52 protein-coding genes and 2 tRNA genes (2 of these 54 only partly in view) are annotated in these 56144 nt (G+C 68.4%); 31 read left to right on the top strand and 23 right to left on the bottom strand.

Translation table 11 applies throughout. The features are described from left to right. A protein-coding gene (locus MMB17_RS24425; RefSeq protein WP_241100568.1) for an FAD-binding oxidoreductase crosses the window boundary here: on the bottom strand, nt 1–72 show its 5' portion. The gene continues 1383 nt to the left of window position 1, outside the view; only the first 72 of its 1455 coding nucleotides appear in the window; its start codon is at nt 70–72; the stop codon falls past the left edge of the window. Nucleotides 73–156: 84 nt separating this feature from the next. On the opposite strand from MMB17_RS24425, the gene MMB17_RS24420 reads away from it, so the two are divergent. The 4 genes from MMB17_RS24420 to MMB17_RS24405 all read left to right on the top strand — a co-directional run bounded on the left by MMB17_RS24420 (nt 157) and on the right by MMB17_RS24405 (nt 1734). Beyond that, on the top strand, nt 157–855 hold the full coding sequence (locus MMB17_RS24420) for a fumarylacetoacetate hydrolase family protein (protein ID WP_241100567.1): 699 nt from the start codon (nt 157–159) through the stop codon (nt 853–855). 38 nt (nt 856–893) lie between these two features. Then, nucleotides 894–1370, top strand: a complete 477-nt coding sequence (locus MMB17_RS24415) for an NUDIX domain-containing protein (protein ID WP_241100566.1) — start codon at nt 894–896, stop codon at nt 1368–1370. A 110-nt stretch (nt 1371–1480) separates the two neighbouring features. Then, nucleotides 1481–1555: transfer RNA gene (locus tag MMB17_RS24410), tRNA-Gly, on the top strand. Between the two features lie 104 nt (nt 1556–1659). Further along, a tRNA-Gly gene (locus MMB17_RS24405) sits at nt 1660–1734 on the top strand. A gap of 84 nt (nt 1735–1818) precedes the next feature. Here the strand turns inward: MMB17_RS24405 and MMB17_RS24400 are convergent. Then, on the bottom strand, nt 1819–2166 hold the full coding sequence (locus MMB17_RS24400; protein WP_238310008.1) for a hypothetical protein: 348 nt from the start codon (nt 2164–2166) through the stop codon (nt 1819–1821). Between the two features lie 305 nt (nt 2167–2471). On the opposite strand from MMB17_RS24400, the gene MMB17_RS24395 reads away from it, so the two are divergent. Continuing rightward, nucleotides 2472–3167 carry a GntR family transcriptional regulator gene (locus MMB17_RS24395; RefSeq protein WP_241100565.1) on the top strand — a complete coding sequence of 232 codons (696 nt, stop codon included), beginning with the start codon at nt 2472–2474 and terminating at the stop codon, nt 3165–3167. A gap of 6 nt (nt 3168–3173) precedes the next feature. Here the strand turns inward: MMB17_RS24395 and bamA are convergent, their stop codons facing one another. Together bamA and MMB17_RS24385 are read right to left on the bottom strand one after the other, a co-directional pair. Beyond that, nucleotides 3174–5624: an outer membrane protein assembly factor BamA gene (gene bamA, locus MMB17_RS24390; RefSeq protein ID WP_241102287.1), complete on the bottom strand. Its 2451-nt coding sequence runs from the start codon at nt 5622–5624 to the stop codon at nt 3174–3176. A gap of 221 nt (nt 5625–5845) precedes the next feature. Continuing rightward, the gene (locus tag MMB17_RS24385; RefSeq protein WP_241102286.1) at nt 5846–6643 is read right to left on the bottom strand and encodes an enoyl-CoA hydratase; all 798 of its coding nucleotides are present in this window, start codon (nt 6641–6643) and stop codon (nt 5846–5848) included. Nucleotides 6644–6799: 156 nt separating this feature from the next. Between MMB17_RS24385 and MMB17_RS24380 the strand changes: the two genes are divergently transcribed. Continuing rightward, nucleotides 6800–7237 (top strand): hypothetical protein, encoded by a 438-nt coding sequence (locus MMB17_RS24380; protein ID WP_241100564.1) that lies wholly within the window; start codon nt 6800–6802, stop codon nt 7235–7237. Between the two features lie 130 nt (nt 7238–7367). Continuing rightward, complete coding sequence (locus MMB17_RS24375) at nt 7368–7787, top strand: FKBP-type peptidyl-prolyl cis-trans isomerase (protein WP_238310011.1); 420 nt, start codon at nt 7368–7370, stop codon at nt 7785–7787. Nucleotides 7788–7874: 87 nt separating this feature from the next. On the opposite strand, the gene MMB17_RS24370 is transcribed toward MMB17_RS24375, so the two are convergent. Both MMB17_RS24370 and MMB17_RS24365 read right to left on the bottom strand, forming a co-directional pair. After that, entirely contained in the window at nt 7875–8807 is a 933-nt protein-coding gene (locus tag MMB17_RS24370; RefSeq protein ID WP_241100563.1) for a glycoside hydrolase family 26 protein, read from the bottom strand. Between the two features lie 57 nt (nt 8808–8864). Next, entirely contained in the window at nt 8865–11516 is a 2652-nt protein-coding gene (locus tag MMB17_RS24365; RefSeq protein WP_241100562.1) for an MGH1-like glycoside hydrolase domain-containing protein, read from the bottom strand. A gap of 334 nt (nt 11517–11850) precedes the next feature. Between MMB17_RS24365 and MMB17_RS24360 the strand changes: the two genes are divergently transcribed. Further along, the gene (locus MMB17_RS24360; protein ID WP_338041753.1) at nt 11851–12423 is read left to right on the top strand and encodes a YgjV family protein; all 573 of its coding nucleotides are present in this window, start codon (nt 11851–11853) and stop codon (nt 12421–12423) included. 280 nt (nt 12424–12703) lie between these two features. Continuing rightward, nucleotides 12704–12955 (top strand): hypothetical protein, encoded by a 252-nt coding sequence (locus tag MMB17_RS24355; protein ID WP_241100560.1) that lies wholly within the window; start codon nt 12704–12706, stop codon nt 12953–12955. Nucleotides 12956–13141: 186 nt separating this feature from the next. Here the strand turns inward: MMB17_RS24355 and MMB17_RS24350 are convergent, their stop codons facing one another. Both MMB17_RS24350 and MMB17_RS24345 read right to left on the bottom strand, forming a co-directional pair. Then, a complete protein-coding gene (locus tag MMB17_RS24350) occupies nt 13142–15469 on the bottom strand; it encodes an amylo-alpha-1,6-glucosidase (RefSeq protein WP_241100559.1) in 2328 nt (775 codons plus the stop codon). 220 nt (nt 15470–15689) lie between these two features. After that, nucleotides 15690–16820, bottom strand: coding sequence for a glycosyltransferase family 4 protein (locus tag MMB17_RS24345; RefSeq protein ID WP_241100558.1), 1131 nt, complete (start codon nt 16818–16820; stop codon nt 15690–15692). Between the two features lie 355 nt (nt 16821–17175). Here MMB17_RS24345 and rpmI point away from each other — a divergent pair, with 355 nt between their 5' ends. From rpmI to MMB17_RS24320, 5 genes are all read left to right on the top strand, one after another. Beyond that, on the top strand, nt 17176–17379 hold the full coding sequence (gene rpmI, locus MMB17_RS24340; protein WP_056244427.1) for a 50S ribosomal protein L35: 204 nt from the start codon (nt 17176–17178) through the stop codon (nt 17377–17379). Nucleotides 17380–17429: 50 nt separating this feature from the next. After that, complete coding sequence (rplT, locus tag MMB17_RS24335; protein WP_238310018.1) at nt 17430–17795, top strand: 50S ribosomal protein L20; 366 nt, start codon at nt 17430–17432, stop codon at nt 17793–17795. Between the two features lie 181 nt (nt 17796–17976). Next, complete coding sequence (gene pheS / locus MMB17_RS24330) at nt 17977–19056, top strand: phenylalanine--tRNA ligase subunit alpha (protein WP_238310019.1); 1080 nt, start codon at nt 17977–17979, stop codon at nt 19054–19056. Nucleotides 19057–19126: 70 nt separating this feature from the next. Then, a complete protein-coding gene (pheT, locus tag MMB17_RS24325) occupies nt 19127–21547 on the top strand; it encodes a phenylalanine--tRNA ligase subunit beta (RefSeq protein WP_241100557.1) in 2421 nt (806 codons plus the stop codon). A 68-nt stretch (nt 21548–21615) separates the two neighbouring features. Then, nucleotides 21616–22494, top strand: coding sequence for a DUF1186 domain-containing protein (locus MMB17_RS24320; protein WP_241100556.1), 879 nt, complete (start codon nt 21616–21618; stop codon nt 22492–22494). Here the strand turns inward: MMB17_RS24320 and MMB17_RS24315 are convergent. Then, on the bottom strand, nt 22463–23251 hold the full coding sequence (locus tag MMB17_RS24315; protein ID WP_241100555.1) for a HesA/MoeB/ThiF family protein: 789 nt from the start codon (nt 23249–23251) through the stop codon (nt 22463–22465). The two genes, MMB17_RS24320 and MMB17_RS24315, sit on opposite strands and share 32 nt — an antisense overlap. Nucleotides 23252–23342: 91 nt before the next feature. Here MMB17_RS24315 and dapE point away from each other — a divergent pair, with 91 nt between their 5' ends. Further along, nucleotides 23343–24509 (top strand): succinyl-diaminopimelate desuccinylase, encoded by a 1167-nt coding sequence (gene dapE / locus MMB17_RS24310; RefSeq protein WP_241100554.1) that lies wholly within the window; start codon nt 23343–23345, stop codon nt 24507–24509. Here dapE and truA read toward each other — a convergent pair. From truA to recR, 4 genes are all read right to left on the bottom strand, one after another. After that, nucleotides 24494–25252, bottom strand: a complete 759-nt coding sequence (gene truA, locus MMB17_RS24305) for a tRNA pseudouridine(38-40) synthase TruA (RefSeq protein ID WP_241100553.1) — start codon at nt 25250–25252, stop codon at nt 24494–24496. The genes dapE and truA overlap by 16 nt on opposite strands. A gap of 9 nt (nt 25253–25261) precedes the next feature. Beyond that, nucleotides 25262–26191, bottom strand: a complete 930-nt coding sequence (fmt, locus tag MMB17_RS24300) for a methionyl-tRNA formyltransferase (protein WP_238310025.1) — start codon at nt 26189–26191, stop codon at nt 25262–25264. A gap of 7 nt (nt 26192–26198) precedes the next feature. Continuing rightward, nucleotides 26199–26717 (bottom strand): peptide deformylase, encoded by a 519-nt coding sequence (locus MMB17_RS24295; protein WP_238310026.1) that lies wholly within the window; start codon nt 26715–26717, stop codon nt 26199–26201. 75 nt (nt 26718–26792) lie between these two features. Then, on the bottom strand, nt 26793–27398 hold the full coding sequence (recR, locus tag MMB17_RS24290; protein WP_241100552.1) for a recombination mediator RecR: 606 nt from the start codon (nt 27396–27398) through the stop codon (nt 26793–26795). A 168-nt stretch (nt 27399–27566) separates the two neighbouring features. On the opposite strand from recR, the gene MMB17_RS24285 reads away from it, so the two are divergent. Together MMB17_RS24285 and MMB17_RS24280 are read left to right on the top strand one after the other, a co-directional pair. Then, a complete protein-coding gene (locus MMB17_RS24285; RefSeq protein ID WP_238310028.1) occupies nt 27567–28001 on the top strand; it encodes an EVE domain-containing protein in 435 nt (144 codons plus the stop codon). 115 nt (nt 28002–28116) lie between these two features. Then, nucleotides 28117–28734 (top strand): ParB-like protein, encoded by a 618-nt coding sequence (locus MMB17_RS24280; RefSeq protein ID WP_241100551.1) that lies wholly within the window; start codon nt 28117–28119, stop codon nt 28732–28734. Here the strand turns inward: MMB17_RS24280 and MMB17_RS24275 are convergent. Continuing rightward, nucleotides 28731–29213 carry a disulfide bond formation protein B gene (locus tag MMB17_RS24275; RefSeq protein ID WP_241100550.1) on the bottom strand — a complete coding sequence of 161 codons (483 nt, stop codon included), beginning with the start codon at nt 29211–29213 and terminating at the stop codon, nt 28731–28733. The two genes, MMB17_RS24280 and MMB17_RS24275, sit on opposite strands and share 4 nt — an antisense overlap. Continuing rightward, nucleotides 29213–29794, bottom strand: a complete 582-nt coding sequence (locus MMB17_RS24270; RefSeq protein ID WP_238310031.1) for a YqaA family protein — start codon at nt 29792–29794, stop codon at nt 29213–29215. The genes MMB17_RS24275 and MMB17_RS24270 overlap by 1 nt, the downstream gene beginning before the upstream one ends. Nucleotides 29795–30156: 362 nt before the next feature. Between MMB17_RS24270 and MMB17_RS24265 the strand changes: the two genes are divergently transcribed. From MMB17_RS24265 to MMB17_RS24240, 6 genes are all read left to right on the top strand, one after another. After that, a complete protein-coding gene (locus MMB17_RS24265) occupies nt 30157–30753 on the top strand; it encodes an acyltransferase (RefSeq protein ID WP_241100549.1) in 597 nt (198 codons plus the stop codon). 327 nt (nt 30754–31080) lie between these two features. Continuing rightward, nucleotides 31081–32421 carry a phosphoglucosamine mutase gene (glmM, locus tag MMB17_RS24260; protein WP_241100548.1) on the top strand — a complete coding sequence of 447 codons (1341 nt, stop codon included), beginning with the start codon at nt 31081–31083 and terminating at the stop codon, nt 32419–32421. Between the two features lie 183 nt (nt 32422–32604). Continuing rightward, a complete protein-coding gene (locus tag MMB17_RS24255; RefSeq protein ID WP_241100547.1) occupies nt 32605–33471 on the top strand; it encodes an outer membrane protein in 867 nt (288 codons plus the stop codon). A 172-nt stretch (nt 33472–33643) separates the two neighbouring features. Next, complete coding sequence (locus MMB17_RS24250) at nt 33644–34483, top strand: outer membrane protein (protein WP_241102285.1); 840 nt, start codon at nt 33644–33646, stop codon at nt 34481–34483. Nucleotides 34484–34686: 203 nt separating this feature from the next. Beyond that, nucleotides 34687–35598, top strand: a complete 912-nt coding sequence (locus MMB17_RS24245) for an outer membrane protein (RefSeq protein ID WP_241100546.1) — start codon at nt 34687–34689, stop codon at nt 35596–35598. A gap of 84 nt (nt 35599–35682) precedes the next feature. Next, nucleotides 35683–35961 (top strand): hypothetical protein, encoded by a 279-nt coding sequence (locus MMB17_RS24240; protein ID WP_241100545.1) that lies wholly within the window; start codon nt 35683–35685, stop codon nt 35959–35961. A gap of 26 nt (nt 35962–35987) precedes the next feature. Here MMB17_RS24240 and MMB17_RS24235 read toward each other — a convergent pair whose 3' ends face one another. Further along, the gene (locus MMB17_RS24235) at nt 35988–36536 is read right to left on the bottom strand and encodes an HNH endonuclease (RefSeq protein ID WP_241100544.1); all 549 of its coding nucleotides are present in this window, start codon (nt 36534–36536) and stop codon (nt 35988–35990) included. A gap of 502 nt (nt 36537–37038) precedes the next feature. Here MMB17_RS24235 and MMB17_RS24230 point away from each other — a divergent pair. Together MMB17_RS24230 and MMB17_RS24225 are read left to right on the top strand one after the other, a co-directional pair. Further along, complete coding sequence (locus MMB17_RS24230; RefSeq protein WP_241100543.1) at nt 37039–39783, top strand: DUF3772 domain-containing protein; 2745 nt, start codon at nt 37039–37041, stop codon at nt 39781–39783. 109 nt (nt 39784–39892) lie between these two features. After that, nucleotides 39893–40342 carry a CAP domain-containing protein gene (locus tag MMB17_RS24225; protein WP_238310196.1) on the top strand — a complete coding sequence of 150 codons (450 nt, stop codon included), beginning with the start codon at nt 39893–39895 and terminating at the stop codon, nt 40340–40342. A gap of 66 nt (nt 40343–40408) precedes the next feature. Here the strand turns inward: MMB17_RS24225 and MMB17_RS24220 are convergent, their stop codons facing one another. From MMB17_RS24220 to MMB17_RS24210, 3 genes are all read right to left on the bottom strand, one after another. Beyond that, nucleotides 40409–41071 (bottom strand): Phasin, encoded by a 663-nt coding sequence (locus MMB17_RS24220; RefSeq protein ID WP_241100542.1) that lies wholly within the window; start codon nt 41069–41071, stop codon nt 40409–40411. A 275-nt stretch (nt 41072–41346) separates the two neighbouring features. After that, the gene (locus MMB17_RS24215) at nt 41347–41700 is read right to left on the bottom strand and encodes a phasin (RefSeq protein WP_238310040.1); all 354 of its coding nucleotides are present in this window, start codon (nt 41698–41700) and stop codon (nt 41347–41349) included. A gap of 236 nt (nt 41701–41936) precedes the next feature. After that, nucleotides 41937–43226: a glycosyltransferase family 4 protein gene (locus MMB17_RS24210; RefSeq protein ID WP_241100541.1), complete on the bottom strand. Its 1290-nt coding sequence runs from the start codon at nt 43224–43226 to the stop codon at nt 41937–41939. A 198-nt stretch (nt 43227–43424) separates the two neighbouring features. Between MMB17_RS24210 and MMB17_RS24205 the strand changes: the two genes are divergently transcribed. Both MMB17_RS24205 and MMB17_RS24200 read left to right on the top strand, forming a co-directional pair. Beyond that, nucleotides 43425–44699, top strand: coding sequence for a glycosyltransferase family 4 protein (locus tag MMB17_RS24205; protein ID WP_241100540.1), 1275 nt, complete (start codon nt 43425–43427; stop codon nt 44697–44699). Nucleotides 44700–44786: 87 nt separating this feature from the next. Next, the gene (locus tag MMB17_RS24200; RefSeq protein WP_238310043.1) at nt 44787–44966 is read left to right on the top strand and encodes a hypothetical protein; all 180 of its coding nucleotides are present in this window, start codon (nt 44787–44789) and stop codon (nt 44964–44966) included. A gap of 33 nt (nt 44967–44999) precedes the next feature. Here MMB17_RS24200 and MMB17_RS24195 read toward each other — a convergent pair whose 3' ends face one another. From MMB17_RS24195 to MMB17_RS24185, 3 genes are all read right to left on the bottom strand, one after another. Further along, complete coding sequence (locus tag MMB17_RS24195) at nt 45000–47348, bottom strand: putative bifunctional diguanylate cyclase/phosphodiesterase (RefSeq protein ID WP_241100539.1); 2349 nt, start codon at nt 47346–47348, stop codon at nt 45000–45002. Between the two features lie 423 nt (nt 47349–47771). After that, nucleotides 47772–49451: an acyl-CoA dehydrogenase family protein gene (locus MMB17_RS24190; RefSeq protein WP_241100538.1), complete on the bottom strand. Its 1680-nt coding sequence runs from the start codon at nt 49449–49451 to the stop codon at nt 47772–47774. Between the two features lie 116 nt (nt 49452–49567). Further along, nucleotides 49568–50443, bottom strand: a complete 876-nt coding sequence (locus tag MMB17_RS24185) for a DMT family transporter (RefSeq protein ID WP_241100537.1) — start codon at nt 50441–50443, stop codon at nt 49568–49570. A gap of 232 nt (nt 50444–50675) precedes the next feature. On the opposite strand from MMB17_RS24185, the gene MMB17_RS24180 reads away from it, so the two are divergent. Then, nucleotides 50676–51560: a YihY/virulence factor BrkB family protein gene (locus MMB17_RS24180; RefSeq protein WP_238310047.1), complete on the top strand. Its 885-nt coding sequence runs from the start codon at nt 50676–50678 to the stop codon at nt 51558–51560. Between the two features lie 313 nt (nt 51561–51873). Here MMB17_RS24180 and MMB17_RS24175 read toward each other — a convergent pair whose 3' ends face one another. Then, entirely contained in the window at nt 51874–53649 is a 1776-nt protein-coding gene (locus tag MMB17_RS24175; RefSeq protein WP_241100536.1) for a glucan ABC transporter ATP-binding protein/ permease, read from the bottom strand. Nucleotides 53650–53895: 246 nt separating this feature from the next. Here MMB17_RS24175 and MMB17_RS24170 point away from each other — a divergent pair, with 246 nt between their 5' ends. The 3 genes from MMB17_RS24170 to MMB17_RS24160 form a co-directional block, all read left to right on the top strand. Beyond that, a complete protein-coding gene (locus MMB17_RS24170; protein ID WP_238310049.1) occupies nt 53896–54669 on the top strand; it encodes a motility protein A in 774 nt (257 codons plus the stop codon). A 34-nt stretch (nt 54670–54703) separates the two neighbouring features. After that, nucleotides 54704–55537 (top strand): OmpA/MotB family protein, encoded by an 834-nt coding sequence (locus MMB17_RS24165; RefSeq protein WP_238310050.1) that lies wholly within the window; start codon nt 54704–54706, stop codon nt 55535–55537. Between the two features lie 152 nt (nt 55538–55689). Continuing rightward, nucleotides 55690–56144: the 5' end (the start) of a DegQ family serine endoprotease gene (locus MMB17_RS24160; RefSeq protein WP_241100535.1), read on the top strand. 988 nt of this gene lie beyond the right edge of the window; 455 of the gene's 1443 nt are visible here — the first part of the coding sequence; its start codon is at nt 55690–55692; the stop codon falls past the right edge of the window.

The following is a 56144-nucleotide window of genomic DNA, read 5'->3' as shown; positions in this document are numbered from 1 at the left end:
CACATGCGCCGGGCCCAGCCGTTCGGCGAGGGCGGCGAGCAGGGGATGGGGAGTCTCGGAGCCTTGCGTCATCGTGGATGGCGGCCTGCGTCGGGCCGACTAGATAGCCGTGCAGCGCCGGCTTTGCACCCGGGGCCCCATCCTGGAAATCCGGCCATGTTGTCCGTCATCCCCAATCCCGTCCGCGTCGCGCTCCCCGTCATCGGCACCGAGGATTTCTTTCCGGTGCGCCGGGTCTATTGCGTCGGGCGCAATTACGGCGCCCATGCCCGCGAGATGGGGTCCGATCCCGACCGGGAGCCGCCCTTCTTCTTCATGAAGCCGGCCGATGCCCTCCAGGTGGTGCCGACCGGCGAGACCGTCGCGCATCCCTATCCCCCGGGCACCAGCAACTACCATTTCGAGGTGGAGATGGTGGCCGCCCTCGGCACGGGCGGCCGCGACATCCCCGTCGACCGGGCGCTGGCCCATGTCTACGGCTACGCGGTGGGCCTCGACATGACCCGGCGCGACCTGCAGGACGAGGCCAAGCGCCTGTCGCGGCCCTGGGACCTCGGCAAGGCCGCCGACGCCTCGGGTCCGATCGGCCCGCTTCGCCCGGCCGCGGCGATCGGGCATCCGGATCGGGGCGCCATCACCCTCCATGTCGACGGGAGGCTGCGCCAGAGCGGCGATCTCTCGGAGATGATCTGGTCGGTCTCGGAGCAGGTCGCCCTGCTCTCGACCTTCTTCACGCTCCAGCCCGGCGACCTGATCTTCACCGGCACGCCCTCGGGCGTCGGGCCGGTGGCCCGCGGCGAGACCATGAGGGCCGCCATCGACGGGTTGGGCGACATCGCCCTGCGGGTCGCCTGAGGCGCGCTCGGCCGGGAATCGGGTAAGCTCGGCCCATCATGGCCATCAACCTGAACCGCCCGATCCTGCGCGACCTCGCCCACGGCGCCGCCCTGCTGACGCGCGGCATGACGCTCGGCGTGCGCGGCGTCGCCATCGACGCCGCCGGCCGCGTCTGCCTCGTGCGCCACACCTACACCCGGGGCTGGTATCTGCCCGGCGGCGGCATCGAGCCGGGGGAGACGGCGGTGGCGGCGATGGTGCGGGAATTCCGCGAGGAGACCGGCCTCGGGGTCGAGCCCGAGGCCCTGAGCCTGCACGGCTTCTTCCTGAACAAGGCCCATCGCGGTCGCGACCACATCGCCGTCTACGTCGCCGCGGCCTTCACGCCACCGGCCGCGCCCAAGGCGCCGGACCGGGAGATCGCGGAATGCGGCTTCTTCCCCCTCGACGCCCTGCCGGCGGACCTGACCCGGGGATCCCGCGCGCGCCTGCGGGAGATCGCCGACGCCGTGCCGGCCGCCGCGCTTTGGTGAGGCGGCGCAAAAACAGCGTGACCGAACGCTTGCAACGGCCGGCGGAATGGTGTTTAGAGACGCCACCGGCGGCGCCGGGGCCGCGAGGCCTTGACGAAGCGACGGTGTGAGCGGGTGTAGCTCAGGGGTAGAGCACAACCTTGCCAAGGTTGGGGTCGAGGGTTCGAATCCCTTCGCCCGCTCCAGTTTCCAAAAGATTTGAAGGTTCAGCGGCAGGCCGCATTAGCGGTGTGTCGTGCAATGGTTTCGGCGTGAGCCAGGTCGCGAGACCCGACGAAGGCCGGTGTGAGCGGGTGTAGCTCAGGGGTAGAGCACAACCTTGCCAAGGTTGGGGTCGAGGGTTCGAATCCCTTCGCCCGCTCCAATTCTCCAACCGATCCGAATGACCGCCGAGAAGCCGCCTCCGGGCTGCTTTCGTCGTTCCGGGCTCCGGGCCGAAATGCCGGCCTCAGTTCGCGCAGGCGGGGGCCGCGGCCTGCCGGGGCCGGAAGGCGAAGGGCTGCGGCGCCGGCTGGCGGCCCGGCACCTTCTCCCAGCCCGTCCGGTTCTCCTTCAGGCCGTATTCCAGGAAATGGATGAACGGGTTGATCCGGTCGTCCCGCGCCACGTCGGAATTGGCCTCGAGATACCCGACCGTGCTGAAATAGGGGCCGGGATCCCGCCCCTCGCGCCAGCCGATCAGCAGGTAATGCTCCAGGGGCGACAAACGTTGATGGAGCACGTCCGGGTACGACGAGACGTAATAGCCTTCGTCGAAGAAACGCAGCTGCGGCGCGATGGGATTCACGGTCGTCACGGACGGGCAATCCTCTTTACACAACTTCGAGAGGAACGCGGGTTCGAGGGAAGCGGAGCGGAGATGTAGCGCGCGCGTCGTGATGCGGGAACGTGGGCGAAGTACACATTCTCTTGATACGCCCCAGCAATCCCCCGCCACGGCGCGGGCTCCAGACGCGTTCTGGCCGGTTCTCCCGGGAGATGGGCCGATCGTTTCCGGACTGGACCTTCGTCCAACCCGTCACGGAAGCACCTCGACACCTCGCCGACTTGCGCCTAGAATTTGAATGCATTCGTTTTCATTCAAAAAAACTTGATGGCCCGATGAATAAAATCGATCCCGGCATCGGCATCAACCGCCGCTACCTGCACGACGAGGTGGCCGATCGCATGCGCGAGCTCATCCATGCCGGTGAGCTGGAGCCCCGCGCCCGCGTCAACGAGAGCGAGCTGACCGAGAAGTTCGGCATCTCGCGCACGCCCCTGCGGGAGGCGATCAAGATCCTCGCCACCGAGGGCCTGCTGGAACTGCTGCCGAACCGCGGCGCGCGGGTGGCCAGCATCTCGCAGGAGGAGATCGAGGAGATGATCGAGGTGATCGCCGGGCTGGAGGCGACGGCCTGCGAGCTCGCCTGCCGCGTCATCGGCGACGACGAGATCGCGGCCATCGAAGAGAAGCACGCGGCCATGATCGTCGCCTGGCAGGCCCGGGACGAGGGGAGCTATTTCCGCCTCAACCGCGAGATCCACGAGGGGATCATGCTGGCGAGCGGCAACGCCACCCTGCGCGGAATCTATACCAGCCTGTCCGGCCGCACCCAGCGCTCGCGCTACACCGTGCACCAGAGCGAGGCGGAATGGGCGCGCGCCGTCGACGAGCACGAGCGCATGATGCCGCTCCTGCGCGCCCGCGACGGCGATGCGCTCGGCCGGCTGATGCGCTCCCATATCCGCGCCAAGAAGGCCGTCATCGCCGAGGCCTATGGCGAGGATACGGAGCGCACGCTGGTGCCGGCCTGAGCCCTCTCAGAACTTCGTGCCGCCCGAGAACCGGAAGGCCTGCGTCTGGTCCTTGCCGACCCGGCCGTAATAGGTGCCGTCGCTGCCGTAGACGCGGGTGCCCTCGTCCTTGGTGAGGGCGTAGGCGTAGTCGAAGCGGATCGGGCCGAGGGGCGAGTTCCACAGGATCGAGGCGCCGATCGAGGAGCGGATCGTGGCCTTGTCGCGCACGTTCACGCATTCCGGCTCCACGCCGATCGTGTAGGCGCTGTAGGAGCAGCCGCTGGTCGGGCTGTAGCCGTTGATGATGCCGTCGCCGTTCACGTCGAAGGTCTTCTTGCCCTTGTAGCCGAACAGGGTGCCGGCATCGGAGAAGAGCGCGCCCTTCAGGCCGAGGTCCTTCGGCACGCCGGGAAGCGGGAACTGCACCTCCAGGGTGCCGCCGAAATAGGTGGTGCCGCCGAGGGCGTTGGAGCGGGAATCGGTCGTGCCGACGTCGCGCGGGCCGATGCCGTTGATCGCGAAGCCGCGCACCAGCGACGGGCCCATGAAGAACTGGTCGGTGACGCGGAGCGGGTTGCCGTCGGTCGAGCCGATATGGCCGCCCTGGAACTTGATGAAGCCGACCACGTCCTCCCACAATTCCTTGTAGTAGCGGGCCTCGCCGGTCACCCGGTAGAAGTTCGAATCGCCGCCGAGCCCGGCGATGTCGGGCTTCAGCTCCGCGTAGAACCCGTTCTTCGGCGCCTGGAGATTGTCGAGGGTGGAATAAGCGAGCGTCACGCCGACGAGGGAGGTCAGGGTCGAGCCCTGGGCCGACTTGATGGCGATGGAGGCCTCGCCGTCCGCCGCGCAGGTCGGGTAGGTGGCCTGCCCGGCGCTGTTCACGGTGGTGTAGCCGCTGATCGGGTTCGAGCAGTCGTCGTAGGGTTCCTTGAGGGTGTTCGGGACCTTCAACTCGGTGTTGTAGATCGAGTAGCGGAAGGTGACGCCGAAAGTGTCGGTCACGGGCAGGCCGAGACGCAATTGCGTGCCAACCACCGTGGTCTCGTAGCGGGAATAGCGGGCGAGATCGCTGTACTTGTAGAAGGCGTCGATACCCGCCGCCATGCGATAGCCGAGGAAGTACGGCTCGGTGAAGGACAGGTCGACGCCCTTGGCATATTGGCCCGCCTGCACCGCCAGCCGGACATATTGCCCGCGTCCGAGGAAGTTGGATTCGGAGACGGAGACTTCGCCGATGATGCCGTCCTGGGTAGAGTAGCCGCCGGCCACCGAGAACGAGCCCGTGGGCTGATCCTCGACGTCGATGTTGACCACCACCCGGTCCGGCGCCGAGCCCGGCTCGTTGGAGAAGCGCACCTTCTTGAAGAAGCCCAGCCCGTTCAGGCGGCGCTCGGCCCGGTCGACCAGAACGCGGTTGTAGGCATCGCCCTCGCCCAGATCGAGCTCGCGCCGGATCACGTAGTCCCGGGTCCGGGTGTTGCCGCGGATGTTGATGCGCTCGATGTAGACCCGCGGGCCGTCCTCGACCACGAAGCCCAGCGACACCTTGTGGGTGGCCCGGTCGCGCTGGCCCGTCGGCCGCACCTGGGCGAAGGGGTAGCCCTGGCGGTTGACCTCGTTGGTCACCCCCACCAGCGTCTTCTCCACGTCCTCGGCGTTGTAGACGTCGCCGACCTGGGCGCGCACCTCGCCGTCCAGCGCGCCGGTATCGACCCCCGGAACCCGGGCATCCACTGCGACCGCGCCGACCGTGTACTGCTCGCCCTCGTCCACCGTGACGGTGATGACCCAGCCGGCATCCTCCGGCGTCTCGACGTAGCGCGCATCGGCGTTGACGATGCGGAAGTCGGCATAGCCGTTCTTGAGGTAGTAGCGCCGGATGATGTCCAGGTCGTTGGCGATGCGGTCGGGATCGTAGACGTCCGAGGTCTTGATGAACGACAGGAAGTTCATCTCGGAGGAGGTCATCATCCCGCGCAGGGTCGACTCCGAGTAAGCGTTGTTGCCCACGAAGTGGATCTCGCGGATGCCGGTCTTGTCGCCTTCCTCGATCTGGTAGACCACGTCGGTCCGCCCGTTCGGAAGATCCACCAGACGGTAGCTCACCCGCGCCGTCCCACGACCCGAACGCTTGTAAACGTCCCGGATCCGCTCAACGTCGGCGGAGACCTGGGCCGGATCGAGGGGGCCGTGGTCGCGGGTGACGGTGGCGGCCTCGAGCGTGGCCTTCTCGATCTTCTTGTTGCCCTCGAAGACGACGCGGCTGACCGCGCCCTTCTCCTGCACCCGCACCACGATCTTCCCGCCCGCGCTCGCGATCGACACATCCGAGAAATAGCCGCTCGCCAGGAGTTCGCGTCGGGCATCGGCGGGGGCGTTGCTGACGATGGAGCGGATCACCTCGGTGTCGACGCGCCGGTTGCCCTCGACCACGATCTCGGCCGCCGCCGGCAGGCTCGTCAGCGCGGACAGCGCACAGCCGAGGAGAAGGGCATGCCGGAGGGAGGAGGACAGCACCACGATACGCTCGCAAACGACTTCGCTGGGATCCACTGATGCGTGGGCAAATTTCCCACGTCAATCGAGCAGAGCCGTTCGGCGTGTGCTGGCGCACACGGACATCGTCCGGAAACGGTCGGGAAACCGTCCGGACGCGGAACGGGGAAAACGGGACCGGGAAACCGGAAGGGGGCTCAGCGGCCCTTCCAGTCGGGGGGCCGCTTGGCGAGGAAGGCCTCCATGCCCTCCCGGAAATCGGCGCTGGTGTAGCACATCAGGATCAGATCCTCGCCGGCCTCCTCCGCGGCGGGGCCGCCCTCGGCGAGGCGGCGCAGGCCCTCCTTGGTGGCGCGCAGGGTCAGCGGCGCATGGGTCGCGAGCTGCGTGGCGAGCGCCTCGGCGCGGGCCGCCAGCGCCTCGGCATCCTCCACCACCTCGGTGACGAGGCCGATGGCGAGGGCCTCCTCCGCCGGCACGAGGCGGGCGGTGAACAGCATGTCCTTCACCCGCGCCGGACCGACCAGGGCGGAGAGGCGCTTCAGGGTGGCGAGCGACAGGCAATTGCCCAGGGTCCGGGCGATGGGGAAGCCGAGCCGCGCATCCCTCGTCGCGAGACGCAGGTCGCAGGCGGCGGCGATGGCCGCCCCGCCCCCGGTACAGGCCCCGGCAATCGCGGCGACGACGGGCACGCGCACCCGCTCCAGCGTGCCGAGCACGCGGTCCATGAAGCGCTCGTATTCCAGCGCATCCTCGGGCGTGGTCACCTTGCGGAACTCGGCGATGTCGGTGCCGGCCGCGAAGGCCTTGCCGCCGGCGCCCGTCACGATGACCGCCTTGATCGCCGGATCCGCCTCGATCCGCGCGCAGAGCGCCACCAGCCCCTCGTACATGGCGAAGGTCATGGCGTTGCGCGCCTGCGGCCGGTTCAGGATGATCCGGGCGACGCCGGTCGCGCCGACCTCGAACAGGAGCGCGCCATCCGCCTCCTCGATACGCCGCTCGCTGCCCGACACCCGCGTCCTCCCGGATTCGTCCCGTCCGGCGCCTTCTCGCGCAATCCGGGCCGCCAGGGAACCGGCATCGGGGAACGGCGCGGCAGCGGTCACGGTTGTGACGGCGGGGCCGAGTTCGAGAGCGGGATGATTCAGATGCGCGCAAGCCAGGGGCGGGGACGGGGTGCGGGCGGGATCGCGGGCCTCCTGGCCGCCGGGCTTCTGCTGGCCGCGGCGACGCAGGCCGAGGCCGGTTGCCTGCGCCGGATCGTCAACACGTCGAACGCCGTCGCCCTGGTGAGCCGGGACGGCGGCCCCGCCGTGCTGATCCCGCCGCACCGCGCCCAGACGATCCGGTACCTGCATCCGGGCCGGATCACGGTGGCCCTGCATTGCGGCCCGATCGACACGCCGCCGGTCTTCAAGGCCAGCTACGCCACCATGGCCCTAATCGACCGCTGCTACATCGATATCGACGGCGGCGGCACGCAGCCGCTCACCCTCAACAACCCGCGCCAGGGCGACCTGATCGTCGGCCCCTTCGTCGAGGGCTGCCCGGCCGGGTCCCGCGCGGTGGTGAGCGCGCGCTATTGAGGCGCTTCGGGCGGGTTTCGCCCTGCCCGCCGGTCCGTGTTAAGCCGCGCCCGCGAATGCCGGCAGGGGGCGGCGCGGACAGCGTGGTCCCGGGCCCGGCCTTTCTCGAACCAGACGGACAGCCGATTCCATGCGCTCGTTCCTCAGCCTCACCGGAGCCCTCGTCCTCGCCATGACCGCATCCGCTTCCGCCGCCGAACCCGTCAAGCTGCCCTCCGGCCTGTCCTACACCGACGAGGTGGTCGGCACCGGCCCCGCGCCGCAGGCGGGCCAGAAGGTGACCGTCCACTACACCGGCTGGCTCGATCAGGGCGGCCAGAAGGGCAAGAAGTTCGACTCCTCCCGCGACCGCGGCCAGCCCTTCACCTTCACCATCGGCGCCGGCCAGGTGATCCAGGGCTGGGACGAGGGCGTCGCCAGCATGAAGACCGGCGGCCGCCGCATCCTCGTGATCCCGCCGGAGCTCGGCTACGGCCCCCGCGGCGCCGGCGGCGTCATCCCCCCGAACGCCACGCTGATCTTCGACGTGGAGCTGATCGGCGCCAAGTGATGGAGCGCGACGTGACGAGCGCCGATTAGGCGGCACCGCTCACCGGGTTATGCATCGGCCGCCGCGGGTGTTCCGCGGCGGCCTTTCTCATGTCGTCTGCCCGGCGAAGGCGCGGGCGAAGGCGGCACGGGATTGCGGGAAGCGTTCCGCGTCGAGGCGCGTCGGCCAGGCGCCGTCGACGTCGAAATAGAGCGCGTAGGCGATCTGCCCGGCATTCTCCCGGAACCACTCGGCCATCCGGGACACGAAGAGCGGGTTGTCGCCGGCCTGACCGACGCCCCATTCGGGATAGCTCATCGCCTTGCCGTGCCGGCGGGCGAAGGACCGGTGCCAGTCGAGGCCGAAGGGCACGTCGCGGGTCGCCTTCACCCAGCGCGTCTCTGGCGGATCCCCCGTGCCGAAATCGTAGATGTCGAGGCCGATCACGTCGACGACGTCGTCGCCCGGATAGGCCGCGTCGGCCGGGCAGGCCTGCGGCCCCCAGCCGGGACACCAGTCGAAGCGGAAGCGGGGCGAGGCCTGCCGGAACAGGCCGACCACCCGGCGATAGGCGCGGATGTAGTCGGGGGCGCGGCCCTTCGCGAGCCAGAGGCTGCCCGCGACGTTCATCTCCCAGCCGATGCGCAGGGTCGCCTCCGGCTGCGCCCGGGCGATGACCTCCGCCGCGTGGCGGAAGAACGGATCGAACGGGCCCCGGCCGATCTCGGCGAGGTCGGTCCCGGCCATGGTGAGCGGCACCGACCAGACGAGGGCGCGCTTCGGGTTCGCCCGCGCCCGGAAAGCGGGCAGCCAGTCGAGCCGGCGGAAATCCTCCCAGGTCTTGTCGCCGTAGAAGTCGAGGGCCGGCACGGAGGCGGGGGGCTGGGAGAGCCATGCCTCCCAGGCCGAGAGCGTCGTCTCCCGCCCCTCCGCTCCCCAATCGGTGAAGGCGCCGGCGAGGCACGGCGGCATGCCCGCGGGGGCGGCGGCCAGGGCAAAGCCGGCCGCGAGGCCGGTCAGGCAGTGGCGGCGGCTGAGCATCGGGCGTCTCCGGAGCGGACCGGCAACCGCCTTAGCAGCGAAAGGTCGAGGAAATCGTCACCCCCGCCGCGCCCGGTTGCAGAGCAGGTTGAGGATCAGCGCCGTCCAGCCGGTCTGGTGCGAGGCGCCGAGACCCCGGCCGGTATCCCCGTCGAAGAACTCGTGGAACAGGAGCGGCTCCGTCCCGTCCGGGGCCGAGACCGGCGCCGGCGCGCTGCCGCGATAGGCGCGCCGGCCCTCGGCATCGCGGGTGAACAGGCCGATCAGCCGGTCCTCCAGGGCGTCGGCGATGGCGTTCAGGTTCAGGTGCTCCCCCGAGTCCGTCGGATACTCGACCAGGAAGTCGTCGCCGTAATAGGCGTGGAAGCGGCGCAGGGCCTCGATGATCAGGTAGTTCATCGGCATCCAGACCGGCCCGCGCCAGTTGGAATTGCCGCCGAACATGTTCGAGGTGGAATCGGCCGGGTCGTAGCGCACGGTGAAGGAGGCGCCGAGGGCGTTCAGGGAATAGGGCTCCGCCTGATGCGCCTTGGAGAGCGAGCGCACGCCGTGGGGGGAGAGGAACTCCGCCTCGTCGAGCATGCGCTTCAGGAGCGCCTTCATGCGGTGCCCGCGCAGGAGCGAGAGCAGCTTGCGGTCGCCGACGCCGCCCTCCGTCCAGCGGGAGACGAGGCGGGCGAGGTGAGGGCGGTTCTCCAGCACCCAGTTCAGCCGCCGGGCGAAATCCGGCAGCCGCTGCAGCATCGCCGGCTCGATCACCTCGACGGCGAAGAGCGGCACCAGCCCGACCATGGAGCGCACCCGCAGGGGCAGCATGCGTCCGTCGGGCATGTCGACCTCGTCGTAGTAGAACGCGTCCTCCTCGTCCCACAGGCCGAAGCCCTCGCCGCCCATGTCGGTCATGGCCTCGGCGATGAGCAGGAAGTGCTCGAAGAACTTCGAGGCGGTGCTCTCGTAGACGTCGTTGTGCTGGGCGAGCTCCAGGGCGATCCGCATCATGGTGAGGGCGTACATCGCCATCCAGGCGGTGCCGTCCGCCTGGTGCACCATGCCGAAGCCGGGGGGCGGCCGGGAGCGGTCGAACACCCCGACATTGTCGAGCCCGAGGAAGCCGCCCTGGAAGACGTTGCGCCCGCCCGCATCCTTCCGGTTCACCCACCAGGTGAAGTTGATGAGCAGCTTGTGGAACACGCCCTCCAGGAAGGCGAGGTCGCCCCGGCCCCCGCGCCGGTCCCGGTCGATCTCGAAGACGCGGAAGGTCGCCCAGGCATGGACCGGCGGGTTGGTATCGCCGAACTCCCACTCGTAGGCGGGCAATTGGCCGTTCGGGTGCATGTACCATTCGCGGGTGAGCAGCAGCAGCTGGTTCTTGGCGAAGGTCGGGTCGAGCAGCGCGAGCGGGATGCAGTGGAAGGCGAGGTCCCAGGCCGCGAACCAGGGATATTCCCACTTGTCCGGCATGGAGAGCACGTCGTTGGCCGCGAAATGCGCCCAGGTGCGGTTGCGGCCCTCCCGCCGCTCCGAGGGCGGGCGCGGCATCAGCGGGTCGCCCTGCAGCCAGAGGCGGACATCGTAGCGGTAGAGCTGCTTGGTCCAGATCAGGCCGGCGGCGGCCTGCCGGAAGATGGCGCGGGCATCCGCGTCCTCGATGCCGTCCTGAAGGGAATCGTAGAAGGCGTCGGTCTCGGCGACCCGCTGGCGCAGCAGGCAATCCTCGCGGTCAACGGGGCGCGGGCTCGCCCCGGCCCGCAACCGCAGGCGGATCGAGGCCTCCTCGCCGGGGCGGAGGCGCAGCACGTAGTGCAGACCGACCTTGGTGCCGGATTCCGCGCGGATCGCGTCCGCGTCGCCATCGACGATCGCCGCATGGAAGCCGTCCTTGAAGGGGCCGGGCGCGTCGGGCTCGCCGGCATAGCGGCGCAGGTTCGTCTCGTTCTCGCAGAACATCACCCGCGGCGCGCCCTCGAAGGTGAGGTCGTAGGGGCCGAGCCGGGGATGCTCGCAGACGACGCTGCCGTCCGGGCGCAGCCGCATGATGGGATGCGGCTGCGTCCCGTTCGTCTGCCAGGACCAGGTGTTGCGGAACCAGGCCTGCGGGATCAGGTGGAGATCCGCCGTCTCGGGCCCGCGATTGACCGCCGTGACGCGCATGTGGATGTCCTCGACATCCCCCTTCGCGTACTCGACCGTCACGTCGAAGAAGCGGTTCTGCGCGAAGACGCCGGTATCCTCGATCTCGTATTCCGGCTGCTCGCGGCTGCGCTCCCGGCCCGCGCGCAGCAGGGCGTCGTAGGGATAGGCGGCCTGGGGGTAGCGGTAGAGGAACTTGAGGTAGGCGTGGCTCGGGACCGCGTCGAGGTAATGGTAGACCTCCTTCACGTCCTCGCCGTGGTTGCCCTCCTCGTTGGTCAGGCCGAACAGGCGCTCCTTGAGGATGTGGTCGCGCCCGTTCCAGAGGGCCAGCGACAGGCAGAGGAAGCCCCGCTCGTCGCACAGGCCCGCGAGCCCGTCCTCCCCCCAGCGATAGGCGCGGGAGCGCGCATCGTCATGGGTGAGGAAGCGCCAGGCATTGCCGTCGCGGCTGTAATCCTCGCGCACCGTGCCCCACTGGCGCTCGCTCAGGTAGGGACCCCAGAGGGACCAGGGGCGCTCGCCACGGGTCTGCTCGGCGATGCGGCGGCGCTCCGCCCAGGTCTCGATCATCTCCATGCCGATGGCCCTCAGGCGCGCCGGAGGCCGCGGGCCGGCGCGGCGTCGCGGTGCGCGCAGGAACGGGCACGAACATGTCTCGATAAGGGCTGGGACAACGAACGAAGGTGCATCGAACTCGGCAGGCGATCGGCTTGGGTCGCCTAACATGCATCATCAGCGCCAGCTTCGGGCTGCGCTGGGCGTCGGGCTGATTTCAACCGCATGCAGGCGGCCGATGCGGCAGCGCGGCAACGCTCACCCCGCCGTGTTCGGGCCGTTAAGAAAGCGGTTACCATGCGAGCCTAGCGCGTGATGCAGAACAGGCGCCATTCCGGCGCCGCAAGTACGCGCCATGATTGTTTTCGAGACGGCCCTCCCTACGCTGACATCGGTCACGGCGCAGATCGATATCTTCGGAAGTCTCGGACTGTGTTGCGGCTTCGGCGCGGGCCTGATGCCCCGGCGCAGCTGGATTCTTCGGATGTCGGCGCTGTGCAGTGCCTGTTTCGCGCTGCATTTCCTGCGTCTCGGCGCGCTGACCGGCACTGCCATGTGCAGCATCTCGGTGATGCAGAGCCTGCTCTCGGCACAGTTCGTGCGCGACGGGCGCCGTCCGGGCTGGCTGGGGCCGCTCTTCGCCCTGAGCTTTCTCGTGGTGATGGCGCTGACCGCCGCGACCTGGGCCGGCTGGCCCTCGGCCTGCGCGGGGATCGGGGCGCTGCTCGCCACCACCGGCCGGCTCCAGACCCGGACCGCCGCGATGCGCCGCTTCTTCCTGGCGAGCTCGACCTGCTGGGCCGGGCACAACCTGCTCGTCGGCTCGCCCTTCGGGCTGACCTGCGATCTCCTGACCCTCTCCGGCCTCGCCCTCGCCCTGCACCGCGAGCGGGCCGTCCCGCTGGCGCCACAGTTGAAGGCGGCCTGAGCGCACGCGCGGCCGGAGCGGACCACGCGCCCGGGAGCGCCACGTCGCGCCCAAGCCCATGGGCGGTGATGCGTGTCGTATCGGATCGAGGCTCATGCCGGCCCGATCCTGTCTGCTGAAGGGTCCGGCCGGGTGACGGGGGGCGCCCCCGGTGTCCCTGTGGATCGCCGCGGCGGCGAAACGTGGCCACGTGCTCCCGAACACAGCCAAGCCGGGGCGATCCGGTGTCAATCACGACAGACGCCAACAAGACGTCGCATCGACATCAGGAGATCTTCCCATGACCCACAGTAACATGACCGCGATGACCACCGATCAGACCATCGGCGCCCAGCCCGTTCTTCTTTCCGACGACGCTCTCGATCAGGTCCATGGCGGCGCCCGCTCGGCGTTCGGAGACCTCGACCGCATGTTCAACGACATCAAGCGCGGCATCGGCAACGGCGCGACCCATGTGGACTACCACCACGAGAGCAAGACGGTCGGCGGCAACACGACGACGGTCACGCAGAGCCGCTTCCGCCGCCGGTAAGCCAAAGCCGTCCCAAGCCCTGCCATGTCGGCCCGCCCGGTTCGCCGCGGCGGGCTCGTTCGTTTCTGGCCGGATCGCTGTCCCGGTCCGGCGATACGATCCGCTCGACCAGGCGGGCCTTCGTCACCGCCTCCGATGATCGCCTCGCCCCGGTGAGGCGCCGGGCTGCAGGGCAGCCCGGCCCCCTCATTTCAGCAGCGAGATCTGCACGTCGCCGACGCGGCGGGTCACCGCGACGGTGACGTCATCGTCGTGCCGGTGCAGGCGCAGATCGGCGCGCGACTCGCCGAGCTTCAGGTTGAACAGGTGCACCGCCTCGAGGAAGGGCGGCAGGATCGGGTCGCGGAAGCGGATCCGGTTGCGCTCGTGGTCGAGTTCGAGGCCGAGGCAGGCGGCCAGGAAGGCGAAGGGTGCCGCCGCCGCCCAGGCCTGGGGCGAGCAGGCCACGGGGTAGTTCACCGGCCCGCGCTGGCGCCGGCGCATGAAGCCGCAGAACAGTTCCGGGAGCCGCTTCTGGTCGTAGTAGAGGCTGGTGTCGAACATGCCCTGGAACACCCGGGCCGCCTCTGCCTTCAGGCCGTAGCGGGCGAGGCCGAGGGCGCAGATCGCGTTGTCGTGCGGCCAGATCGAGCCGTTGTGGTAGGACATCGGATTGTAGCGCGCCTCGCCCTTGGCGATGGTGCGGATGCCCCAGCCGTTGAAGCCGTCGTTGCAGAGGAGCTGCGCGGCCACCTTCGGTGCCCGCTCCGGCAGGGCGATGTCCGTGAACAGGGCATGGCCGGCATTGGAGGAGCGCACGGCGCATTGCCGCTTCTCGCCGTCGAGGGCGAGGGCGTAGGTGCCGATCTCCTCGCACCAGAAGGCGGCGTCGAACTTCTCGCGCAGGGTGTTGGCGGCGGCGGAGAGCCGGTTCGAGAGCTCGTCCTTGCCGAGCAGGCTCGCCAGTCGGGCCGCGCCGCGCTTGGCCGCGTAGACGTAGCCCTGCACCTCGCACAGGGCGATCGGCCCCTTGGCCATGGCGCCGTCGGCGTGGAAGATCGAATCGTGGCTGTCCTTCCAGCCCTGGTTGGCGAGCCCCTTCTCGGTCTCGCGGGCATATTCCACGAAGCCGTCGCCGTCCCGGTCGCCGTAGGTGTCGATCCAGTCCAGCGCCAGCTCGATCGCCGGCCAGATCGCCTCGATCGTGCCCCGGTCGCCGGTGATCGCGTAATACTGCGCGGCCAGCATCACGAAGAGCGGCGTGGCGTCGATGGTGCCGTAATAGTGGCGGAAGGGCACCTCGCCGAGCATCGCCATCTCGCCGCGCCGGGTCTCGTGCAGGACCTTGCCGGGCTGGGCGTCGGCCTCTGGATCGACGGTCTTGGCCTGGGTCGCGGCGAGGAAGCGCAGGACGCCCTTGCCGAAATTCGGATCGATCCAGAGGGCCATCATCGCGGTGATGATGCCGTCGCGGCCGAACACCGTGGAGTACCAGGGGATACCGGCGAAGGGGTAGACGCCCTCCTGGGTGCGGGTCGCCAGCATGTAGAGATCGGCGGTGGCCCGGCAGAGGCCCTCGTTGAACTGGTCGTTCGAGGAGATGATCGTGGTGATGCCCGCGGTCAGGGCCCGTTGGTCGCGGCGGTTGTCGCGATAGGCGCGGGCGAAGATGCGGCCCTCGGTGAGGTGCCGGGCCGGCCGGTCGGCCAAGCTGCCCGCGGCCCGGGACAGGGCGGCGGCGGCCTCCTCGCCGGCCTTCACCGGGCCGGGGGCCGAGGTGTAGGCGCGGTGCGCGTCGAAGGCCACGCGCAGGAAGAGCGAGCTGTGGGTGCCGGGCGCCAGCGTCACCTCGAACTCCGCCACACCGGGCTCGAGCTTCACGGGCTTGGGGCCGAAATGCACTGAGGTGGTGCGCACGATCTCGTCGAGGCCCGCATAGCGGAACTGCACCTCGGTCTCGCTCGCCACCAGCACGGAGCGCTTGCCGCGATGGCTTCGGTCGGTGCCGCGCACCTCGAACAGGTCGCGGAAATCGGCGTCGAAGGTCACGCCGATGCGCAGGCGGCGGGTGCGGGTGTCGTAGTTGCGCAGGCCGATGCGGTCGTAGCAGGCGCCGCGATACAGGAACTTGGTGCGCTCGATCGCGATCAGCTCGCGGGGGATCGAGGTCTCGTCATGGGCGTCGAGGCGGATGTCCGGCGTGGTCAGGTCGACGCTGAGCGCGCCGTTGTCGTCCTGCATCGCGGAGGACAGCATCATTGGGCGCTGATCCTCGATGGTCAGCGCCAGGCGCGAGAGGTAGCGCGTGTCCTGGAAGTACAGGCCCTCGGCGCCGGGCACCCAGCCGATATCGCCGTAGGCGTCGAGGACGGCGAAGGCCTCGCCGTATTTCAGCGAGCGCAGGGGCCGGTCGGTCAGCGAGGTCGTGGCCTCGATGTGGTATTGCGGCAGCGCCTCGTCGGCATCGACGAACCCCGCCGACCCTGCCGCCTCGCGCGCGTGCTTGGGACCCTGTGCCGCCGTGCCTGCCGCCATGTGCCGCCTCTCCTGCGAATTCGGGGTCATGCCTCGCCAAGGCCGCTCGCGCGGGCGCCGCGCCTCCCGGAAGGCGGCCGCGCGCAGCCTCGCAAAGACAAGGCCGCCGGTCGCTGACTGCGAGCCGGCGGCCCTGTTTCGAACCGACAGTTAGGCGATGTTGCGGCGAGGGCGAGGGGCTCCCGCCGCCTTTCTCGAAGGTTCTTCGCGGGGCGCGGCCTCAGGCCGGCATCGCGGCGACGTTGATCGTGGGGCGGGAGCCGTTGGCCTCGCCGTAATGGGGGGTGAAGGCGGCCGCGGTCGGCAGCTTGATCACGTTGCTCGCCCCCGCGAGCAGCTGCTCGTAGGCCGCGAGATACTTCGAAGCCATCACCTCCGCCGTGAAGCGGCCCTCGAAGTGGCCGCGTACGCCGGCACGGGGCAAGTCCTTGATCTTGCGGCAGGCCTCCACGGCCTCATCCAGCGTGTCGACAATAAACCCGCTAACCCCATCCTTGATCACTTCCGGCACCGAGCCGTTGCGGAAGGCGATGACAGGAGTTCCGGCGGACATGGCTTCGATCATTACCAGACCGAAGGGCTCCGGCCAGTCGATCGGGAAGGCGAGAGCCAGGGCGTTACCAAGGAAGTCTTTCTTCTGCTCCTCGTTGATCTCGCCGATATACTCGATCAGCGGGTGGTGGATCATCGGCTCGATGACCTCGTCCCAGTAATCCTGGTCGGCCTTGTCGACCTTGGCGGCGATCTTCAGCGGGATGCCCGAGCGCTTGGCCATCTCGATGGCGCGGTCGGGGCGCTTCTCCGGGGAGATGCGGCCGAGGAAGGCGAGATAGCCGCCCTTGGATTCCGGATAGTAGGGGCAGTTCTCCTTGGGCAGGCCGTGATGGATCGTGGCCAGCCAGTTGGAGTTCTCCGGCATCGGCTCGCGCTGGTTGTCGGAGATCGAGACGAGCGGCATGCCCGTGAAGGTCCGGTAGACCGGCATGAAGTCCGGCACGTCCAGGCGACCATGCATGGTCGTGAGGCACTTGTGGTACAGGTCCTCGAACATCGGGTACTGCAGGAGATCGATGTGGAAGTGGATCACGTCGAACTCATGCGCCCGGCGATGCACATGGTGCAGCATGGCGAGGTGGCCGGCGGTGTGGTCCCGGTAGCCGAGAAGGCGCAGGCCTTCCGGATGGCAGGCCGCGAGCTTGGCCGAAGTCTGGGAATCGCCGCTGGCGAACAGGGTCACGTCATGACCCTGACGGACGAGTTCTTCGGTGAGCCAGGACACGACACGCTCGGTGCCGCCATAGAACTTGGGGGGAACAGCTTCCGCTAGCGGAGCGACCTGAGCGATGCGCACGAAAACGTCTCCTGTGACGAACGAAGTGTTGCGCAGGGTTTTACCGACACGGCCTGAGCGGGACATGAACGAAACCCGCAGCCGAGGTTTATGGTTCCGCTTCCCCCCTTGCCGCCAGGGCGGCCACGCCTAGACACCCGCAATCCTCAGGCCAGGAGGGCGCGTCCGAGCAGGCCGCGCTTGCGACGCGCGTGCACCGCAAGCATTGAAACCTGGGAAAGCATCTGCCATAAGCCGCTCCGCGTCGAACCGCCCGGCCGATAGGGCTGCCGTGGCGGTTCTCGTTGCTCCAGCAGCATTCACGCGCAAGGCCCCGGCTCTCCGGCCGGGACGCCGTTGCGTTCAGGAGAGCCAAATGCCCAAGCTGAAGACCAAGTCGGGCGCCAAGAAGCGCTTCAAGATCACCGGCACCGGCAAGGTGATGTATGCCCAGGCCGGCAAGCGCCATGGCATGATCAAGCGGACCACGAAGCAGATCCGCAACCTGCGCGGCACCACGACCCTGTTCGAGGGCGATGCCGCCAACGTGAAGAAGTACTTCCTGCCGAACCAGCGGTAAGCCTTCACGCAAACGCCGAATCTGTTTTCTAGAATTCCAGGAGATCTCCCATGGCCCGCGTCAAGCGTGGCGTGACCAGTCACGCGAAGCACAAGAAGGTTCTGAAGGCCGCCAAGGGCTATTACGGCCGCCGCAAGAATACGATCCGCATCGCCAAGCAGGCGGTGGAGAAGGGTCTCCAGTACGCCTACCGCGACCGGAAGAACAAGAAGCGCACCTTCCGCGCCCTCTGGATCCAGCGCCTCAACGCCGCCGTGCGCGAGCATGGCCTGACCTATTCCCGCTTCATCGACGCCCTGTCGAAGTCGGGCATCCAGGTGGACCGCAAGGCGCTCTCCGAGCTCGCCATCCACGAGCCGGCCGCGTTCGCCGCCGTCGTCGAGAAGGCCAAGGCCGCGCTCCCGAAGGCTGCCTGATCCGGATTCTGCCCGGACGGGCGGAGCCGACGTTTTTCCATAAAGGCGCGGCGCGGACAGCGCCGCGCCTTTCTCTTTTCCGGCCACACCGCGCGGCCGGACCCTCCCGTCGCGACACCGCCCTTGCAGGATGGCGCGCGACGCGCAAAAGCACCCGCGACGATCTCGAAGGACAGCGGTGATGGATCTCGACGCTCTCGAACGCGACCTCGTCGGGCAGGTCGGGCAGGCCGGTGACGAGGCGGCCCTGGAAGCCGTGCGCGTCGCCGCGCTGGGCAAGAAGGGCAGCGTCTCGGAGCTGCTCAAGACTCTGGGCGCCATGAGCCCGGAGGAGCGGCGTGAGCGCGGCCCCCTGATCAACGGCCTGCGCGACCGGGTCAGCGGCGCGATCGCAGCCAAGCGCGAGGCCCTGGCGGAAGCCGCCCTCGAGGCGCGCCTGAAGGCGGAGCGGGTCGACGTCACCCTGCCCCTGCGCGAGGCGCCGCAGGTGCGCGGTCGCATCCATCCGATCTCCCAGGTCATCGACGAGATCACCGCGATCTTCGCCGATATGGGCTTCTCCGTCGCCGAGGGGCCGGACGTCGAAACGGACGAGCTGAACTTCACCGCGCTCAACTTCCCCGAGGGGCACCCGGCGCGGGAGATGCACGACACCTTCTTCCTGGCGCCCGACCATCTCGGCAAGCGCAAGGTGCTGCGCACCCATACCTCGCCGGTGCAGATCCGGACCATGCGCGCCCAGGAGCCGCCCCTGCGGGTGATCATCCCCGGCCGCACCTACCGGCACGATTCCGACCAGACCCACACCCCGATGTTCCATCAGGTCGAAGGACTGGTGATCGACCGCTCCGCCAATATCGCGAACCTCAAATGGGTGCTGGAGGAGTTCTGCAAGGCCTTCTTCGAGGTCGAGGGCGTGACCATGCGCTTCCGGCCCTCCTTCTTCCCCTTCACCGAACCCTCGGCGGAGGTCGACATCCAGTGCTCGCGCAAAGGCGGTGAGATCCGCTTCGGCGAGGGCACGGACTGGCTGGAGATCCTCGGCTGCGGCATGGTGCACCCGAACGTGCTGCGCAATTGCGGTCTCGACCCGGATCAGGTCCAGGGCTTCGCCTTCGGCATGGGCATCGACCGGATCGCCATGCTGAAATACGGCATGCCGGACCTGCGCCCCTTCTTCGAGGCGGATGTGCGCTGGATCGAGCATTACGGCTTCCGCCCCCTCGACGTGCCGAGCCTTGTGGGCGGGCTGACCGCCTGACGCCGACGCCTTTCTCTTCCTCGCCGGCCGGGCGCGTCGCGACACGCCCGCGTGCCGAAGGACAGGACCGATGAAGTTCACCCTCTCCTGGCTCAAGGACCACCTCGACACCGAGGCCTCGCTCGCGACCATCGCCGAGACGCTGACGCGGATCGGGCTGGAGGTGGAGGGCATCGCCGACAAGGCGGCCGACCTGCGGCCCTACGTCATCGCCAAGGTGCTCACTGCCGAGCAGCATCCCAATGCCGACCGGCTGCGGGTCTGCACCGTCGATTCCGGCGACGGCCAGCCGCTGCAGGTCGTCTGCGGCGCGCCGAACGCCCGCGCCGGCATGCTCTCGGTCTTCGCGCCTCCCGGCACCTACGTGCCGGGCAAGAACATCACCCTCTCCGTCGGCACCATTCGCGGTGTCGAGAGCCGCGGCATGCTCTGCTCCGGGGCCGAGCTCGGCCTGAGCGAGGATCATGACGGCATCCTCGACCTGCCCGCCGATGCGCCGATCGGCACGCCCTACGCCCTCTGGGCCGGGCTCGACGATCCGGTCATCGAGATCAACCTGACCCCGAACCGCTCCGACTGCGCCTCGATCCACGGCATCGCCCGGGATCTCGCTGCCACCGGTATCGGCACCCTGAAATCCGCCCCCCTGCCGCCGGTACGGGGGGAGGGCGCCTGCCCGGTGACCGTGCGCCGCGAGTTCGGTCCCGGCGACGAGGGCGCTTGCCCGCTCTTCGCCCTGCGGCTCGTGCGCGGCGTGAAGAACGGCCCCTCGCCGGAATGGATGCAGAAGCGCCTGCGCGCCATCGGCCTGCGCCCGATCAACACGTTGGTCGACATCACCAACTACGTCACCTTCGACCGGGGACGGCCCCTCCACGTCTTCGACGCCAACAAGGTCGCAGGCGGCCTCGTGGTCCGCCGTGCCCATCCCGGCGAGACGCTCGAAGCCCTCGACGGCAAGACCTACCGCCTCGACGACGCGGTGGTGATCGCCGACGAGCGCGGCGTCGAGTCGATCGCCGGCATCATGGGCGGCCAGGCCTCGGGCTGCGACGAGGGCACCACCGACGTGCTCATCGAATCCGCCCTCTGGGACCCACGCGACATCGCCCGGACCGGACGGCGGCTCGGCATCGTCACCGATGCCCGCTACCGGTTCGAGCGCGGCGTCGATCCGGCCTTCGCCCTGCCGGGCCTCGACCTCGCCACCCGCCTCGTCCTCGACCTCTGCGGCGGCACCCCGAGCGAGGCGACCGTCACCGGCGAAGTCCCGGAGAACGAGCACATCATCGATTTTCCCTGGACGGAAGTGCGTCGCCTCGCCGGTATCGAATTGTCCCGGGCCGAGATGAAGGTGAGCCTCGAGTCTCTCGGCTTCCATCTCGCCGGCTCCGGCGACCGGGTGAAGGTGCTCACTCCCTCCTGGCGGCCGGACGTTGAAGGCAAGGCCGATCTCGTCGAGGAGATCGTGCGCATCGCCGGGCTCGATCGCATCGAGTCCAAGCCGCTGCCCCGCAAGGAGGCCACGGTCGTCAAGCCGACGCTCACCGTGTTGCAGAAGCGCACGCGCCTCGCCAAGCGGGCGCTGGCGACCCGCGGCATGCTGGAGGCGGTGACCTGGTCCTTCATCCCGCATGACGATGCCGTGCTCTTCGGCGGCGGCGGCGCGGATCTCGCGCTCGCCAACCCGATCGCGGCCGATCTCTCCGACATGCGCCCGAGTCTGGTGCCGAGCCTGCTGCGCGCCGCCCAGAGCAACGCCGATCGCGGCTTCGGCGACGTGGCCCTGTTCGAGGTCGGGCAGTGCTTCGCCAACGACCAGCCGGAGGGCCAGAGCATCCGCGCCGCCGGCATCCGCCGCGGCAATGCCCGCCACGAGGGTGGCGGGCGCCATTGGAGCGGCACGGCCGAGGCCGTGGACGCCTTCGAGGCCAAAGCCGACGCCCTCGCCCTCGTCGCGGCCCTGGGCGTACCGACCGGAGGCCTGCAGGTCGTGGCCAGCGGCCCGGCCTGGCTGCATCCCGGCCGCTCCGGCACGCTCCAGTTCGGACCGAAGGGCGTGGTCGGCCATTTCGGCGAGGTGCATCCCCGGGTGATGAAGGCGCTCGACCTGAAGGGGACGCTGGTCGCCTTCGAGATCGTGCTCGATGCGCTGCCCCTGCCGAAATACAAGCCGACCAAGGTGAAGCCGCCGCTCGCCCTCTCGGATCTCCAGGCGGTGTCCCGCGACTTCGCCTTCGTCGTCTCCCGCGACGTTGCCGCCGCCGACCTGCTCAAGGCGGCGCAGGCCGCCGAGCGTAAGCTGATCGTGGGCGTCGACGTGTTCGATCTCTACGAGGGACCGGGCGTGCCGGAGGGATCGAAGTCGGTTGCGGTGGCGGTCCGGCTCCAGCCGATCGACAAGACCCTGACCGATGCCGAGATCGAGGCGGTGAGCGCCAAGATCGTCGCCGAGGTCGCCAAGAAGACCGGCGCAACCCTGCGGACCTGACCGGGAGCGCGGTGCGGAGGGGCGTGACCCGCCCCTCGCACCGCCCGCGAACACGACAAGGAGCGGCCATGGACGCGGATCTCGTCGCGGTTCTCTCGGAGGAGCGCTACCGTCCGGTGGAGGCCCTGAAACGGGCGGTCGCGCAGCCGGAGGCCATCGCCGAGCCGGTGCTCGCCCTGCTCGACAAGGCGGCCGGCGATTCGGATTGCCTCGACGACGGCGAGGCGAACCTGCTGTTCTGGGGACTGCACGCCCTCGCCGCCGCACGCGACACCCGGGTCCTCGCACCGCTGCTGCGCTTCCTGCGCAGCGACGGCGAGGCCATCGACGCCCTCCTCGGCGACGCCACCACCGAAACGCTGCCCGCGATCCTCGCCTCCTGCTTCGACGATGACGCCGCCGGGCTCGGCCGGCTGATCCTCGACAGCACGGTCGACGGCTTCGTGCGCAATTCCGCCTTCGCCGCGCTCGGCTTCCTGACCCGGCAGGGTCGCATCTCACGCGAGGCCGCGACGGCCCTGCTCGTGCGCTTCGACGAGGGGCGGGCGGCGGTGGAGGAGGATCCGGCCTGGATCGGCTGGGAGGAGACGATCGCCTATCTCGGCATCGCCGGGCTGGCGCCCCGCGCGGAAGCCGCACGGCGGGACGGGCGCCTCACGGACGCGTACAGCGATGCGGCCTGGTTCCGGAAGGCGCTGCGGCAGGCGAGCGCCGCGCCGCCGGATCTGAGCAGCTTCGAGCCGGGCCATTACGCCTATCTCGACGATCCGGTAACGGCCCTGGCCTGGACCGACGAGGCGGCGGGTCAGCCGGTGACGAATCCCTACAAGGGGGTCGGCCGCAACGATCCCTGCCCCTGCGGCAGCGGCAAGAAGTACAAGAAGTGCTGCCTCGAGGCAGGCGTGATCGCCGCTTCTAAGCCGCCGCTCCTGCCCGGTCTCCATTGAGCGGGTTTTCCGGGTCCCAGGCATAGGCCAGGGTCTCGAAGCGCATGGAGCGGGCGTCCACCATCAGCAGGCGCCCGACCAGCGGCTCTCCGAAGCCGGTCACGGCGCAGATCACCTCCATCGCCATCAGCGAGCCCATCACTCCGGCGAGCGCCCCGAGCACACCAGCCTCAGCACAGGCCGGCACCGCGCCGGGGGGAGGGGGGTTCGGGAACAGGCAGCGATAGGTCGGGTTCGGGCTGCCATCGGGGCCGCGTTCATGGGCGCGGATCGTGGTGAGCGAGCCGTCGAAGCGCCCGAGCGCTGCGGTCACCAGCGGGCGCTGCGCCCGGAAACAAGCATCCGAGACCGCGTAGCGGGTCGCGAAATTGTCCGAGCCATCGGCGACGAGGTCGTAGCGTGCGATCAGCCCGGCCGCGTTCTCCGCCGTCAGCCGAAAGGGGTGCGCCTCGACCGTGACATGAGGGTTGAGGCGGGCGACGGCCTCGGCCGCGCTCTCCACCTTCGGCCGTCCGAGATCGGGCGTGCCATGGATGACTTGCCGCTGCAAGTTCGAGAGCGAGACCGTGTCGTCGTCGGCGATGCCGATGGTGCCGATGCCGGCCGCGGCGAGATACTGGATCAGCGGCGCGCCGAGGCCGCCGGCTCCCACCACCAGCACCCGGGCCGCCTTCAGCTTCGCCTGGCCGGGGCCACCCACCTCCTGCAGCACGAGGTGGCGGGCATAGCGTTCGATTTCGTCGGACGAGAGGGCCATGAGACGGATGTAAGCCGCGAAGGGCCGACAAGGAAGCGCCGTTGCGCCGGCTCGCCGTGCGGCCTAGGCCAGCATCAGGCTCGAGACCGACATGATGACCGACACCTCCCCCCTCGCCCTCGCCCAGGCGCTGATCCGCTGCCCCTCCGTCACCCCGGAGGAGGGGGGCGCCCTGTCGCTCCTGGCCGGCCTGCTGTCGGAGGCAGGCTTCGCGGTCGAGCGGCCGGTCTTCTCGGCGGAAGGGACGCCGGACATCGAGAACCTCTATGCCCGCTTCGGCACAGGCGCCCCCTACCTGCTCTTCGCCGGCCATACCGACGTGGTGCCCACGGGAGCGGAAGCGCAGTGGACGCACGGCCCCTTCGCCGGCAACATCGCGGACGGCCAGCTCTATGGCCGCGGTGCCGTGGACATGAAGGGCGGCATCGCCTGCATGCTCTCCGCCGCGCTCACCTTCCTGAAGGCGCGAGGCGATGATTTCTCTGGCTCGATCGGCTTCCTCATCACCGGGGACGAGGAGGGGCCGGCGATCAACGGCACCGTGAAGCTCCTCGACTGGGCCAGGGCCCGGGGCGAGCGCTTCGACCATTGCCTGCTCGGCGAGCCGACCAACCCGACCACCCTCGGCGAGATGATCAAGATCGGCCGGCGCGGCTCGCTCACCGGCACGCTGACCGTGCACGGGCGCCAGGGCCACGTCGCCTATCCGCATCGGGCCGAGAACCCGATTCCCGGCCTCCTGCGCCTCGCCTCGGCCCTGATCGCCGATCCGCTCGACGGCGGCACCGCGCATTTCGACGCCTCGAACCTCGAATTCACGACCATCGATGTCGGCAACCCGGCGACCAACGTGATCCCGGCCTCGGCCAAGGCGGTGTTCAACATCCGCTTCAACGATACCTGGACCGCCGACAGCCTCGGTGCCGAGATCCGCGGGCGGCTGGAAGCGGCCGCGGGCAACGCCGTGCGCTTCAGCCTCGACCTGCAGCCCTCGAACGCCCCCGCCTTCCTCACCGAGCCCGACCGCTTCGTCGATCTGGTGACGGACGCCATCAAGGCGGAGACCGGCCTGCGGCCCCAGCTCTCCACCACGGGCGGCACCTCGGATGCCCGCTTCATCAAGGATGCCTGCCCGGTGATCGAGTTCGGCCTCGTGGGCGAGACCATGCACCAAGTCGACGAGCGGGTGGCCGTGGCGGATCTGGAGCGGCTGACGGCGATCTACGGGCGGGTGCTGGAAGCTTACTTCCCCTCGTAATCCACGCCCACAAACGTCAGTCCGCAGGCCGGGGCCAGCGGGCCGCAGCGGTGCTTGGCCTTGGTGGCCAGGATCTCGGCCACGTCGTCGGCGCTGAGGCGGGCGCAGCCAGCGAGCATCAGGGTGCCGACCATGGCGCGGACCTGATGGTGCAGGAAGGAGCGGGCGGAAGTCGCGACCACGATCTCCTCGTGCAGCCCCATGCCCTGCCGGGTCACGTCGAGCTGTTCGAGGGTGCGCACGGGGGAATTGGCCTGGCACTCCGCGGCGCGGAAGGCGGAGAAGTCGTGCCGGCCGAGGAGCCTGTTCCCCGCCGACTGCATGAGCCCGACATCGAGGGGCCAGGGCACGTGCCAGACATGAGCCCGAGTCAGGGCAGCGGGGCTGCGCCTGTTCAGGATGCGGTAGCGGTAGTGCCGGCGGATTGCCGAGTGGCGGGCGTCGAAGCTCTCCGGCACCACCTCCGCCGAGACCACCGCGACCGGATGAGGGCGCAGATGGGCGTTCAGCGCATCGCGCACCGTGTCGGTGCGCCAGTCCCGGGCGAGGTCGAGATGGGCGACCTGATGGGTCGCGTGCACGCCGGCATCGGTGCGGCCGGCACAGGTCAGCCGCACCTCCTCGCCGGAGAAGCGGGTCACGGCAGCCTCGATCGCGCCCTGCACGGTCGGGTCTTCCGCCTGCCGCTGCCAGCCGCAGAAGGGCGCGCCGTCATATTCGATGACGAGCTTGTAGCGGGGCATGTCAGGCCCTCACCCGACCTGCGCCCCCGGCGCCAGCCGCGCCCCGCGCAGGAAGTCCTCGCCACTGGCGATGCCCCCCTTGCCGGCCCTGCGCAGTTCGACGAGGCGCACGGCGCCGCTGCCACAGGCGAGGGTGGCGGCGGAATCGAGCAGCGTGCCCGGCGCGCCGGAGCCCTCCGCGGGCAGCGCCCGCAGCACCTTCACCCGTTCCGAGCCCTTGCCGAGATCAGCTTCGAAGAAGGCGCCGGGGAAGGGCGACAACCCGTTGATGTGGCGCGCCACCTCATGGGCCGGGCGCGACCAGTCGATCCGCGCCTCCTCGTTGGTGATCTTGTGGGCGTAGGCCACGCCCTCCTCCGACTGCGGCACGAAGGTGAGACCTTCGCGCCCGAGCCGGTCGAGGGCTTGGCCCATCAGGTCGGCGCCGAGCGGCATCAAGGCGTCGTGGAGCTCGCCCGCGGTCATGCCCTCTTCGATCGGGAGACGAGCCTCCAGAGCGACGGGGCCGGTATCGAGCCCGGCCTCCATGCGCATCACGCCGACGCCGCTCTCGGCGTCGCCCGCCATCACCGCCCGCTGGATCGGGGCGGCGCCGCGCCAGCGCGGCAGCAGCGAGCCGTGCAGATTCAGGCAGCCGTGCCGGGGCAGATCGAGGATCGCCTGCGGCAGCAGCATCCCATAGGCGACGACGACGGCGACGTCGGCGGCATGCGCGGCGAAGGTCTCTGCGGCCTCCGGCGTCTTCAGGGTCGAGGGCGTCAGCACCGGCAGCCCCAAGGCCTCGGCCTTCGCATGGACCGGCGAGGGCTTCAGCGCCATGCCGCGCCCGGCCTTGGCCGGCGCGCGGGTATAGACCGCGACGACGGCGTGCCCATCCGCATGCAAGCGCGCGAGGGTCGGCACCGCGAAGTCCGGGGTGCCCATGAACACGACGCGCATGGGAGCCTCAGGCCGCGGCGTCGCGTTTGGCCGCCTTGGCGAATTTCTTCATCACCCGGTCGCGCTTCAGCTTCGACAGGTGGTCGATGAAGAGCACGCCGTTGAGATGGTCGATCTCGTGCTGCAGGCAGGTGGCGAGCAGGCCGTCCGCCTCCTGCTCCACGATCTGGCCGTCGAGGTTCATGTAGCGCACGCGCACCCGGTCCGGCCGCTCCACCTCGCCGTAGAATTCGGGGATCGACAGGCAGCCCTCGTCGTAGACCCGCTTCTCCTCCGAAGCCCAGACGATCTCGGGGTTGAGGTAGACGGTGGGGTTGCGCGCGTCCTCGTCCTTCGAGGTGTCGATAGTGACGACCCGCTTCGGCACCCCGATCTGGATCGCGGCGAGGCCGACGCCGGGGGCGTCGTACATGGTCTCGATCATGTCCTGCGCGAGTTCGCGGATCTCCGCGGTCACCGTCTGCACCGGCTCGGAGGTCAGGCGGAGCTGCGCGTCGGGAAGGATGACGAGAGGGCGGATGGTCATGGCTCGGGCCGGGCTGTCGGGAGGCGATTTCCGGCAATACGGTCCGTGCCGGAACGGGTCAAATGGACGGAATGGTTAGAACGCCGTGCGGCTGCGGATCGCCGCCGAAAGGGTGCCCTCGTCGAGATAGTCGAGCTCGCCGCCCACGGGCACGCCATGGGCGAGCCGGGTCACGGTGAGGTTCAGGGAACGCAAGGCCTCGGTCACGTAATGGGCCGTGGTCTGGCCGTCGACGGTGGCGTTGAGGGCGAGGATCACCTCCCGCACCCGGGGGTCGGAGGCCCGCTCCACCAGCCGGTCGATGTTGAGATGCTCCGGGCGCACCCCGTCCAGGGCCGAGAGCACGCCGCCGAGCACGTGGTAGCGGGCGCTCACCGCGCCGGAGCGCTCCAGCGCCCAGAGATCGGACACGTCCTCCACCACGACGAGGGTGGTCGGATCCCGGTTCTCGTCCCGGCAGACGGTGCAGGGATCGCTGGTATCGACATTGCCGCAGGAGGTGCAGGTGACGATCCGCTCGGAGGCGACGCGCATCGCCTCCGCCAACGGCCCGAGCAGGGTCTCCCGCTTCTTGATGAGCTGGAGCGCGGCACGACGGGCCGAGCGGGGGCCGAGCCCCGGCATGCGCGCCAGCAGCTGGATCAGGCGCTCGATCTCCGGGCCGGCGACGGCTTGCGGCATGGTCTCTCTGCTTCGCGGGGATGCTTCACGGATGCGGCGGCGCGGACGGGCCGCATCCGCCTGTAGATAGGCATTTCCGGAGCCGACTGCATCCGCTTCGCGCCTGTTGGCACAGGCCTCGCCCCCCGGCTAGAGCGAAGGCCTGTTGCCGCCTCCGGAGACGCGCCCGTGGCCCATTGGCTGTTCAAGTCCGAGCCCTCGACCTGGTCCTGGGACCAGCAGGTGGAGGCCGGGGAGGCGGGCACCTTCTGGAACGGCGTGCGCAACCACCTTGCCAAAAACCAGATGCAGGCGATGCGGGTCGGCGAGCGCGGCTTCTTCTACCATTCCAACGAGGGCAAGGCGGTGGTCGGCATCGTCGAGGTGATCCGGCCCTATTACCCCGACCACACCGACGAGAGCGGCCGCTTCGGCATGGTCGATGTCCGCGCCGTCACCGCGATGCCGAAGCCCGTGACGCTCGAGGCGATCAAGGCCGAGCCGGCCCTGAAGGGCATGGCCCTGGTCACGAATTCCCGCCTCTCGGTCCAGCCCGTCACCGATGCGGAATGGAAGACCGTCTGCGCCATGGGGGGACTGACCGGCGGCCTCTCCGAGGACTGATCCCGGCCGGGATCCGAAATCCCGAAAATGTCTCCCGGGAACGTGAAGCGCGACCGCTTGCCGTGGGCGGCATTGCGCCCTTCCTCTTGCCGACCTTTCAGGAGGAGTGAGTCCGATGGCGCCCCGTGAACCCCTGCTCAAGCCTGTGCCGATCGCTGAGTTGCGCCCGACGCAGATGACCGTCGGCTACCGCGAGGTCGAGGAAAAGCGCAGGCGTTGGCGCGAGCACGATCCCGAGAAGAAGGCCGCCTTCCTCGGCTCGCACATGATCCCGACCCTGCTCGGACCGAAAAAGCGCCATTACGTCATCGATCACCACCACCTGTCCCGGGCACTGCTCGAGGAGGGCGTCGAGAATGTGCTGGTGACCGTCGTGGCCGACCTGCACAAGCTCGACAAGGACGCCTTCTGGACGGTGGCCGATCACAAATCCTGGGTGCACCCTTACGACTCGGATGGCGTGCGGGTCGGCTTCTCCGACATCCCGAAGGCGATCAGCGACCTGTCCGACGATCCCTTCCGCAGCCTCGCCGGCGAGCTGCGCCGGGCCGGCGGCTTCGCCAAGGACACGACCCCGTTCAGCGAGTTCCTCTGGGCGGACTTCCTGCGGCGCAACCTGAAGCGCAAGCAGGTCGAGCACGACTTCACCCAGGCCGTGGAGGAGGCATTGGCGCTGGCGAAATCCCAGGATGCCGGCTACCTGCCGGGCTGGTGCGGGCCGATCGAGAGCTAATTCCGTGCGCGAAGCGCCGCGCTGCCCGACAGCGCGGCGAGGGCCAGGGAGATCAGCGCGCTCCAGCCGGCGAGCGAAATCCCGAGGACGCGCAGGGCAGCCGTGCTGCAATCCACCACCCGGACCGAGTTGAGGTTCTTCAGGAAGTCGCCGACATCGGCGGGGGCAGCCCCGGCGCCCCCCCCGCAATCGCTCGGACCCAGCCAGAACCCCCATTCCGCCCCGGCATGGTAGGCGCCCAGAGCCGCGCCGTAGAGCAGAGCCAGCGCGCAGAAGCCGAGGGCCAGCCGTGCCGCCCGCGCCGGCAGGATCGCAGCGAGCAACGCCACCGGGACGACGGCGTAGTACGGGATGCGCTCTTGCAAGCAGAGCTTGCACGGCACGTAGCCGAAGCCATGCTCCAGGACGAGGGCGCCACCCACCGTGAGCGCTGCGGCGAGGGCGACGGCGAGCGCCGCGAGGCGGAGCGTCGGCCGCATTACAGCATCGCCTTGAAGGCGACGAAACCGAGGATCACCACCGCAGCGAACAAGGCCACGGCCACGTTCAGGTGCCGGTCGAGCACCGAGCGAATGCTCACTCCGTAGCGGCCGAGCAGCCCCGCCAGCACGAAGAAGCGGGCGCCGCGGGTGATCAGCGACAGCAGCACGAACCAGAACAGGTCATAATGGGCGAAGCCCGAGGTGATGGTGACGAGCTTGTAGGGGATCGGGGTGAGGCCTTTGAGCAGGATCACCCAGTGGCCGTATTTGGCATAGGAGGCCTGGAAGGTCTCGGCCTTGTCGGCGAGCCCGTAGAGGTTGAACAGCCACTGCCCGACCGAGTCGAACAGGAGGGCGCCGATGGCGTAGCCGAGCAGCCCGCCGAGCACCGAGGCGACCGTCGCGATGCCAGCGTAGAACCAGACCCGGTCCGGCCGGCTCACCCCCATCGGCACCAGCATCGCGTCCGGCGGCACCGGGAAGAACGAACTCTCGGCGAAAGAGACCGCCGCGAGCGCCCAGGGGGCGGAGGGCTTGGCGGCGAGCGCGAGGATCCACGCATAGAGGCGGCGAAGCATGGTCTCTCGTCCGGAGGGAAAGGCCGCGCCCTTTCAGCACAAGCGCGGGCGGAAGGCGAGGGCGATCCCGCAGACGGAGTTTTTCGCGAGCGGGGCAGCGCGGCCCTCACGAGCGCCGGACCGGTCTCTGAATAGAGCAGACAAGGCAATGCCGTGGGACTTTTGGTTTATCAGAGCGATCCTTGGCACGACACGCGTATTTCGAATTCCAGGGCCGCCAATTCACAAAGCATCTATATGATATCAGAAAATCAGAAAATCAATTTTCGGATAATATTATGCCGATTTTGAAATGAAAACCCACTTCACCGGATTGAACAGGAAAGATATGATGGCAGAGTAACGTGAGGGAGGGGGCTAACTTGCCGATAACAATCAACGAGCAATATCCAGGATCAAACAAGATCTATTTATCAGAGTCATTGCGAGAAAGTGGAAATAGCACTTTGGAGATATTTGGAAAAAATAACACGATAGAAATCCTAAACCCGATCGCTTGCGCGCATTTATATATTAAAATTACAGGCGACAACTCCATTAAAATAGATCATAACTGCGTGCTCAATGGGGTGAACATCCACCTCCTTCAACCCGGATCCCTGGATATCGGGGAGGGAACGGGCTTCAACGGCCATTCCAACATCCATATGCACGAGAGCGCAAAAATCACGATCGGACGGCATTGCTTGATTGCTGCCGGAACGAATTTCGCATCATCGCATATTCACAAGATCGTTGACGCCGCTACAGGCGAAAGATTGAATCCACCCGGCGACATCACCTTGGAAGATCACGTCTGGAGCGCGGGATCGGTCCATTTCTGGGGCGGCTCGTATATCGGTCGAGACAGCGTTGTTGGTCAGGGAACAATGGTGTCCAGGAAGAAATTTCCGCCAAACAGCCTTATTGTTGGAACTCCAGCGCGAATTGCGCGCGAAGGAATCAACTGGGAGTTCTAATCGGCTGGGATTTCGACAGAATCTCTACGGAAGAAGCTTCGCGATTAAATTTTGAGCCACATCCTGAAGTCTGGTGCCGCCCCTTCGATTGAGGCCACAGCGGAGGTAGGAATCGCGACGCAGCAAAGGGCGGTCACCTCTTGCGCGTCGCAACGACGCGCGCCCCCGGCATGCGCCCCACAGACGCCCGCCGAGATCGCCGCCCATACCTGACAGGTTAAGGCAGCCCCGATGCGGTCACCATCGATTTGCCACGCTTCGATACCAGCCCTCCAGAACTTTGCGGTAAAAGGGCACCGAGGGGCCCACGCGAGCGGGATCGAGAACGTGCGGAAATATTTCGGAACCGATGGCGTGCGCGGACGGGCGAATGGCGTGATCACGCCGGAGCTCGCCCTCAAAGTGGGCCAAGCGGCGGGCGTCATCTTCCAGCGCGGCGATCACCGCCACCGGGTCGTCATCGGCAAGGACACGCGCCTCTCCGGCTACATGATCGAGACCGCCCTCGTCGCCGGCTTCACTTCGGTCGGCATGGACGTGCTCCTGCTCGGACCGATGCCGACCCCCGCCGTCGCCATGCTCACCCGTTCCATGCGGGCCGATCTCGGCGTGATGATCTCCGCTTCGCACAATCCCTTCGAGGACAACGGCATCAAGCTGTTCGGTCCGGACGGTTTCAAGCTCTCCGACGAGGTCGAGCTGGAGATCGAGGCGCTGATCGACGGCGACATGCGCAAGAGCCTCGCCGGCGCGCAGGATCTCGGCCGGGCCAAGCGGATCGAGAGCGTGCATGCCCGCTACATCGAGTTCGCCAAGCGCACGCTGCCCCGCCACGTCACCCTGGAGGGCCTGCGCGTTGTGGTCGATTGCGCCAACGGCGCCGCTTATCGCGTCGCCCCGGAGACCCTGTGGGAGCTCGGCGCGGAGGTGATCTCCATCGGCGTCGAGCCCGACGGCTTCAACATCAACCGTGACGTCGGCTCGACCGCACCGAACGCCCTCATCAGTAAGGTGCGCGAGCTGCGCGCCGATGTCGGCATCGCGCTGGACGGCGATGCCGACCGGGTGCTCATCGTCGACGAGAAGGGCCAGAAGGTCGATGGCGACCAACTCATGGCCGTCGTCGCCCGCTCCTGGAAAGAGGACGAGCGGCTGACCCAGCCAGGGCTCGTGGCGACGATCATGTCGAATCTCGGCCTGGAGCGCTATCTCGGCGGACTCGGCCTGACCCTGGCTCGCACCGCGGTCGGCGACCGTTACGTGCTCGAGCACATGCGCGAGCATGGCTACAATCTCGGCGGCGAGCAATCCGGCCACATCATCATGTCCGACTACGCCACCACCGGCGACGGACTGGTGGCCGCCCTGCAGCTCCTCAGCGTGGTCAAGCGCCTGGAGCGGCCGGTGAGCGAGGTCTGCCACTGTTTCGACCCGCTGCCGCAGATCCTCAAGAATGTCCGCTTCCGCTCCGGCGAGCCCCTGCGGGCCGACTCGGTCGTCACCGCCATCGCCCAGGCCAAGCAGCGCCTCGGCAATGGTGGCCGGCTCGTCATTCGCCCCTCCGGCACCGAGCCGGTGATCCGCGTGATGGCCGAGGGCGACGATCACGACCTGGTGGCGGAGGTCGTCGACGAGGTCGTCGATGCGGTGGCCCGCGCGGCCGCCTGAGATCATGGGGCGGCGGGCGGCCGCGCCGCCCGCTTGTCGCAGAAGCATTTGGACGAGCGAGCGCTTCGTCAAGCTTAGTTTTTAACGTTAAGCTGGACTTAACCGAAGCGGAGCAAAGTCACACGCGTCTTCTGATGGCCGGCTCTCGGATTCCGGCGCTGCACGACGAGTGAAGGACAGTCCATGAGCCGCCCCACGCTCTCCGCACTGGCGGGGTGCCTCACGCTCCTCGCGAGCGTCGCCGCCCCCGGCCTCACCTACGCCGCCGATCTGCTTCCTCCGCCGCCGCCCCCGCCCGCGCCCATCCCCGTCGAGGTCGGCGGCGGCTGGTACCTGCGCGGCGATGTCGGCGTCGGCGCGACGGAGTTCGACAGAATCGCGCTTCGCACCAGCGGCGGTATCCCCGGCGGCTACCACACGGAAGGGGAGTCTTTCGGCAGCACCTACTTCGCCGGCGCCGGCATCGGCTACCAGTTCAACAGCTTCCTGCGCGGCGACGTGACCGGCGAGTATCGTGGCGGCGGCCGCGTGAGCTTCACGGACGTCTATAACAGCGCCTACGGCGACGGCACGCCGGGCACGGGCCTCGACTACAACAGTGGCAACGTCTCTTCCGTCGTCGTGATGGCCAACGCCTATTTCGACCTCGGCACCTGGTACGGCCTCACGCCCTATATCGGCGGCGGTGCCGGCTCGGCCTTCCACCACCTGAGCGGCTTCACCGATATCGGCGCCGGCACCGCCATGGGCGGCTACGGCATCGCCCGGCCGAAGAACACCACCAGCTTCGCCTGGAACCTGCAGGCAGGCATCACCTACGACATCACCGCCAATTTCAAGGTGGATGTCGGCTATCGTTACATGAACCTCGGCAATTTCAGCACCGGTACGGTGAACTGCTTCAACAACGGCTGTTCGGATTCCTATGGCTACAAGATCAAGGATCTGACCTCACACGATGTGAAGATCGGTCTGCGCTACCTGATCGGCGCAGCCGCCCCGGTCTACGTGCCGGACTACGCGCCGGGCCCGCTGGTACGGAAGTACTGATCTCTCATTTTCGATGTCATCGAGGCGGCACAGACAACCTGTGCCGCCTTTTTATTTTTAGAACTATGCTTTTAAGCAAATTATAACCCTTGGAAAGCAAAAATATGGAAGCTTGAAGATGGTTTTTCGCGCCGTCTTCCATCTCCTCGAACTCGATCGGAAGCCCTTGGCCATGGCGGTATCGCGTCCATGCTGGAACCGGCTTGCTCTGGCCCTGCTCGCTACCGGCACAGCCAATGGCGCGCGCGCCGCGGACCTTCCGCCGCCTCCCACGCCCATCGCCCAACCCGTCGCCGTCGGGAGCGGCTGGTACCTGCGCGGGGATTTCACCGAGAGCGTGTTCGACCATCCTCACGATGCCACCCGGCCGGATCCGAACGACCCGGGCATGCCGCCCCTGGTCGGCCTCCGCCTCAGCCGGGAGCCCGGCTATGGCGGCGGCGTCGGCTACCGCATCAACGAGTGGCTGCGGGTCGACGCAACCATCGACCAGCGCACCCCGGCGGCCTTCTCGGCCTATTCCTCGCGTTCCAACTTCGTGACCGGCCGCAACCTCGAAGCGGGCGACCTGAGCGCGCTGACGGGCTTGATGAACGTCTATGCCGATCTTGGCACTTGGTGGGGCTTCACGCCCTATATCGGGGCTGGGGTCGGCGTGGCGCAGAAGGACGTCCACCACGCCTATACGCAGACGACCTGCTTCGTAGATGGCTGCGACGGTGCCCCGGGCAGCGGGGCGCGCACCGCCGTGGCGCGCCCGGACAAATCCGTCGCTTCCCTGGCCTGGGCGCTCACGGCCGGTCTGTCCTACGCGGTTGGCGCCGGCTTCAGCATCGACGCGGCCTACCGCTACGTCGATCTCGGACGCGCCAAGAGCGGAACCGATCCCTATGGTGGCAGCACCCGCCTGAAGGACCTCACCGCAAACGAGTTCCGCATCGGCCTGCGCTACCAGTTCGCCGGCGGACTCCTGCCGGGCGCCTTCGGGCCGGCCTCGCCCTACGGCAACTGAGACTCTCGGATCCGACACCACGGGAGGCGACCGGCGCCCTAAGCCGCCGGTCGCCTCCGCACGTTTGTTCAAAATCGGGACAAGTAGGACTTGCTCAGATTGCTTCAGCGGAAAGATCAATACCGAAAATTAAGGTTACCAAAGTAAGACGTCATCATCGCTCGGCAACGGACGCTCGCGTTGCTGCCCTGAGGACGTTGAAGATGCGTAGACCAGCCCTCGGTTTCCTGGCCGTCCTGACCCTGCCGGGCGCCGCTGCCGCGGCCGATCTGGATTACGGCGTGCTGCGTGGGCCGGAATATGAGGAGAGCTACGCCTCCAGCACAATCGACTGGAGCGGCGTCTATGTCGGCGGCCACGGCGGATACTCGTCGGGTGCCTTCGGCTTCCGGAACACCTTCCAGCCTATCGTCGCCAACATGCTACGCTCAACCGTAGTCGAAAACGACATAAGCGCGTCGACTCTGCTCCAGGCGCACACCGATCGCCAGGGCGGAAGCACATTCGGCGGATTTGCTGGCTATAATGTGCAATTCGACGATATCGTTCTTGGTGTGGAGGTCGACTACACGCGGGCGGGACTCATCGGCGCGACCACAGACTCCATCCGCCGGTACATGACGACGCCGAGCGACGGCTATCTCACCCATGTAAATCTGTCGGGTCTGGCGAGCACCAAGATCGAGGATTACGGCACGATCCGCGCCCGCGCAGGCTATGCTCTCGGCAACTTCCTGCCTTTCGTAACGGGCGGTCTCGCGATCGGCCGCGCCCGAATCGCCGACAACGTTGCCGTGCAGACCTACGGCTACGATCAGGCCGCCTACAAAGCCAATATCGGCCTCGACGCAAGCAAGCAAACCTACGTCAACCACTACGGCTATTATAGCTTCGATCAGGCGAATCCGGCTGCTGGCGTTCCTTTCAATCCAGAGTTTTTTGGTCGCACGAAAACCAAGGTCGTTGGCGGCGTCGCACTCGGCACAGGTCTCGAATACGCGATCACGCCGAATATTCTTCTGCGTGGCGAGTACCAGTACGTCTATTTTAACGATTTCGACGGCCACAAGCTGAACCTGAACACCGTGCGCGGAGGCGCGGCCGTCAAGTTCTGATCTCGGCTTAATCCTTTTGGAAAACCCGCCGCGCTAGCCTTGCCGAAGGTGCCGGCTCACGACTCCCATCACCACGAGCGGAATATGCGGCGCACGCTTCTCATCTCCGGCAGCCTGATCCTGGGGCTCGCCGGCTTCGCGCCGGGGATGGCACAGGCTCAGGGTTACGGGGAGGGAGGCTACGCGGCCCCTCGGCACCGCCCCCATCCGCTCCGCCGCCTGCCGCCCCCGGACGTGCGCTACCGTGATCCGCGGGGCGAGTTGCAGCTCCGGGCGGCGCACGTCTCCACGATCCAGGCCTATCTCCCACGGCCGACCGACGTCCCGATCTACAACGCGCCGCCGCCGCGCTTCCCGCAATAGATTGCTCGCCCCCCTCGCCGGCGGCCTTAGCTGTCGAGCTCGCTGTCCCAGTACAGATAGTCGAGCCAGGTGTGGTGGTATTGCCGGTGGTCGAATTCCGGCTGGCGGCGATGCAGCTCGTAGCGCGTCGGCCGACGGGGCTCGTTGAGCAGCGGCATCTCCGCCTGTTCCGGCGTGCGGTTGGCCTTGCGCAGATTGCAGGGGCTGCAGGCGGCAACCACGTTTTCCCAGCTCGACAGGCCACCCTTGGAGCGCGGCACCACGTGGTCGAAGGTAAGGCCGCCGGAAGGTAGGCGCAGGCCGCAATACTGGCAGGAAAAGCCGTCGCGCAGATAGATGTTGTAGCGGGTGAAAGCCGGGCTGCGCGCGAGCGTCACGTAGTTCTTCAGCGCCACCACGCTCGGCACCTTGAGCGAGCGGCTCGGCGAGCGCGCCTCGGTGTGGTAGCTCGCGACCAGGGTAACACGGTCGAGGAACAGGGCGGTGAAGGCGTCCTTCCAGGACCAGAGCGAGAGCGGATTGTAGGAGAGTGGCCGATAATCCGCGTTGAGGACGAGTGTCTGGAGATCCATCATCGGCACGGTTCTCGACTTGCGGGGAAACGGGGGCAACGCGTCGGATCGAACGATCGCGCTGCCCCGAGCGGGCGATAGAGGGGCGCCCTCCGGCCCGCCTGCCGGCGGACTGACGGGGTGGGCGCGCGGCGCGACCGAGTTCGAAAATCGAGGGGACCAAAAGGCCGGATCGCGGCATCGTCCGCGCTCCAGGGGAGAGCGGAGAACCTGAAGTTCGCGCGCCAGCCAGCGTATCCGGCGGCCAGCGCCGCTTCCTCGCGGAATGAGGAAAGGGCCAAGTCCATCGCCGCTTAGTCTAATATCAGGGTGACAGGCTTGTGAAGGTTGTTCGACGGCGGCACGACACCGCGCCCACAGGCCGCATGGGTTCAAACCCTCGCTCGGTTTCGGCCATATTGCGGCGCAAGACTCGGCAGGGCCGCGTGAGGCCCTAGCTGACGGGTCGGCCCGCGGCCACGCGGCATGACATGGCCGCGCGTTAGGTCCCTGACCAAGGATGATGATGGTTCGACGGTTCTTCCTTTCCCCGCGGACGGCCACCTTCGCCGCCCTTCTTGCGAGCGTGGTGGCCCTCTCCCCCGCTGCCGTCACGGCGCAGGGAACGGCGCCCGCTCCGGCGCAGACGGTGCCACCGGCGCAGGGCACCGCACCGCCCGCACAACCGCAACCAGGGCACGAGCAGGGAAAGACGGCTCCGGCACAGCCACCACAGGGTCAGGCGCCCACCGCCGCGGCACCGCCCCCCAAGCCGGTGGTGAAAGCGCCGACGGCGGAAGCGCTCCAGAAGATCCGGGAGCGCCTCGACGAGATCAAGAACGATCTCGATGCCCGCGAGAAGACGGTCACCGGGCCAAATGTCGCCGCGGGGGATTTGACTCGTGCGCGCGACGGACTGGACGCCGTCTCCGACCGGATCCGCGGAATCATCGACTTACTCACCCCCGGCCTCGAAGCGGCTCGGGAGCGTCTTACCCAGCTCGGCCCGAAGCCGAAGGAAGGTGAGGAAGACGCGGATCTCGCCAAGGAGCGGGCCGAGCGCGAGCAGGCCGTGACCGACATCGACGGCACCCAGCGCCTCGCCAAGTCGCTCCTCGTCCAGAGCGAGCAGATCGTCGATCAGGTGACGAACCGCCGCCGGGCGGCCTTCACCCGCGGCCTGTTCGAGCGCACCTCCGGCCTGGTCAGCCCGGATCTCTGGATGCGCGTCGCCAACGACGTGCCCCGCGATCTGCGCGGCCTCCAGAGCGCCTTCGAGGACATCGTCTACCTGTTCTCGCGCAACGGCACGATCTGGAATCTGCTGCTCCTCGGCCTCGCCTTCGGCGTGTCGATCGCCCTCTATATCGGCCGGCGCAACATCGCCCCGGCGTTGGGGCGGCGCGATGCCAGCGTGACCAATCCGTCCCGGCACAGGAAGCTCCTCGCCGCGTGGCGGGTGCTGCTGCTCGGCACCGGCCCGGCGATCGCGGGCAGCTACGCCATCTACTACGCCCTGGACGTGACCGACCTGCTGCCGCAGCGGCTCCTGCCGGTGGCGAGCGCGATCCTGATCGGCCTCGCTTTCATCGCCTTCGTCCAGGCGCTCTGCGATGCCCTGCTCGCCGTCGGCAAGCCCGCCTGGCGCCCGGCGCCGGTCTCGGACGCCGCCGCCTGGCGCATCTCCACCCTCGCGGTCAGCATCGCCGTGGTCATCACCGTCTCGAAATCGGTCGAGGCCCTGAATGCCGGGATCTCGGCGGCCTTGCCGATCTCGATCGCCACCCGCGGCATCGGCGCGGTGGCCGCGGCCCTGCTGCTGGCGATCGGCCTTCACCGCTTCGCCGATACGGCGGAAAAGGAGGAGGCCTGCTTCGGCCCCTACGTCGCCACCGAGACCTCCACGGGGATCGGCGGCCCGCTGCGCATCCTCGGCTGGGTCGCGGTGGCCGTGGTCGGGCTCGCGCCCCTCGTCGGCTACGTCGCCCTCTCGGCCTTCCTCGTCGACCAGCTCATCTGGACGGCGAGCCTGATCGTGCTGCTCTGGCTGTTCATCGCCAGCGTGGACACCTTCATCGGCAGCACGCTGACCGAGGACACCAAGCTCGCCACCGCGCTCCAGGCCAATACGGGCCTGCGCAAGCGTTCCCTCAACCAGATCGCGGTGCTTGGCACGGGCGCCGCCCGCGTCGTGCTCATCGCCGTCGTCGCGCTTCTGGCGCTCGCACCCTGGGGGCTCGATTCCACCGACGTGTTCTCGTCGGTGCGCAGCGCCTTCTTCGGCTTCAAGGTCGGCGACGTCACGATCTCGCTTTCCTCGATCGTGTTCGGCGTCGGCATCCTGGTGCTCGGCGTGGTCATCACCCGCGCCGTCCAGCGCTGGCTGGAGAACACCTACCTGCCGGCCACGGATCTCGATGCGGGCCTGCGCAACTCCATCGCGACGGTCGTCGGCTATTTCGGCTTCCTCCTGGCCCTGGCCCTGGCCTTCTCCTATCTCGGCCTGAGCCTCGAGAAGCTCACCATCGTCGCCGGTGCCCTCTCGGTCGGTATCGGTTTCGGCCTCCAGTCGATCGTCAACAACTTCGTCTCCGGCCTCCTCCTGCTCTGGGAGCGGCCGATCCGGGTCGGCGATCAAGTCGTCATCGGCGACAGCGAGGGCATCGTGCGGCGCATCTCGGTGCGCTCCACGGAGATCCAGACCTTCGACCGCTCGGCGGTGATCGTGCCGAACTCGAACCTGATCTCCGGCGTGGTGAAGAACCGCGTCCGCGGCGACCGCACCGGCCGGGTCATCATCTCGGTCAGCGTCCTGCGCAATCAGGATCCGGTGCGGGCCGCCGAGATGATGGTGTCCTGCGCCGCCGCCCATCCCGACGTGCTGAAGGAGCCGCCGCCCCGGGTGGTGTTCAAGAAGATCGGCGACCCGTTCCTCGACTTCGACCTGATCGCCATGGTGACCGACGTCAATCTCGGCCAGAAGGTGCAGAGCGACCTCAACTTCTCGGTCTTCGCGACCCTGTCCGAGGCGGGCTTCATCCCCGCCATGGGCCCGGCCTCGAGCTTCGTCACCGTGCAGGGCCTCGAACCCGTGCGGGACGCTCTCAGCCAGATCGCCGGCGCGGTCGTGGTTCAGAGGCCCCCGGACGGCGCGCAGGATACGACGGAGGGCGATGCCCGCGAGCTCCCGCCGGGACGCGACGAGGTACGGCGCGCTACGCCACGCGAAGGCAGCCGCGACACCGGCGGGCGCACGCTCGGCACGAACTGACCTTGAGCGGACGGGCAGGACATCCCATTTGGGAAAGCCCTGCCTGCCCGAGACCCGTTTCGTGACCGGACGCCTGCCGCTTCTCGCCGCGCTCTGCGCCGCCGCCTTCATGCTCGGCGGTTGCGCCGGAGAGGTCTCGCCGAATGCGGCGGTCCCGAGCATGTACCTGCCGCTCACCACGCAGAGCGCCGCCGTCGACACGGCGGCGGCCCGGGACATGATCTCGGCCTACCGCCGCAACAACGGCGCGGGGACACTGACGATCGACCCCGAATTGCAGAAGCTCGCCGAGACAGAGGCCGCCGCCATGGCGGTGGCGGACAAGCCCAGCAACAGCCAGACCGTACGCAACGCGATCGGTCGGCTCGGCTATGCCGGAGCGGAGGCGAATCTCTCCGCCGGTTATCACACCCTGGCGGAAGCCTTTTCCGGCTGGCGGGAGAGCAAGCCCCACAACGCGGTCATGCTGGATCCCAACGCCACGCGGATGGGGATCGCCACGGCCTACGCGCCGGGCTCCAAGTACAAGGTCTACTGGGCCCTGCTCGTCGCCCGATGAGAAACGGGCGGCCCCTCGCGGAAGCCGCCCGTCGAGACATCTCAGGGCTGGTGCAGCGCCCGGGGCTCAGTGCCGCGTCGCCGATTCCGTGAAGCGGTTCGCCGAACGGACGATGTCGCTGATGCAGGTCAGCGAAGCGTCGGCGACACGCTGAAGCTCGTCCACTTGGAGGCGGATCACCTCGGCGGGAGAGGTCGCCTTCGACAGCGCCTGGATATGGGCCAGGGCCGCAGCCCCCTCGCTGCGGGCATAGGCAACGAGGGTCGCATTGATCTCGTTGAGGGGCGCGAGGGACGGCACGAAGCCGAACGTGGCGCTGGCCCGGAAGAAGGGGGTCGGCTTCGCGACGGGAGCCTCGGGGGAGGCCGCCGCGACAGGCGCGCTCTCCGCAACGGGCACTGGGGGCTGTTCCGGAACGGCCTCGGCAACGGCCTCCGTGGCGATCTCCGTGACAGCCTCGGCCGTATCGGAGCTCACCTCGACAGCGTCCTGAGTGGCCTGCACTACGATCTCCACGGCCTGCTCGGCCTGCGCGATCGTCTCCTCGACGACGGCCTCGCTCGCTTCGACCGTCGTCTCGATCGGATCCGGATCCGCGATGCCCGCCTCGGGGATCTCAGGCACCTCGGGGGCACCGGCGTCCAAGGTCTCGGCCTCGGTCGTATCCTCGGCCTCCGTCACCGGGGTCTCGACCGGCGATTCGGTCTCGGGAGCGGCCTGGGTTTCCAAAGACCGCCCGTTCGGCGGGACCTGGCCCCGCCTCGTTCTGCGCCGTATCGTCGACATGAACCGCTCTCCTCCGCTTGCTGCACCATCGGCACGCCGGGCGTCCGGACGCCGAAAGCCCGAGCGGATGCACTCAGCAGACTCCGACGCGGCGGAAGCGCCGCGAGGCGTCATGCAGTCTCGCACCACCGGGGCTGCAGGACTGCGGCTGGACCCGCCATGCGGCGGGTCTCAGCGTTCGGCGGGGGCGCGACTCCCCCGCCACGCACGCCCTCCGCTTAGCGGGCGACGCTCTGCGCGAGAGCGCCGAATTCCTTCGCCTGAGCCTGGAAGGCGGCGAACTGCGTCTTCACGTACTCGGACTGAAGCTCGAAGGCCTCACGCGCGTCGCGGGTGCGGACGAGCTTCTGGGCGTAATCGAAGGCGGTGTTGGCGTTCGCCTGCGCGTTGTCCAGGCCCTTCAGAACCGCGGCGTGGAGCGCCGACTGGATCGAGGTGGCGGACGAGCCGAGCTGCTCCGAGGTCTTCACGGCGCCGTTGATGAAGGTGCCGAAAGCATTGCGAGCCTGATCGACGCTCTTCTCGGCGAAATCGCGAAACTCGGTCGGGATCTCGAAAGTCTGGGTGCTCAAGGCTGTCTCCTTCACATGTCGCAGAGCAACGCACCCGGAACGGCATGCGTCCGCGAAGACATATGTTGCAGCGCAACATGAAAGTCAAGAAGGAAGTTTCCGAGAGAACACCCCTGGGGGCTCGCAGCTGCAAAATTGCGCCGAATCTCTCGTTCGAAAACCCAGACTAACGGCCCGGGATCCGGGCAGTCAACGCATTCGGCGACACGAAATATCGCAATGCAATAATTCAAGATTCAGAGGTGGCCCGCGGCTTCGCCGGCGCGAATGAGCTCGTTGGCCGGCTCAGATCCGGCGCGAAAGCTTTTCTGCTTCGTGTCTGCCGCGGCCGCGATCTTGCGGTAGAGCGCCAAGAGTGCATCCGCATGGCGCGACATCGTCATCGGAGCCGACCAATAGGCGTCGTACGCCGCCCGGCCCATGGCGCCGACGCGCCCGTCATCGACGCATTGCCGGAAGACGGCAGCCAAGGCGCCTACTTCGGGCTCGGCGACGAAGCCCGTCCGCCCGTTCTCCACCTTCTCGGCCGCTCCAGACCGGCGCGAGGCGACGACGGGGATGCCCCGGGCCATCGCCTCATAGATCGTCAACGGCCCGGTTTCGTACCAGCGCGAGGACGCGCAGACCGCCCTGGCGCGGCGTACGAGGATCGCCTCCACCTCCTGTGGGGAGCGCCAACCGACGAGCTCGGCGCCCTGCGCCGCGAGCTCCGCCTCCAGCGGCCCCGCGCCGATGAACAGAGCTGGGATCCCAGCCTCGCGCGCCGCCGCGGCGACGAGATCGGCGCCCTTCTCGCGGGTCAGCCGGCCAACATAGACGATGGCGTCGCCCCGGGCAGGCTCGGCCGGCACGGCCTTCTCCACGCGCACCGGGTTGTCGACCCGGTGATGGCGCAGGGTCCGGCCGGCGAGGAGAGATCCGATACGGCCGACGCTTGCGTCGCAGACATGGATCACGTCGAGGGGCGCGCGTCCGAGTGCCATGCGCAGGGCCGCGGTCCGGCCGAGACGCACGAGCTTGTGCAGGCGGCTCCTCGGATCGCAGGCGGAGGCGAGGCAGCCCGCGGAGAGGGGTCGGAGCGTGCAGGGCTCCGACCGGTCGAAGCGGTAATAGACGCCGGTCGGGCAGACGAGGAAATAGTCGTGCAGGGTCAGCACCAGCGGCGCCTGCGCGTTCAACAGTACGGGGAGCACGCTGGGGGAGAGGGCCCGCGTCCACTGGTGGAGATGCAGGATATCCGGCGGCCGGGGCAGGGCGGCGAGGGCGGCCGCGAGACGGCGCGCCGCCTCCGCGCTCCAGATGCCGGCGACCGCCGCCCGCACCGCCGGCAGGTTCCAGACGTCCTCGAGGCCGAGGCAGATCCGCTGCAGACGGGGATGGTCGAGGAGCGGGTCGGCCTCCCCCGACACCGCCTGGAGATAGGTGACGTCCACCCCGGCCTCGGCCAAGCCGCGGGCGGATTCGAGCGCCACCTTCTCGGCGCCCCCGCTCGCGACGGCGAACTCGGCCAGGACGACGACGTGCATGGCGGCCCCCGGCCCCGCGTCTTCGGCACAGAGGCCGGAACAGGCCCGCAGGTTTACGCGCGATCAACTGCCGTCCGGTAAACAGGAGGCTCGATCGGGCCCGTCACACGACGCCCGGAAGCTGCAACGGCATCCGGGAGGAGGGCTTCCTCGGCGGTGCGCCCCGCGGCAGGCCGGGCCGGAACCTCCGAGGCTGCCTTGCACGTCGTCCTCGTCCTCGATCATGCCCATATCAACGGCGGCCAGGCCAAGGTCGCCCTCGATTCCGCCCTCGGCTTGCGGGCGCGCGGCCATGCGGTCACGGTCTTCGCGGCGGTCGGCCCGATCGATCCGCGCCTCACCGCGGCCGGCATCCGCGTCGTCTGCCTCGGCCAGGACGACATCGCCTCGACCACCAACAAGCTCGCCTTCGCCGCCCAGGCCATCTGGAACCGGCCGGCCGGCGCGGCGCTCGCCCGGGAGCTCGCGGCCTGCGATCCGGACGATACCCTGGTCCATGTCCATGCCTTCGCCAAGGCGCTCTCGCCTTCGATCGGCCCGGCGATCCGCGCCTCGGGGCTGCCCTGCCTCTACACGATGCACGAGTTCTTCCTGGTCTGCCCCAATGGCGGCTTCTACGCCTATCCGGCGGATGCGATCTGCCACCGCCGGCCGATGTCGGCCGATTGCCTGACCACGAATTGCGATGCGCGCTCCTATCCCCGCAAGCTCCTGCGGGTCGTGCGTCATCTCGGGCTGGAGCATGTGGCGGACCTGCCCAGGCTGTTCCGGCACGTCGTCACGATCAGCGCCCTGCAGGAGCGGGTGATCGCGCCGCTCCTGCCCGCGGGCACCGTCTTCCACCGGGTCGATAACCCCATCTCCGTGCCGCAGGCGCCGCCACGCGCCGGCCCTCCGGGCGACTTCCTGTTCGTCGGCCGCATCTCCACGGAGAAGGGCGCCCCGATCTTCGCGGAGGCCGCCCGTCAGGCGGGCGTGCGGCCGGTTTTCGTGGGCGACGGCCCGAGCGCGGCGGATCTCAAGGCGCGCTATCCCGAGAGCGTCATGCTCGGCTGGAAGAGCGCGCCGGAGGTGCAGGCCCTGATGCGCGCGGCGCGCGCCCTGGTCTTTCCGAGCATCTGGTACGAGGGCCAGCCGCTCACCGTCTACGAGGCGCTGGCCTGCGGCTGCCCGGTGATCGTCTCGGATGCCTGCGCCGGCCGCGAGGCGATCGAGGACGGGGAGAACGGCTTCTGGTTCCGCTCGGGCGATGCACAGGCCCTCGCCGGCCATCTGGTGCGGCTGAAGGAGGACGGGCTGGCCCGGCGCCTGGGCGAGACCGCCCATGCCCGCTACTGGTCGGCCCCCTTGAGCGTCAAGGCCCATCTCGACCGGCTGGAACAGGTCTACGGCGTCATCACGCGCGAGGCCCGGAATGCGGCGGGACCGGCCCTGCGGCCGAGCCTGCGGCGCGCGGCGCCGTCACGGCCGTGAGCGGGTCCGAACCAGGACGGCACGCCTCGCGTTGGTCTTGAGAAGGCCGCCGGCAGCGGCCCTCCGTGGCAGACCCAGCGAGGCGCAATGTCCGACAAGACGACGCAACCGAAAGACGATCCGAAAGCCGCGGGCTTCCGACAGGACGGCAAGGGCGACAAGGACAACCCCGAGAACCGCCAGGACAAGACGGATGCGCGGCTCGACGAGGCCCTGGAGGAAACCTTTCCGTCGAGCGATCCCGTCTCGGTGAAGATAACCAAGTAGGCCGCGGCCTCGGGTTTCGCGCAGGCGCTGGCCTCAGGCGGAGGCGCGAAGGACCATCGCGGCCTCGTCAGCGATGAGCGCCCGCGCGTCCACCGCAGGCATCGGACGCCCGAACAGATAGCCCTGCACCTCGTCGCAGCCCTTGTCCCGCAATTGCTCGAACTGCGCGACGGTCTCGACACCCTCGGCCACCGTGGGAATGCTCAGGCTCGCACCGAGCCCGATCATCGCCCGCACGATGGCCCGGGAATGAGCGTTCTCGCCGATCTGGCTCACGAAGGAGCGGTCGATCTTGATCTTGTCGAAGGGAAAAGACCGCAGGTAGCTGAGGGACGAGTAGCCCGTGCCGAAATCGTCCATCGCGATGCGCACGCCAAGGGCGCGCAGCGCATGAAGCGTCGCCTTGTTCGCCTCGCTCGCCGTCAGCAGAACGGATTCCGTCACCTCCAGCTCGAGCCGCGCCGGCGGCAGGCCGGCGTCGCGGAGCGCCTGCCGCACCAGCGGCACCAGATTGCGATCACGGAACTGGACCGGAGACAGATTCACCGCGATCCGGAGCGGGATCTCCCAGCGGGCAGCCTCCAGGCAGGCGGCGCGCAACACGAACGCGCCGACCGATCCTATCAGCCCGGTTTCTTCGGCCAGCGGGATGAACTCGGAGGGCGGGATCGGCCCGTCCACTGGATGGTGCCAGCGGACAAGGGCTTCGAAGGCCACGATCCGGCGCGTGCGCGTCTCGACGATCGGTTGATAGGCCAGGGTCAGCTCGCCGCGGTTCAGAGCCTCACGCAGATCGTTCTCGCGCTTCCGCCTTGCCTGCGCCCAGCCGTCCATGGCCGCGTCGAAGCAACGGGCGCTGTTGCCGCCTGCGGATTTGGCCCGGTAGAGGGCGAGATCCGCGTTGCGCAGGAGCGTGTCCGGGTCACTCCCATGCGCGGGCAGGCAGGCGATGCCGATGCTCGCCCCAACATGACTCTCCTGTCCGCCCAGGTGGAACGGCAGCGACAGGACCTCGATGATCCGGATCGCGACAGCATGGGCCGTGGCGGCCGCGTCGGGACCGGCCAGGAGGACCGCGAACTCGTCGCCGCCGAGCCTCGCGACGAGATCGCGGGCGCGCACGCAACCGGCGATGCGCTCCGCCGCCTCCCGCAACAGCGCATCCCCCGCCGGATGGCCGAGCGTGTCGTTGACGAACTTGAACTTATCGAGATCGAGGCAGAGCAGGGCGGCATCGACGCCCCCCTGCGCCTGGTTCGCAAGCGCCTCGGCAAGCCGGGTGGCGAAGAGCACGCGGTTGGGCAACCCTGTCAGAGCGTCGTGATGGGCCATGTGGATGATGCGGGCCTCGGCCCGCCGCCGCTCGGTCACGTCGATGGCGCCCCCCAGAAGCACGGGCCGTCCCTCGAAGGGCAGTGCCCGCTCGAACAACGTCACTTCGATCGTCGAGCCGTCGGCCCGGCGCTGGCGGCGGGTATTCCCGTCACCGGAGGGCTGTTCTCCATGCGGCTCGTCGAGATCGGGCAGGCGCCGGGCGAGCAGCTCTTCCCGACTGTAGCCGTAATGGGCGACGGCCGCTTCGTTGACGGCGACGAAGCGCGCGGAAGCCGGTTCCAGCAGCCACATCGGCAGGGGATGGTTGTCGAACAGGAGCCGGAAGGATTCCTCACGGGCCTTGATGTCGCCGACATCCGTCATGGTCACTGCGATGAGGTCGCCGATCGCCCGTGCCTCGACCTTCAGGGAAAGGGTCGTGCCGTCGGAGCGCGGATAGGCAAGTTCGAGCAGCGCACGGTCCGTGCGTCCCACCACGGCGGCGAGCATCCGCGTCACACCGAGGGAGGCCGGCACGAAATCTCCGAGACGCTGCCATTGCAGGGCATCGATCGAGCGCCCGAAGATCTCGGCGGCGCCCTGGTTCAGGGTGACGATCTTGAAGTCGTCGATCGCGCCTCCGGCGTTCCGGATCGTGCTGAGCGCCATCAGACCCTGCCCGGTGGCGCCGAAAAGGGCCTGGACGAGCTCCGTGCGCACGCAGGTCTCGTCAACGTGGACGAGGATCAGCGGCGTGTTGCCCGCACGGGCCAGGGGGACGCCGACCAGCTCCCAGCTCGACACCACACCGTCGGTGATGCGGTCGCAGCGTGCGCTCGCAGGCTCCTCCGTCCGAAGGGCGGCCTCGGCGATCTCCTCGATCGGCCATCGGACCTCCTCGGCCACGCTAGCGAGGGGAAGATCCTGCACCGCGCCCTCGAACCAGTTCTGGAAGCCGGGGCCGCCCCACATCAGCGTGTGGGCGCGACCGTCACGCGTGGCGACGAGGACACAACGGTCGGCCAGGCGCCCCAGGCGCCCGAGGACGACGGCCTCGTAGGTCGGCATGGCTCCCGGCCGAGCACGGCAACGGGCCCAGTGCTGAGCCAGCGTCCCGTTCTGTCGGGCCAAAGTCGGATGGGGCGACACGAACGTCGTGCTCCGGAAACACCGGACCGCAGGCTAAGCAAGCCTTCGTTGAGGGAAAGTATACGAGCCGGCTAGACTATCGGCTTATCCATCGACGCAGCGATGCTCGGCGACAGGAAACGAAGAGGCTCACGCAATCTTGTGCCGCCTCCGATTGATTGCTTCGGTTGACCGGCTCTCGCTCATCCCACCCGAAGTCGGACGCGCACGACTTCGGGTCTTCTTGCCGAGGCCCGGCAGGCTCGGGTCACCCGAGAGGAAGCGAACCTCGCATGATCCGATCGGATCGGCCGGAGCGTGGCCCCGGCCGCTTCCGGCCGCTCGTGTCGAGCCGAACCCGGATCACTGCTCCAGCAGACGCCGGGCGATGACCTGGGCCTGGATCTCGGCCGCGCCCTCGAAGATCGAGAGGATACGGGCATCGCAGAGAACACGGCTAATCGTGTACTCGAGCGCGAAGCCGTTGCCGCCGTGAATCTGCAAGGCGTTGTCCGCCGCTGCCCAGGCCACGCGGGCACCCAGCAGCTTGGCCATGCCGGCCTCGAGATCGCAGCGCTTGCCCTCGTCCTTCTCGCGGGCGGAGAAGTAGGTGAGCTGGCGGGCGATATTGATCTCCACCGCCATCATCGCGAGCTTGTCGGCGACGCGGGGGAAGTTCACCAGGGCCTTGCCGAACTGGATCCGCTCCTCGGCGTAGCGCAGACCGATATCGAGGGCCGACTGGGCGACGCCGATGGCGCGGGCCGCTGTCTGGATGCGGGCGGATTCGAAGGTCTGCATGAGCTGGGTGAAGCCCTTGCCCTCGACCTCGCCGAGCAGGTTCGATGCCGGCACCACGAAGTTCTCGAAGGCGAGTTCGAACTCCTTCATGCCCCGATAGCCGAGCACCTCGATCTCGCCGCCGGACAGGCCCTCGACGGGGAAAGGATTCGCGTCGTCGCCGCGGGGCTTCTCGGCGATCAGCATGGAGAGGCCCTTATGGCCCTTCTCCTCCGGCTTGGTGCGCACGAGCACCGTCATGATGTCGGCGCGCACGGGATGAGTGATCCAGGTCTTGTTGCCCGAGATCTTCCAGACGTCACCGTCCTTGACCGCCTTGGTGCGTAGGCTGGCGAGGTCGGAGCCCGTGTTCGGCTCGGTGAACACGGCGGTCGGCAGGATCTCACCCGAGGCGATGCGGGGCAGGAAGCGCTGCTTCTGCTCCTCGGTGCCGCCGCACAGGATCAGCTCGGCGGCGATCTCGGAGCGGGTGCCCAGAGAGCCGACGCCGATATAGGCGCGGGACAGCTCCTCGGAGACCACGCACATCGAGATCTTCGGCAGGCCCATGCCGCCGTATTCCTCGGGGATGGTCAGCCCGAACACGCCGAGCTCGGCCATCTTCTCGATGATTTCCATCGGGATGTAGGCGTTCTCGCGGTGCCATTCCTGCGCCTTCTCGACGACCTCGGCCTTGCCGAAGCGGCGCATCTCGGTGCGAATCGCCTCCATGTCCTCGTCGAGGCCAGAATCGCCGATCGTGGCGGAGCCGGAGCCCTCGCGGATCTTGGCGACGAGGGCGGCGCGGTTCTCCGGGGTGTTGCCGGTGGCGATCGCCGCCTCGACCGCATCGGTGCGGAACTGGAGGAGCTCCTTGGCGGAGAGGCCGAGGGAGCCCACCGGGCGCACCATCTCGCCCTGGCTCATCGGGATGCCGCCGAACATCTGGTCGAGATACTCGCCGATGCCGATCTTCACGAGCAGGCTCTCGGTCTCGCCGAGCTTGCCCGCCTCCTGCAGGCGAGCGGCATAGCCGGCGAGCTCTTTCACCGCCTCACCGTAGACGGCGAGCCAAGCGAGGCCGTGGGCGGCGTGCTGCTCGGCCTCGAACTTAGCGGCGTCGACCTTGCCCTCGGGCGACAGCACCTTGGTGCGCACGCGCCGGGTGGCCTCCGCGACGAGCTTCTTGGCGGCCTCGGCGGCGTCGCGGCTCAGCGCGACGAGATCCAACGGCTCGTGCGCGACGGCAGGGGAAGCGGACATGGCGTACTCTCTCGAAACGTTTCCAGTTGGGCTCTTTATAGGGTTGATGCGCCGCACTGTAGAGGTTTCTTGCCGTTCTCAGGCAGCGATCGACCTTGAATTCATGATACTTTTGGTCACCCGCGACTGGCTACCGCAACCCCCAGGGCCGCTATCGCCATCCCCCCGATCTGCACCGGCGTCAACGCCTCGCCGAACAGAGCGTAGGCCATCGCGGCAGAGACGGGGGGCACCAGGAAGAACAGCGAGGCAACGCCCGCCACTGCGCCGCGCCGGATCAGCGCCAGCAGGAGCAGGATGCCGGCCACGGAATTGACGAGAACCGACCAGGCCATCCCGGCGGCGAGGGGCAGGCTGAGGGAAAGCCGCGTCTCGCCGGCGGCCAAGGCCAGGGGGATTGCTATGGCGGAGGCGCCGAGGAACTGGACCGTCGCATTGGCAATGAGGTCGCTGCCGGCCCCCGTTCGTTTTTGCCAGAGGGTGCCGGCGGTCATCGCCCCCATGGCGCCGAGGCAGGCGGCGAGGGCCGTCGGCGGGATACCCGAGGCGTCGACGGCGCCGAGCTTCGGCGCCAGCACCAGGGCGGCTCCGGAGAAGCCCAGCGCGATGCCGAGCCAGCGGCGCGGACTTACCCGCTCACCGAGCACCGGGCCAGCCACCGCCGCGGTCAGCAGCGGCTGCAGGCTGCCGACCAGGGCGGCGATGCCCGAGGGCAGGCCGCGATGGACCGACCAGAACACACCGGCGACATAGAGCCCCTGCATCAGCACCCCGGCGACGATCCCGTCGCGCCAATCCTTCGCGTCCCGCGGCCAGGCGGCACGGAGGGCGAAGCCGATGCCGGCAAGCACCAGCGCGACCAGCACGAGGCGCACGGCAACGAAAGCGAGGGGCTCGGCATAGGGCGCGACGAACCGGGCGGCGACGAAGCCCGTCGCCCAGATCACCACGAAGAGGGCCGGAATCACGAAGCGGCTGGTGAAGTCGGGCATGGCCCGCACCTAGCAACACGGGTTCCCCCGCCCCGCAATGGCCACGCGGGAGGATCGGCCATGCGCGCTCCTGTATGCACCGGCACGATCCTGAGCTGTGGCACCCGCGTCACCGGACCAAGCGATCTCCGCTTCGGGAGGCGCCGCTCCGTTGACGCGAGACGGCCCCTGGCCCGTATGTCGACCGAGCCGTCCTCTCCACGGCCGGTGCTCTCCAGGTCCTCGCCAGCCCTTGCGCGTCCTCCGAACAAGCCTCGACATCGCAAGCCTCGCGGCCCAGCGCTTCGTCGCCCATGACGGATGGGCGATCGCGAGCCATATCGCGCTCTCGATCCTGACCTCGCTGTTCCCGTTTCTGATCCTGCTTGCGGCGTTGGCCGGTCTTCTCGGCACGAAATCGCTGGCCGACGAGGCCGGCATCCTGATCTTCGAAGCCTGGCCACGGGAGATCGCGGAGCCGATCGCGGGGGAGGTCCATCGAGTGCTCACGGAGCAGCGCGGCGGGGTGCTCACCCTCGGCGCCCTGCTCGCGCTCTACTTCTCCTCCTCGGGCGTCGAGAGCCTGCGCGTCGGCCTCAACCGCGCCTACGGCCTGCGGGAGATGCGGCCCTGGTGGCTGACCCGGCTGGAATCCATCGGCTATGTCGTGTGCGGGGCCTTCGCCATGCTGGCCTTCGCCCTGCTCGTGGTGCTCGGTCCCCTGATCTGGCGGCAGGCGGTCTTCGTCGCGCCGGGCCTCGAGCCCCTCGGCCTCACCGTCGCGATCGGCCGCATCGCGCTCACCGCCGTGCTGATCGCCCTGGTGCTGGTCATCGCCCACAAGTTCGTCGCGGCGGGCCGGCGCCCCGTCGCCGCGGTTCTACCCGGCATCGCCGTGACGCTGGTGCTCTGGTTCCTGGCAGGCCTCGGCTTCGGCTTCTATCTCGACCGCTTCTCGAACGCCTACGCCTCGACCTATGGGGGCCTCGCCACGGCGATGGTGTTCCTGGTCTTCCTCTACTGGCTGGCGGCGATGTTCCTGTTCGGCGGCGAGATCAACGGCACCGTGATCGCGGCGCGGCGCCAGCAATTGCAGGCGCGGATGCGGGCGCGACAGGCCGGCGTCGCGCCGCCCTGACCCGGCCGCAAGAACCGTGCGGTAGAATACAGTCGAGACGCCCGCCGATCACACACCACAACCATTGGTTTGCATCCAACGCCCAAGAAATCTCGACGAGGACATGGGCCGGGCCACATTTCAGACATTTCTAAGAGCGGAACCGCGGGAACTGTTCGCGGCTGGCGGCTTTTATTCCATGCTCTACTGCGACAGACCCACCTGACGGCCCCATTCTCGCAAGACAATGGGCCGTTTTTTGTTGGCTCGACGGTATCATGGAGCCAATCGTCTTGGACGCAATAGAATAGGTGCCGGCAGGTGGAGGCTCCCGTCAGGCGGCCAGCGGCAGGGACTCGGCGCCAACCCCGGCGGCCATGAACTGCGCCCGCGCCAGCTGGGCGAAGCGGCCGCCCTGCGCCACCAGCTCCTCGAAATGGCCCGCCTCGACGATCCGCCCCTCATGGAAGACGAGGATGCGGTCCGCGTCGCGGATCGTGGCCAGCCGGTGGGCGATCACGAAGGTGGTACGCCCCTCCATCACCGCCTCCAGGGCGCCCTGGAGCTTGCGCTCGGTGGCCGCGTCGAGGGCGCTCGTCGCTTCGTCGAGGATCAGCACCGGCGGGTTCTTGAGAAGCGCCCGGGCGATGGACAGGCGCTGGCGCTCGCCACCGGAGAGGGAGCGGCCGCGCTCGCCGATGACGGTGTCGAGACCGTCGGGCTGGCGGGCCATGAACTCCATGGCCTGGGCCCGTTCCAGGGCCTCCATCATCTCGGCGTCGGTCGCGTCGGGCCGGCCGACCTGCAGGTTCTCGCGGATCGAGCGGGCGAACAGCATCGGCTCCTGGAAGACCACGCCGATGTTGTGACGCAGCGAAGCCAGCCCGATGTCGCGGATATCCGTGCCGTCGATGCGGATCGCGCCGGTATCGGGATCGAAGGTCCGGTGCAGCAAGCCCAGCGTGGTCGACTTGCCCGAGCCGGTGGTGCCGACGAGGGCGATGGTCTGCCCGGCCTCCGCGGTGAAGGACACGCCGTCCAGCGCCCTGCGGCGGCCGTCATAGGAGAAGCCCACGTTCTCGAAGGCGACCTCGCCCGAAAAGCGCGCGACCTGCTTGGCGCCCGGGCGGTCGCGCACCGCCGGCACCGTGTCGAGGATCGCGAAGAACTCCCGCATCTTCGGCGCCTGCTGGAACACGCCGTTCACGAAGCTGACCACGTGGTCGAGCTTGCCCACCAGCATGGTGGCGAGGCTCATGAAGGCGACGATCTCGCCGATGCTCGCCGAGCCGTTCTGGTGCAGCAGGATGCCGGTGATGAAGATGGCGGTCATCGTGAGCGTGGCCGAGGCCTTGGTCGCCACCGCGGCGAGCGCCCACCAGGACAGGACCGGGATCTGCGCCTTCAGGAGGTCGCGGATGATGCCGTGCATGGCCTCCTTCTCCGCCTTGGCGCGGGTGAAGGACTGGATCACGGCGACGTTGCCCAGGGCGTCGGAGGCGTGGGCGGCAAGCCCCGAATGATAGTGCTCGACCTCGCCCTGCAACGCCTCGGTGCGGCGCATGACGAAGGTGGTGAGGCCGGTGAAGACGAGCACCAGCACCACGAGGATCGCGCCGAGCTGCCAGTTGATGAACAGCGTCATCGGCAGCAGCACGCTCAGGGAGACGAGGGCGGCGAGATGGTCGCGGAAAAAGCCGAGCCAGAGCCAGGACATGCCGTTCGTGCCCTCCAGCATCGCCTTGAGCACACGGCCGGAATGGTTGGCCGAGTGGAAGGCCAGCGGCAGGTCGAGCACGTGCTCGAAATAGTTCGCCATGGTGGTCAGGCGGTTGCGGTGCGCGAGCCGGTCCGCATGCAGGGCGATGGCGACGCCCGCAGCGATGGTGAAGAAGCCGAAGGCGACCCAGGCGCCGATCCAAGGCACCAGCGACGTGGTCTCCGAGCCTGCCCCGAGCCGGGTCAGCCCGTCGACGATCCGGCCCATGATGAGGGGTTCGGCGAAGGCCGCGACCGCGAGCAGGACATTGGCGAGCACGAGGCCGATGGCGAGGCGGCGATCCGCCCGCAGAAGCCCCATCACCCGCGCATAGAGCCGAATCATCGACATCGAACCGCTCTCCGAGCACCCGCGGCTGTCCGGCTTGCCGGGACAAGCTGCCGCGCGCAGCCCCGCCCGAGGATGTCACGACGGTCCTCAGCCCGGTACAGCGGACCGGTTTATGACGGATCCCGCCTGAACGGGCGCTGACGGGATGCATCCGGCGCGCCTTCGTCTTTACGGTTCCTTCAGCCTGTTTGTTTACGTCTACGCCCAGTGCCCGCCCTCCCGGCGGGGCGCGTTCGGACGGCGTCCATGGATCTCGCGACGGCTCTCGGTCTCATTTCCGGTCTCGGCGTGGTGGTCGGCCTGATCATGCTCGACGGCGGCCATTTCGGCGCCTACGCGTCGGAGCATGCGGTGGTCGTGGTGTTCGGCGGCGCCACCGCCGCGACCATGATCCGCTTCCCCTTCTCCGTCATCGTCCACGGCCTGCCGATGGGCCTGCGCTACGCCTTCACCACCCGCTCGGTGAAGCCGCGGGAGCTGATCGAAGAGATCACCAAGATCGCCGACGTGGTGCGCAAGTCCGGCCCCATCGCCCTGGAGAACATGGAGATCTCGGATCCCTTCCTCGCCCAGGGCGCACGCTACATTGCCGACGGCTACGACCGCGACTTCATCCGCGACACGATGGAGCGCGACCGCGACAACTTCCTGATGCATCTCGACGAGGGCTCGAAGGTGTATCGGGCCTACGGCGACTGCGCCCCGGCCTGGGGCATGGTGGGCACCATCCTCGGCATGGTGGCCATGTTCGCCAACATGTCCGACCCGTCCAAGCTCGGCCCCGCCATGGCGACCGCGCTGCTCGCCACGCTCTACGGCGCGGTGATCGCCAACCTCATCACCCTGCCGCTCGCCGACAAGCTGCACGTGAAGCTCGAGGAGGAGGACGTGTCCCGCTCCCTGATCATCGACGGCATCCTGCTGATCCGCGATCAGAAGAGCGCGTCGCTGGTGCGCGAGATGCTGATCGCCTACCTCCCGCACAATCACCGCGAAGAGCTGACCGCGGAAGCCGCCTGAGGCGGGCGCGGTCTGAGCCGGGGAGCACGGTGCGGTGGCCAAGAAGAAGCGCGGCGGAGCCCATGGTGGTCACGGCTGGTTCGTGACCTTCGCCGACCTGATGGCGCTGCTGATGAGCTTCTTCGTCATGGTCGCGGCCTATTCGACCCAGGACCAGAAGAAGCTGCAGGTCGTCGCCGGCTCGATGCGCGACGCGTTCGGCACCAACAAGGAATCGAAGTTCGCCGGCATCATCGAGTCGCAGGGGCTGCCCGCCGCCGACCACGTGAAATACCTCCGCGACATCCCGCCCGAGCGTGCCTCCGACCGCACCACCCCGCCGACCACGGATAGCGGCCTCGACGACGGCATCCCCGATCGCGGCTATCCGGATGCTTTCGGCCAGGCAGCCGCCTCCCTGCGCCAAGCGATGCAGGACATGCCGGAGATCGCGGAGCTCTCGAAGAACATCATCGTCGCCCCGAGCCAGCGCGGCCTCGACGTCTCGATCGTCGACCAAGACGGCCGCTCGATGTTCCCGGACGGCTCGACCCGGCCGAACGACCGCACGCGCCGCCTCCTGGAAAAGATCGCCCCGACGCTCGCCAAGCTGCCGAACCGGATCGCGGTCACGGGCTTCACCGCCAGCGACCGGCCCGGCATCCGCCCGCCCGCGCCGCCCTGGGAGCTCTCGGCGGGCCGCGCCGTGAGCGTGCGCGAGATCCTCGCCAATGCCGGCGTGCCGGGCGACCGCTTCGCCTCCGTGGCCGGCAAGGCGGATACCGAGCCGATGTTTCCCGACAACCCCTATCTCGCGGCCAATCGCCGGGTCACCGTCACGCTGCTCTCGGAAGCCGCGCCGACGCCGTCCGGCAAGCGGGTGCCGTAGGGCGCCACGCGCCGGAATCCATGCCGCGATGGATGCCGGCCCGGCATGACAGCGCGCGGGCCGGATGCGACCGCGCCGCGCTCCGACGGATTCCGCCCGGGCCAAAACGGCACTAGATAGCCGCTCGTCCGATTGCCTCCGGGGAGCCCCGCATGTCCGCCTCGCCGCGCCCGCCCGTCCGTCTTCTCGCCACCCTTCTCCTCGCGGCGAGCCCGCTCGCCGCCCCATCCGCCCGGGCGCAGATGGCCAACACGTCGGAGAAGGCGATCCCCCTGTCGAAGGGCGAGATCCAGCTTTCCCTGGCGCCGGTGGTGAAACAGGCCGCCCCCTCCGTGGTGAACGTCTACGCCTCGCATGTGGAGAAGCGGAACGCCCGCCAGGACGCCATGGCGGAGTTCATGCGCCGCTTCTTCGGAGAGGACGGACCAGGGGGCATGCCCCGGGAGCGCGCCCAGCGCTCCCTCGGCTCCGGCGTCATCGTCGACGCCTCGGGGCTGATCATCACGAACAACCACGTGATCGACAACATGAACGAGGTGAAGGTCGCTCTCGCCGACAAGCGGGAATTCGAGGCGACCATCGTGCTGCGCGATCCCCGCACCGACCT

Source organism: Methylobacterium organophilum (genome assembly GCF_022533465.1).
Taxonomy (GTDB): Bacteria; Pseudomonadota; Alphaproteobacteria; order Rhizobiales; family Beijerinckiaceae; genus Methylobacterium; species Methylobacterium organophilum.
The sequence above is the reverse complement of the archived record's forward strand: the minus strand, read 5'-3'. Positions and strand labels throughout refer to the sequence as shown.

Excerpts from the sequence above, each read along its gene's own strand:
- MMB17_RS24245 (WP_241100546.1), top strand. The coding sequence starts at position 34,687 with ATGCGTAGACCAGCCCTCGGTTTCCTGGCCGTCCTGACCCTGCCGGGC.
- MMB17_RS24250 (WP_241102285.1), top strand. The coding sequence starts at position 33,644 with ATGGCGGTATCGCGTCCATGCTGGAACCGGCTTGCTCTGGCCCTGCTC.
- MMB17_RS24320 (WP_241100556.1), top strand. The coding sequence starts at position 21,616 with ATGGACGCGGATCTCGTCGCGGTTCTCTCGGAGGAGCGCTACCGTCCG.
- MMB17_RS24420 (WP_241100567.1), top strand. The coding sequence starts at position 157 with ATGTTGTCCGTCATCCCCAATCCCGTCCGCGTCGCGCTCCCCGTCATC.
- MMB17_RS24350 (WP_241100559.1), bottom strand. The coding sequence starts at position 15,469 with ATGGCGGCAGGCACGGCGGCACAGGGTCCCAAGCACGCGCGCGAGGCG.
- MMB17_RS24190 (WP_241100538.1), bottom strand. The coding sequence starts at position 49,451 with ATGTCCGCTTCCCCTGCCGTCGCGCACGAGCCGTTGGATCTCGTCGCG.
- MMB17_RS24395 (WP_241100565.1), top strand. The coding sequence starts at position 2,472 with ATGAATAAAATCGATCCCGGCATCGGCATCAACCGCCGCTACCTGCAC.
- MMB17_RS24255 (WP_241100547.1), top strand. The coding sequence starts at position 32,605 with ATGAGCCGCCCCACGCTCTCCGCACTGGCGGGGTGCCTCACGCTCCTC.
- recR (WP_241100552.1), bottom strand. The coding sequence starts at position 27,398 with ATGCCGCAAGCCGTCGCCGGCCCGGAGATCGAGCGCCTGATCCAGCTG.
- truA (WP_241100553.1), bottom strand. The coding sequence starts at position 25,252 with ATGCCCCGCTACAAGCTCGTCATCGAATATGACGGCGCGCCCTTCTGC.
- dapE (WP_241100554.1), top strand. The coding sequence starts at position 23,343 with ATGATGACCGACACCTCCCCCCTCGCCCTCGCCCAGGCGCTGATCCGC.
- MMB17_RS24365 (WP_241100562.1), bottom strand. The coding sequence starts at position 11,516 with ATGGAGATGATCGAGACCTGGGCGGAGCGCCGCCGCATCGCCGAGCAG.
- MMB17_RS24175 (WP_241100536.1), bottom strand. The coding sequence starts at position 53,649 with ATGTCGATGATTCGGCTCTATGCGCGGGTGATGGGGCTTCTGCGGGCG.
- MMB17_RS24380 (WP_241100564.1), top strand. The coding sequence starts at position 6,800 with ATGCGCGCAAGCCAGGGGCGGGGACGGGGTGCGGGCGGGATCGCGGGC.
- MMB17_RS24415 (WP_241100566.1), top strand. The coding sequence starts at position 894 with ATGGCCATCAACCTGAACCGCCCGATCCTGCGCGACCTCGCCCACGGC.
- MMB17_RS24355 (WP_241100560.1), top strand. The coding sequence starts at position 12,704 with ATGACCCACAGTAACATGACCGCGATGACCACCGATCAGACCATCGGC.
- MMB17_RS24370 (WP_241100563.1), bottom strand. The coding sequence starts at position 8,807 with ATGCTCAGCCGCCGCCACTGCCTGACCGGCCTCGCGGCCGGCTTTGCC.
- MMB17_RS24210 (WP_241100541.1), bottom strand. The coding sequence starts at position 43,226 with ATGCACGTCGTCGTCCTGGCCGAGTTCGCCGTCGCGAGCGGGGGCGCC.
- MMB17_RS24200 (WP_238310043.1), top strand. The coding sequence starts at position 44,787 with ATGTCCGACAAGACGACGCAACCGAAAGACGATCCGAAAGCCGCGGGC.
- MMB17_RS24295 (WP_238310026.1), bottom strand. The coding sequence starts at position 26,717 with ATGACCATCCGCCCTCTCGTCATCCTTCCCGACGCGCAGCTCCGCCTG.
- MMB17_RS24275 (WP_241100550.1), bottom strand. The coding sequence starts at position 29,213 with ATGCGGCCGACGCTCCGCCTCGCGGCGCTCGCCGTCGCCCTCGCCGCA.
- rplT (WP_238310018.1), top strand. The coding sequence starts at position 17,430 with ATGGCCCGCGTCAAGCGTGGCGTGACCAGTCACGCGAAGCACAAGAAG.
- MMB17_RS24225 (WP_238310196.1), top strand. The coding sequence starts at position 39,893 with ATGCTCGGCGGTTGCGCCGGAGAGGTCTCGCCGAATGCGGCGGTCCCG.
- MMB17_RS24240 (WP_241100545.1), top strand. The coding sequence starts at position 35,683 with ATGCGGCGCACGCTTCTCATCTCCGGCAGCCTGATCCTGGGGCTCGCC.
- MMB17_RS24375 (WP_238310011.1), top strand. The coding sequence starts at position 7,368 with ATGCGCTCGTTCCTCAGCCTCACCGGAGCCCTCGTCCTCGCCATGACC.
- MMB17_RS24235 (WP_241100544.1), bottom strand. The coding sequence starts at position 36,536 with ATGATGGATCTCCAGACACTCGTCCTCAACGCGGATTATCGGCCACTC.
- MMB17_RS24280 (WP_241100551.1), top strand. The coding sequence starts at position 28,117 with ATGGCGCCCCGTGAACCCCTGCTCAAGCCTGTGCCGATCGCTGAGTTG.
- pheS (WP_238310019.1), top strand. The coding sequence starts at position 17,977 with ATGGATCTCGACGCTCTCGAACGCGACCTCGTCGGGCAGGTCGGGCAG.
- fmt (WP_238310025.1), bottom strand. The coding sequence starts at position 26,191 with ATGCGCGTCGTGTTCATGGGCACCCCGGACTTCGCGGTGCCGACCCTC.
- MMB17_RS24195 (WP_241100539.1), bottom strand. The coding sequence starts at position 47,348 with ATGCCGACCTACGAGGCCGTCGTCCTCGGGCGCCTGGGGCGCCTGGCC.
- MMB17_RS24315 (WP_241100555.1), bottom strand. The coding sequence starts at position 23,251 with ATGGCCCTCTCGTCCGACGAAATCGAACGCTATGCCCGCCACCTCGTG.
- MMB17_RS24170 (WP_238310049.1), top strand. The coding sequence starts at position 53,896 with ATGGATCTCGCGACGGCTCTCGGTCTCATTTCCGGTCTCGGCGTGGTG.
- pheT (WP_241100557.1), top strand. The coding sequence starts at position 19,127 with ATGAAGTTCACCCTCTCCTGGCTCAAGGACCACCTCGACACCGAGGCC.
- MMB17_RS24270 (WP_238310031.1), bottom strand. The coding sequence starts at position 29,794 with ATGCTTCGCCGCCTCTATGCGTGGATCCTCGCGCTCGCCGCCAAGCCC.
- MMB17_RS24360 (WP_338041753.1), top strand. The coding sequence starts at position 11,851 with ATGATTGTTTTCGAGACGGCCCTCCCTACGCTGACATCGGTCACGGCG.
- rpmI (WP_056244427.1), top strand. The coding sequence starts at position 17,176 with ATGCCCAAGCTGAAGACCAAGTCGGGCGCCAAGAAGCGCTTCAAGATC.
- MMB17_RS24185 (WP_241100537.1), bottom strand. The coding sequence starts at position 50,443 with ATGCCCGACTTCACCAGCCGCTTCGTGATTCCGGCCCTCTTCGTGGTG.
- MMB17_RS24230 (WP_241100543.1), top strand. The coding sequence starts at position 37,039 with ATGGTTCGACGGTTCTTCCTTTCCCCGCGGACGGCCACCTTCGCCGCC.